50 protein-coding genes and 4 pseudogenes (1 of these 54 only partly in view) are annotated in these 57270 nt (G+C 68.8%); 33 read left to right on the top strand and 21 right to left on the bottom strand.

Going from position 1 to position 57270, the window contains the following annotated elements; genetic code table 11:
- Positions 1–895, top strand: the 3' portion of a protein-coding gene (locus M1203_RS36415) for an MFS transporter (protein ID WP_249954152.1). It extends 290 nt beyond the left edge of the window; 895 of the gene's 1185 nt are visible here — the last part of the coding sequence; the start codon falls outside the window, past its left edge; it ends in the stop codon at positions 893–895.
- A gap of 173 nt (positions 896–1068) precedes the next feature.
- On the opposite strand, the gene M1203_RS36410 is transcribed toward M1203_RS36415, so the two are convergent.
- Positions 1069–1356 carry a hypothetical protein gene (locus M1203_RS36410; protein ID WP_249954151.1) on the bottom strand — a complete coding sequence of 96 codons (288 nt, stop codon included), beginning with the start codon at positions 1354–1356 and terminating at the stop codon, positions 1069–1071.
- A gap of 145 nt (positions 1357–1501) precedes the next feature.
- Between M1203_RS36410 and M1203_RS39350 the strand changes: the two genes are divergently transcribed.
- Entirely contained in the window at positions 1502–1795 is a 294-nt protein-coding gene (locus M1203_RS39350) for a LuxR C-terminal-related transcriptional regulator (RefSeq protein ID WP_374404782.1), read from the top strand.
- A 103-nt stretch (positions 1796–1898) separates the two neighbouring features.
- Here M1203_RS39350 and ispG read toward each other — a convergent pair whose 3' ends face one another.
- The 3 genes from ispG to ispH all read right to left on the bottom strand — a co-directional run bounded on the left by ispG (position 1899) and on the right by ispH (position 5941).
- Positions 1899–3041 carry a flavodoxin-dependent (E)-4-hydroxy-3-methylbut-2-enyl-diphosphate synthase gene (gene ispG / locus M1203_RS36405; RefSeq protein ID WP_249954150.1) on the bottom strand — a complete coding sequence of 381 codons (1143 nt, stop codon included), beginning with the start codon at positions 3039–3041 and terminating at the stop codon, positions 1899–1901.
- Complete coding sequence (locus tag M1203_RS36400; RefSeq protein ID WP_249954149.1) at positions 3038–4861, bottom strand: 1-deoxy-D-xylulose-5-phosphate synthase; 1824 nt, start codon at positions 4859–4861, stop codon at positions 3038–3040. Before M1203_RS36400 ends, ispG begins: the two co-directional genes overlap by 4 nt.
- 129 nt (positions 4862–4990) lie before the next feature.
- Positions 4991–5941 (bottom strand): 4-hydroxy-3-methylbut-2-enyl diphosphate reductase, encoded by a 951-nt coding sequence (ispH, locus tag M1203_RS36395; RefSeq protein WP_249954148.1) that lies wholly within the window; start codon positions 5939–5941, stop codon positions 4991–4993.
- Positions 5942–6430: 489 nt separating this feature from the next.
- Between ispH and M1203_RS36390 the strand changes: the two genes are divergently transcribed.
- Complete coding sequence (locus M1203_RS36390; RefSeq protein ID WP_249954147.1) at positions 6431–7342, top strand: methyltransferase domain-containing protein; 912 nt, start codon at positions 6431–6433, stop codon at positions 7340–7342.
- A gap of 165 nt (positions 7343–7507) precedes the next feature.
- On the top strand, positions 7508–8338 hold the full coding sequence (locus tag M1203_RS36385) for a methyltransferase domain-containing protein (protein ID WP_249954146.1): 831 nt from the start codon (positions 7508–7510) through the stop codon (positions 8336–8338).
- Between the two features lie 142 nt (positions 8339–8480).
- Here the strand turns inward: M1203_RS36385 and M1203_RS36380 are convergent, their stop codons facing one another.
- Positions 8481–9788: a cytochrome P450 gene (locus M1203_RS36380; protein WP_249954145.1), complete on the bottom strand. Its 1308-nt coding sequence runs from the start codon at positions 9786–9788 to the stop codon at positions 8481–8483.
- A gap of 576 nt (positions 9789–10364) precedes the next feature.
- On the opposite strand from M1203_RS36380, the gene M1203_RS36375 reads away from it, so the two are divergent.
- The 11 genes from M1203_RS36375 (at position 10365) to car (ending at position 26394) form a co-directional block, all read left to right on the top strand.
- Positions 10365–11402 (top strand): polyprenyl synthetase family protein, encoded by a 1038-nt coding sequence (locus M1203_RS36375; RefSeq protein ID WP_249954144.1) that lies wholly within the window; start codon positions 10365–10367, stop codon positions 11400–11402.
- Between the two features lie 142 nt (positions 11403–11544).
- The gene (locus tag M1203_RS36370) at positions 11545–12717 is read left to right on the top strand and encodes a cytochrome P450 (protein WP_249954143.1); all 1173 of its coding nucleotides are present in this window, start codon (positions 11545–11547) and stop codon (positions 12715–12717) included.
- Positions 12718–12727: 10 nt separating this feature from the next.
- On the top strand, positions 12728–13624 hold the full coding sequence (locus M1203_RS36365) for a UbiA family prenyltransferase (protein ID WP_249954142.1): 897 nt from the start codon (positions 12728–12730) through the stop codon (positions 13622–13624).
- Positions 13625–13638: 14 nt separating this feature from the next.
- A complete protein-coding gene (locus tag M1203_RS36360; protein ID WP_249954141.1) occupies positions 13639–14469 on the top strand; it encodes an arylamine N-acetyltransferase in 831 nt (276 codons plus the stop codon).
- Positions 14469–16571, top strand: a complete 2103-nt coding sequence (pabB, locus tag M1203_RS36355) for an aminodeoxychorismate synthase component I (RefSeq protein ID WP_249954156.1) — start codon at positions 14469–14471, stop codon at positions 16569–16571. Before M1203_RS36360 ends, pabB begins: the two co-directional genes overlap by 1 nt.
- 8 nt (positions 16572–16579) lie before the next feature.
- Positions 16580–17395 (top strand): aminotransferase class IV, encoded by an 816-nt coding sequence (locus M1203_RS36350; protein ID WP_249954140.1) that lies wholly within the window; start codon positions 16580–16582, stop codon positions 17393–17395.
- A gap of 13 nt (positions 17396–17408) precedes the next feature.
- Positions 17409–18338 carry a diiron oxygenase gene (locus tag M1203_RS36345; protein ID WP_249954139.1) on the top strand — a complete coding sequence of 310 codons (930 nt, stop codon included), beginning with the start codon at positions 17409–17411 and terminating at the stop codon, positions 18336–18338.
- Positions 18339–18381: 43 nt separating this feature from the next.
- Positions 18382–19803, top strand: coding sequence for a 3-deoxy-7-phosphoheptulonate synthase class II (locus M1203_RS36340; protein WP_249954138.1), 1422 nt, complete (start codon positions 18382–18384; stop codon positions 19801–19803).
- A 26-nt stretch (positions 19804–19829) separates the two neighbouring features.
- Positions 19830–21068, top strand: a complete 1239-nt coding sequence (locus M1203_RS36335; protein ID WP_249954137.1) for a cytochrome P450 — start codon at positions 19830–19832, stop codon at positions 21066–21068.
- Positions 21069–21147: 79 nt separating this feature from the next.
- A complete protein-coding gene (locus M1203_RS36330) occupies positions 21148–22809 on the top strand; it encodes a carbamoyltransferase N-terminal domain-containing protein (protein WP_249954136.1) in 1662 nt (553 codons plus the stop codon).
- Positions 22810–23004: 195 nt separating this feature from the next.
- Positions 23005–26394 carry a carboxylic acid reductase gene (gene car / locus M1203_RS36325; protein ID WP_249954135.1) on the top strand — a complete coding sequence of 1130 codons (3390 nt, stop codon included), beginning with the start codon at positions 23005–23007 and terminating at the stop codon, positions 26392–26394.
- 61 nt (positions 26395–26455) lie between these two features.
- Here the strand turns inward: car and M1203_RS36320 are convergent, their stop codons facing one another.
- On the bottom strand, positions 26456–26917 hold the full coding sequence (locus tag M1203_RS36320; RefSeq protein ID WP_249954134.1) for a MarR family winged helix-turn-helix transcriptional regulator: 462 nt from the start codon (positions 26915–26917) through the stop codon (positions 26456–26458).
- A 63-nt stretch (positions 26918–26980) separates the two neighbouring features.
- Between M1203_RS36320 and M1203_RS36315 the strand changes: the two genes are divergently transcribed.
- Complete coding sequence (locus tag M1203_RS36315; protein WP_249954133.1) at positions 26981–27349, top strand: VOC family protein; 369 nt, start codon at positions 26981–26983, stop codon at positions 27347–27349.
- Here the strand turns inward: M1203_RS36315 and M1203_RS36310 are convergent.
- Positions 27319–28194, bottom strand: coding sequence for a helix-turn-helix domain-containing protein (locus tag M1203_RS36310; RefSeq protein ID WP_249954132.1), 876 nt, complete (start codon positions 28192–28194; stop codon positions 27319–27321). The two genes, M1203_RS36315 and M1203_RS36310, sit on opposite strands and share 31 nt — an antisense overlap.
- 102 nt (positions 28195–28296) lie before the next feature.
- Between M1203_RS36310 and M1203_RS36305 the strand changes: the two genes are divergently transcribed.
- The gene (locus M1203_RS36305) at positions 28297–29106 is read left to right on the top strand and encodes an SDR family oxidoreductase (protein ID WP_249954131.1); all 810 of its coding nucleotides are present in this window, start codon (positions 28297–28299) and stop codon (positions 29104–29106) included.
- A gap of 248 nt (positions 29107–29354) precedes the next feature.
- Here M1203_RS36305 and M1203_RS36300 read toward each other — a convergent pair whose 3' ends face one another.
- Positions 29355–29822: a nuclear transport factor 2 family protein gene (locus M1203_RS36300; protein ID WP_249954130.1), complete on the bottom strand. Its 468-nt coding sequence runs from the start codon at positions 29820–29822 to the stop codon at positions 29355–29357.
- A gap of 115 nt (positions 29823–29937) precedes the next feature.
- Positions 29938–32055, bottom strand: coding sequence for a transketolase (locus tag M1203_RS36295; protein ID WP_308404957.1), 2118 nt, complete (start codon positions 32053–32055; stop codon positions 29938–29940).
- 202 nt (positions 32056–32257) lie between these two features.
- Between M1203_RS36295 and M1203_RS36290 the strand changes: the two genes are divergently transcribed.
- The 4 genes from M1203_RS36290 (at position 32258) to M1203_RS36275 (ending at position 35452) form a co-directional block, all read left to right on the top strand.
- The gene (locus M1203_RS36290; RefSeq protein WP_249954129.1) at positions 32258–32986 is read left to right on the top strand and encodes a GntR family transcriptional regulator; all 729 of its coding nucleotides are present in this window, start codon (positions 32258–32260) and stop codon (positions 32984–32986) included.
- A gap of 41 nt (positions 32987–33027) precedes the next feature.
- Complete coding sequence (locus M1203_RS36285; protein WP_249954128.1) at positions 33028–33483, top strand: PTS sugar transporter subunit IIA; 456 nt, start codon at positions 33028–33030, stop codon at positions 33481–33483.
- Positions 33480–33761, top strand: a complete 282-nt coding sequence (locus M1203_RS36280; RefSeq protein WP_249954127.1) for a PTS sugar transporter subunit IIB — start codon at positions 33480–33482, stop codon at positions 33759–33761. The genes M1203_RS36285 and M1203_RS36280 overlap by 4 nt, the downstream gene beginning before the upstream one ends.
- Positions 33762–34060: 299 nt before the next feature.
- Entirely contained in the window at positions 34061–35452 is a 1392-nt protein-coding gene (locus M1203_RS36275) for a PTS ascorbate transporter subunit IIC (protein WP_249954126.1), read from the top strand.
- 102 nt (positions 35453–35554) lie between these two features.
- Here M1203_RS36275 and M1203_RS36270 read toward each other — a convergent pair whose 3' ends face one another.
- Positions 35555–37201 (bottom strand): ATP-binding SpoIIE family protein phosphatase, encoded by a 1647-nt coding sequence (locus M1203_RS36270; RefSeq protein WP_249954125.1) that lies wholly within the window; start codon positions 37199–37201, stop codon positions 35555–35557.
- Positions 37202–37426: 225 nt separating this feature from the next.
- Here M1203_RS36270 and M1203_RS36265 point away from each other — a divergent pair, with 225 nt between their 5' ends.
- Both M1203_RS36265 and M1203_RS36260 read left to right on the top strand, forming a co-directional pair.
- Complete coding sequence (locus tag M1203_RS36265; RefSeq protein WP_249954124.1) at positions 37427–38116, top strand: response regulator transcription factor; 690 nt, start codon at positions 37427–37429, stop codon at positions 38114–38116.
- Positions 38113–39189, top strand: a complete 1077-nt coding sequence (locus M1203_RS36260; protein ID WP_249954123.1) for a sensor histidine kinase — start codon at positions 38113–38115, stop codon at positions 39187–39189. The genes M1203_RS36265 and M1203_RS36260 overlap by 4 nt, the downstream gene beginning before the upstream one ends.
- A gap of 10 nt (positions 39190–39199) precedes the next feature.
- On the opposite strand, the gene M1203_RS36255 is transcribed toward M1203_RS36260, so the two are convergent.
- Positions 39200–40225, bottom strand: coding sequence for an MASE1 domain-containing protein (locus tag M1203_RS36255; RefSeq protein WP_249954122.1), 1026 nt, complete (start codon positions 40223–40225; stop codon positions 39200–39202).
- 659 nt (positions 40226–40884) lie between these two features.
- On the opposite strand from M1203_RS36255, the gene M1203_RS36250 reads away from it, so the two are divergent.
- Complete coding sequence (locus tag M1203_RS36250) at positions 40885–41112, top strand: zinc-binding dehydrogenase (protein WP_249954121.1); 228 nt, start codon at positions 40885–40887, stop codon at positions 41110–41112.
- 58 nt (positions 41113–41170) lie between these two features.
- Here M1203_RS36250 and M1203_RS36245 read toward each other — a convergent pair.
- A pseudogene (locus tag M1203_RS36245) lies at positions 41171–41461 on the bottom strand (ISL3 family transposase); the annotation flags it as partial.
- 474 nt (positions 41462–41935) lie between these two features.
- On the opposite strand from M1203_RS36245, the gene M1203_RS36240 reads away from it, so the two are divergent.
- Positions 41936–42256 (top strand): hypothetical protein, encoded by a 321-nt coding sequence (locus M1203_RS36240; RefSeq protein ID WP_249954120.1) that lies wholly within the window; start codon positions 41936–41938, stop codon positions 42254–42256.
- Positions 42257–43847: 1591 nt separating this feature from the next.
- Here the strand turns inward: M1203_RS36240 and M1203_RS36235 are convergent.
- Positions 43848–44150 (bottom strand): hypothetical protein, encoded by a 303-nt coding sequence (locus M1203_RS36235; protein WP_249954119.1) that lies wholly within the window; start codon positions 44148–44150, stop codon positions 43848–43850.
- Between the two features lie 79 nt (positions 44151–44229).
- On the opposite strand from M1203_RS36235, the gene M1203_RS36230 reads away from it, so the two are divergent.
- Positions 44230–44466, top strand: coding sequence for a transposase (locus tag M1203_RS36230; RefSeq protein WP_249954118.1), 237 nt, complete (start codon positions 44230–44232; stop codon positions 44464–44466).
- On the opposite strand, the gene M1203_RS36225 is transcribed toward M1203_RS36230, so the two are convergent.
- From M1203_RS36225 to M1203_RS36205, 5 genes and pseudogenes are all read right to left on the bottom strand, one after another.
- Positions 44438–44773 (bottom strand): hypothetical protein, encoded by a 336-nt coding sequence (locus tag M1203_RS36225; protein WP_249954117.1) that lies wholly within the window; start codon positions 44771–44773, stop codon positions 44438–44440. The genes M1203_RS36230 and M1203_RS36225 overlap by 29 nt on opposite strands.
- 768 nt (positions 44774–45541) lie before the next feature.
- Positions 45542–45960 (bottom strand): annotated as a pseudogene (locus tag M1203_RS39345) (Tn3 family transposase); the annotation flags it as partial.
- Positions 45961–46158: 198 nt separating this feature from the next.
- Positions 46159–46650 (bottom strand): DUF4231 domain-containing protein, encoded by a 492-nt coding sequence (locus M1203_RS36215; protein WP_249954115.1) that lies wholly within the window; start codon positions 46648–46650, stop codon positions 46159–46161.
- 99 nt (positions 46651–46749) lie between these two features.
- Positions 46750–47754: a transposase gene (locus tag M1203_RS36210; RefSeq protein ID WP_249954114.1), complete on the bottom strand. Its 1005-nt coding sequence runs from the start codon at positions 47752–47754 to the stop codon at positions 46750–46752.
- Positions 47755–47904: 150 nt separating this feature from the next.
- Complete coding sequence (locus tag M1203_RS36205; RefSeq protein WP_249954113.1) at positions 47905–48279, bottom strand: PPOX class F420-dependent oxidoreductase; 375 nt, start codon at positions 48277–48279, stop codon at positions 47905–47907.
- Between the two features lie 439 nt (positions 48280–48718).
- On the opposite strand from M1203_RS36205, the pseudogene M1203_RS36200 reads away from it, so the two are divergent.
- Positions 48719–48926 (top strand): annotated as a pseudogene (locus M1203_RS36200) (transposase); the annotation flags it as partial.
- A gap of 331 nt (positions 48927–49257) precedes the next feature.
- Here the strand turns inward: M1203_RS36200 and M1203_RS36195 are convergent.
- A complete protein-coding gene (locus tag M1203_RS36195; protein WP_249954112.1) occupies positions 49258–49863 on the bottom strand; it encodes a lytic polysaccharide monooxygenase in 606 nt (201 codons plus the stop codon).
- A gap of 670 nt (positions 49864–50533) precedes the next feature.
- Between M1203_RS36195 and M1203_RS36190 the strand changes: the two are divergent.
- Positions 50534–50974, top strand: a pseudogene (locus tag M1203_RS36190) (transposase); the annotation flags it as partial.
- Positions 50975–51039: 65 nt separating this feature from the next.
- A complete protein-coding gene (locus M1203_RS36185; RefSeq protein WP_308404959.1) occupies positions 51040–51183 on the top strand; it encodes a DnaJ C-terminal domain-containing protein in 144 nt (47 codons plus the stop codon).
- Positions 51184–51424: 241 nt separating this feature from the next.
- Here M1203_RS36185 and M1203_RS36180 read toward each other — a convergent pair whose 3' ends face one another.
- Positions 51425–52168 carry a bifunctional 2-polyprenyl-6-hydroxyphenol methylase/3-demethylubiquinol 3-O-methyltransferase UbiG gene (locus tag M1203_RS36180; RefSeq protein ID WP_249954110.1) on the bottom strand — a complete coding sequence of 248 codons (744 nt, stop codon included), beginning with the start codon at positions 52166–52168 and terminating at the stop codon, positions 51425–51427.
- 998 nt (positions 52169–53166) lie between these two features.
- Here M1203_RS36180 and M1203_RS38890 point away from each other — a divergent pair.
- The 3 genes from M1203_RS38890 (at position 53167) to M1203_RS36170 (ending at position 55285) form a co-directional block, all read left to right on the top strand.
- Entirely contained in the window at positions 53167–53355 is a 189-nt protein-coding gene (locus M1203_RS38890) for a pentapeptide repeat-containing protein (RefSeq protein ID WP_308404958.1), read from the top strand.
- Positions 53356–53510: 155 nt separating this feature from the next.
- The gene (locus M1203_RS36175) at positions 53511–53999 is read left to right on the top strand and encodes a MarR family transcriptional regulator (RefSeq protein WP_249954109.1); all 489 of its coding nucleotides are present in this window, start codon (positions 53511–53513) and stop codon (positions 53997–53999) included.
- A complete protein-coding gene (locus M1203_RS36170; RefSeq protein ID WP_249954108.1) occupies positions 53996–55285 on the top strand; it encodes an MFS transporter in 1290 nt (429 codons plus the stop codon). The genes M1203_RS36175 and M1203_RS36170 overlap by 4 nt, the downstream gene beginning before the upstream one ends.
- Positions 55286–55436: 151 nt before the next feature.
- Here M1203_RS36170 and M1203_RS36165 read toward each other — a convergent pair whose 3' ends face one another.
- Positions 55437–56603, bottom strand: a complete 1167-nt coding sequence (locus tag M1203_RS36165) for a hypothetical protein (RefSeq protein ID WP_249954107.1) — start codon at positions 56601–56603, stop codon at positions 55437–55439.
- A gap of 424 nt (positions 56604–57027) precedes the next feature.
- Between M1203_RS36165 and M1203_RS36160 the strand changes: the two genes are divergently transcribed.
- Positions 57028–57270: hypothetical protein (locus M1203_RS36160; protein ID WP_374404781.1), on the top strand; the 243-nt coding region annotated here is incomplete at its 3' end.

Genomic DNA, 57270 nt, shown 5'->3' with positions numbered 1-57270 from the left:
GGCGGGTCTGGGGCTCGGAGGGGTCTGGGGCGTGGTGTCGACCTATGTGGTCGAGACGTGGCCGGCCGCGCAACGGGGTCGTGCGGTTGCGTTCGTGCTCAGCTCGTTCCCGATCGGCGGGGTGGTTGCCGCGGCACTGTCGGGTGCGTTGCTGCCGGACTGGCGTCTCTTGTTCTTCATCGGCGGGGTGGGCGTGGTGATCCCGCTGGTCATCGTCGGACTGTTCTTCCGTGAGTCGGCCGAGTGGGTTGAGCAGAAGACCACGCCGGTGAAGGTGACAGAGATCTTCGCTCCGGGACTGCGCAAGAACACATTGCTCGGTGCGACCGTGGCAACGCTCGCGATGTTCGGGGCGTGGGGCGCGTCCACGTGGCTGCCCACTTACCTGGGGACCGACAAGGGCATCCCGGCCGCGACGGTCGCGGTGTTCATGACGGTGCTCAATCTCGGGATGTTCATCGGCTACAACGTCTTCGGGCTGATCGCCGACCGGATCGGCCGCAAGTACGCACTGGTGCTGTCACTGGCCGGTGTGGCGCTGACCTTGCCGCTGTACGTGGTCGCCGCTGACCGTACGGCGTTGCTGTGGCTGGGTCCGATGTTCGCCTTCTTCGCCGCTTACGCGGGCATCTTCGGTGTGTACATGGGTGAGTTGTTCCCGACCAGGGTGCGGACGACCGGTGCCGGATTCTGCTACAACATCGGGCGTGGTGTGTCCGCGTTCGCTCCGCTCACGCTGGGTGTGCTGGCTGTCAACGCGGGGTTCGGCGCTGGTCTGCTGGTGTGTGCGGGCTTCATGGCCTGCGCGGCGATCGCCATGACCTTCCTGCCTGACCTGCGCGGCGCGACCAAGCTGCAAGCCTCAGCGGCACAGTTGGCGGACAGCCGGCCGTGAGTCCAGCCGGAAGCGGATCGCGAAACCGGCGTTCGTCGAGCCGTCGAACGCCGGCGTCGCACACGTACAACCGGCACTGGCACCACGTCAGTCAAGTGTTTCGACCGGCTTCTTCTCCACTGTGCCGTCCGGGTGGGGTCGCCCCGCGCGGAACACGGAACAGATGAGCCGTCTCACTTGCGGTCCACCGGATCGTTGTCACCGGTCCGCCAGAGGTAACTGCGCACCGAGAGCGACGCGGCGCGCATGGCCGCGCGGATGTCGTCGAGGTCTTCGCCGGCGAGCTCGCCACGCGCCGGGGTGAGCGTGGGCAGCATCAGCCTGGCCGCCTCCAGCAGGCACAGCGTCGCGTCCAGCTGTGCGCTGGCCGGCAGTCTGCTCAGGTCCTCGTGCAGGGTCTGAATCAGGGCGTCCGGTTCTGTCGGCGCTGTTGTCCCGGTGTCGCGCGCGAAGTTCGTCACGGCTGTTCCTCGAAGCTGCTCCACTGTGGACACAAGGCTGAGTCTTCTCTCCGGGGTTGCATGCGCGGGAATTCCGAGGTGGACGGAAAATGACGTGTCGCGACGGCGTAACAGTGACAAAGAAGTAGCCGGCCGGACGGAATGGATGCGTGCCATGGATAATGATCAGAAGGGCTGCGAAGTGTCCCAGCCGGTCGGTGGCTGGGCTCTCAGCTCGGTACAGGCCAGGATCCTGGAGGGTGTTGCGGCCGGCTTCTCCAGCGGGCGACTTTCGAGAGAGTTGCACCTCAGTTCGAAGACCATTGACTATCACGTCCGTGTCATGTCGGACAAGCTGCAGGCGCCGAATCGTGTCTCGTTGGTTTCGAGGGCGTTCGTCCTCCAGATTCTGCGCACAGATTCGTGGCCCCCGCGCATTGCTTCTGAAACCGTGGACTGACGCTGGGTGGTTCGCGAGAACGTAAGGAGTCCGTACGTTCATGCGTGAACTGTATTCCTCGCGATTCCTCGCGATTCCTCGCGTCATCGGACCGGTGCGACCGTCACGCCTCGACGTCCACGCCCCTTTCCTCGGCGATGCGTACGGCCTCGGCCAGGAGGGTCTCCACGATCTGTGACTCGGGCACCGTGCGGATCACCTTGCCCTTGACGAAGATCTGACCCTTGCCGTTGCCCGCGGCGACACCGATGTCGGCCTCGCGCGCCTCGCCGGGCCCGTTGACGACACAGCCCATCACCGCCACCCGCAACGGCACCGGGAACCCCTCAAGTGCCGCGGTGACCCGCTCGGCGAGGGTGTGCACATCGACCTGGGCCCGGCCGCACGACGGGCACGACACGATGTCAAGACCCCGTGGCCGCAACCCGAGCGACTCCAGGATCTGCGCGCCGACCTTGACCTCCTCGACCGGCGGTGCGGAGAGCGAGACGCGGATGGTGTCACCGATGCCCTCCGCGAGCAGCGCGCCGAACGCGACCGCGGACTTGACAGTGCCCTGGAACCGGGGGCCCGCCTCGGTCACGCCGAGATGCAGCGGGTAGTCGCACCGGCCGGCGAGCTTGCGGTACGCCTCGATCATCACCACCGGGTCATGGTGCTTCACCGAGATCTTCAGGTCGGTGTAGCCGTGCTCCTCGAACAACGAGCACTCCCACAGCGCCGATTCCACCAGCGCCTCCGGGGTGACGCCGCCGTGCTTGCGCAGCAACCGCTTGTCCAGCGACCCGGCGTTCACTCCGATCCGGATCGGGATGCCCGCGTCCTTGGCCGCACGGGCGATCGCGCCGACCTGGTCGTCGAACTGGCGGATGTTGCCGGGGTTGACCCGTACCGCGGCGCAGCCGGCGTCGATCGCGGCGAACACGTACTTCGGCTGGAAGTGGATGTCAGCGATCAGCGGGATGCCCGACTTGCGGGCGATCACCGGCAGCGCGGCCGCGTCGTCCGCCGTCGGCACGGCGACCCGTACGATCTCGCAGCCCGCCGCGGTGAGCTCGGCGATCTGCCGCAGCGTGGCGTCGATGTCGGCGGTGGACGTGGTGGTCATCGACTGCACGGACACCGGCGCGAGGCCGCCGACCGGCACCGTGCCCACCATGATCTGGCGGGACGTCCGCCGCGTGGCCACCGAGAGCGGGACCGCGTCCTTGCGTGGCAAGGGCATTCCCAGATCGACGGTCGTCAATGTTCCTCCCCTGAGTGAACCGGCCAGGTGCCGGGGTAGTCGATGCCCGCCGTCGCCGGTGCGGCGTCGAGGCCGGCCAGCAGCTCCACCACGGCCCTGATGATGTTCTGCGCGGTCAGCCCGCAGGCGGCGAGCACCTCGGCCCTGGAGCCGTGGCCGAGGAACCGCCTCGGGATGCCGAACTCGCGCAGCGGGGTGTGCACGTCGGCGTCCCGCAGCGCCTGCGCGATCGCGGAACCGACACCACCCGCACGGCTGTTGTCCTCGATCGTGATCGCGAGCCGGTGGCGGCGGGCCACGTCGGCCAGCGCGGGGTTGACCGGGGTGACCCACCTCGGGTCCACCACCGTCACCCCGATGCCCTGTGCCCGCACACCGTCGGCGACGGTGAGCGCGAGCCCGGCCAGCCCACCCACCGCGGTGATCAGCACGTCCAGCCGGCCGGAACGGCGCAGCACGTCAATCCCGTTGAACGTGGCGACGGCGGGCAGGTCCTCACCGGCGGGGCCTTTGGGGAACCGCAGCAGTGTCGGACCTTCGTCCCACGCCACCGCCTCGGCCAGCAGTTCGGCCAGCCGGGTGCCGTCCCGCGGCGCCGCGATCCGCAGCCCCGGCACCACCTGAAGCACCGACAGGTCCCACATGCCGTTGTGGCTCGGCCCGTCGTCGCCGGTCACCCCGGACCGGTCGAGGACGAACGTCACCGGGCGGCGGTGCAGCGCGACGTCCATGAGCAGTTGGTCGAGCGCGCGGTTGACGAACGTGGAGTAGATGGCCACCACCGGGTGCGCGCCGCCCATGGACAACCCCGCGGCCATCGTGACCGCGTGCTGCTCGGCGATGCCGACGTCGATCACCCGGTGCGGAAACCTGCGCTGGAGCGGCAGGAGCCCGGTCGGCTCGGTCATCGCGGCCGTGACCGCCACGAGGTCGTCGCGCTGCTCGGCCAGTTCGACCAGTTTCTCGCCGAACACCGACGTGAACGACGGGGGCGACGCCTTCAGCGCCTGCCCGGTGTGCGGGTCCATCGGTTTGACGGCGTGGCCGAGGTCGAGGTCGTTGGTCTCGGTGTGCCGGTACCCCCTGCCCTTGGCGGTGATCACATGCACCACCACCGGCCCGCCCAGTGCGACCGCGTGGCGCAGGGAGTCCTGGACGGCGGAGAGGTCGTGACCGTCGACGGGGCCGAGGTATCCGAGCCCGAGTTGTCCGAACACGCCCGGCCCGCGCCCGGCGCGCAGGTCGGCCAGATGCTCGGCCAGCCCGCCGACGGTCGGTGCGTAGGAGCGTTGGTTGTCGTTGAGCACGATGACGAGCGGGCGCTCCGGCCCGCCCGCGATGTTGTTGAGCGCCTCCCAGGCCATGCCGCCGGTCATCGCGCCGTCGCCGATGATCGCGACGGTCGCCCGGTCGCGTCGGCCGAGGTGGGCGTCCGCCCTGGCCAGCCCGTCCGCATAGGACAGCGCGGTGGACGCGTGCGAGTTCTCCACCAGGTCGTGCTCGGACTCCTCCCGGCTCGGGTAGCCGGACACCCCGCCGGACTTGCGCAGCCGGTCGAACCCGGCCTGGCGGCCCGTGAGGATCTTGTGCACGTAGGACTGGTGCCCCGTGTCCCACAGCAACCGGTCCCGCGGGGACTCGAACACCGTGTGCAACGCGATGGTCAGCTCGACCACACCCAGGTTGGGCCCGAGATGTCCCCCGGTCGCGGAGACCCGCTCGATCAGGAACGCGCGGATCTCCCCGGCGAGGTCGCGGAGCTCCCCGGCGGTCAGCTCACGCAGCCGCGCCGGGTCGCGCACGGTTTCCAGCAGCGCCATGTCGAACAGTGCTCCTCACCCGGTGTCGAGGCGGCCGCGGCCGCCCTCTCGGTCAGTACGGGCCGACTGCCCGGCGCGATGCCGGTTCGGCCGACGGCCTCGTGTGGTGGCCGACGCCCGGTAGGACCCTCATGGCACGTCCGCCACTCCGGTCAGCCGCGTGGGCGGGGAGAACACGATGTCCTCGGTCGCCACCCGTTCCACGGACGTGTCCGCGTAACCCAGTTCGGCGAGCCGGTCGAGCAGCTGGGCGACGAGGATCTCCGGCGCGCTCGCCCCGGCGCTCACACCGACCGTGCTCGCGCCGGCCAGCCACGCGGGGTCGAAGTGGGTCACGTCCGGCACCAGTTCGGCCCGGCCGCCGAGCCTGCGCGCCACCTCGACCATCCGGATCGAGTTGCTGGAGTTGGCCGAGCCGACCACCAGCACCAGGTCGCACCGGTCCACGATGGCCCTGATGCCGTCCTGGCGGTTCTGGCTGGCGTAACAGATGTCGTCGGTGGCGGGCCCGCGCAGGTCGGTGAACTTGCGCTGGAGCACGGCGATGATGTCCCTGGTCTCGTCCACCGAGAGCGTGGTCTGGGTGAGGTAGGCGACCGGTGCGTCGGGGGGAAGGTCCAGTGCCTCCGCGTCGGCGACCGTCTCGATGATGACCGTCCGGTCGGGAGCGTGTCCGTAGGTGCCCTCGACCTCCTCGTGGTCCGCGTGCCCGACCAGCAGCAACGTCCGTCCGTCGCGGGCGAACCGGCGGGCCTCCTGGTGCACCTTGGCCACCAGGGGGCAGGTCGCGTCGAGGACGTCCAGCCCGCGTGCGTCCGCGTTCCGCCGCACCTGCGGGGAGACACCGTGCGCGGAGAAGACACACACCGCGCCCTCCGGCACCTCCTGCTCGGAGTCGACGAACCGGACACCCCGGCGCTGGAACTCGCTTACCACGTAGTGGTTGTGCACGATCTCCTTGCGGACGTAGACCGGCGCTCCGTGCTGTTCCAGCGCGAGGTCGATGATGGCTATCGCTCGGCGTACACCGGCACACAAGCTCCGCGGCTCGGCCAGCAGGACCCGCTTACCGTCACTCATTCCCACTCCGTTCCGTGCCATGACGTCCGCGCCGGAGCGCCTGGCCTGCGTTGCCGAACAGGGCATCCGCGCCGGTCGGCAGAAACCGAGTCCTTCTCAGGAAGTCCTGTCTGCCGTGGGGTGCCGGCGTAATAGCCGGACTCGAATACGGCCTTGATGCCGTCCAGCAGCTATCATTCCGCAGGGTAGTCCAATCCAGGCCTTACGCCGTCTTCTTTGGGGTTTTTCCTAAAGTCGAAGATGCTCACGCCGCGTCGTTGACACGACCTGGGCTGTCCCTCCAGGCTGGAATCCAATGGCTGCCAGTCAATTTCAGGGCGACTCATAGATTCCGGATCATGAGGCGGCTCTGTATTTCGAACGAAGCGCTGCTGTCGCCCGGTGCCGGGTGACTCTCGTGTGTGGGAGGTGCCGGCGCGGCAGATGAACATGGAATCCGGTCCGGCGATAGCCGAACGTCGTCGGCATCCGAGCTCTGGAGGAGTGACCGTGTCAAATCTGGACGAAATGTCGAGTTCACCTCAAACAGTGCTGGAGTTTCAGGGTGACGTACGAATAGTCGGCCAGTACTACGACGACAAAACGGCCAGGCTTGTTCGCAAATACGGGCCTGGCCCCAGGATTCACTATCATGTGGGTTACTACCCTTCCTCCGAAACGCCACTGCATGCGGACGACGTGACGCCGGATGACATTCGCCGCAGCATACGGCTCCATCAAGAGGGTCTGCTGCGGTACGCGGCCAAGATCTGGGGCGCTGAACACCGGCTGTCGGGGAGGATCCTGGATGTCGGCTGCGGTCTTGGCGGGGGCTCGCTCTTCTGGGCACAGGAATACGGCGCCGACGTCACGGCGGTCACCAATGCGCCGGACCACACGCCGATAGTCGACGGGTTCGCGCGGGAGTGCGGTCTGGGCGGGAAGGTCCGGACGCTGGTCAGCGACGCGATGCAGCTCCCCTTGGACGGCGGCCCCTACGACGCGGCAGTGGCAGTCGAGAGCAGCGGATACTTCGACCGCCCTGTGTGGTTCGAGCGTCTGGCGCAGGTGCTTCGTCCGGGCGCGAGTGTGTGCGTCGAGGAAGTATTCACCACACGCCCGCACGGGGCCGATGTGTGGGCCGAATACTTCTACACAAAACCGGCTACGGTGCTCGACTACGCGGAAGCCGCGAGGTCTGCCGGTTTTGAGTTGGTCGATGACGTCGACGCCACGTCGGAGACCGCGCCGTTCTGGGACGAGAGTGCCGCCTGGACGAAGGCGGTACTGGACAGTGACAACAGCCTTTCAGCGGTCGACCGCAGGCAGCTGAGGATATCTCTGCTGGCGAACCAGGCGCTTGGCGCCGAATGGCGCGCAGGGGGCTTGCGGCTGGGCTTCTTGCGCTTCGAGCTCAAGTGAGCGAATGGCTCAGGACACCGGAAATTGACTTACGTGGTCGCCGGTAGATCACGCGGGCGCTCGGCCGGGGTTGCCCAGCCGAGCGCAGCGGGTTTCCGCCCGCCTCTCGACTCGACGCCGCCGCGACTTACCGCCACGTTCACTTTCACAGATACGGATTTCCTCATGACGCTCCAGCAGTTTCCCGCTCCCAGCGACGTCGCAGGCATGTACGACGGGATCGGTCAGATCTACGGTTCCGCGTGGGGCCCCAACAAACACTACGGCTACTGGGAGAACGACGCCGACGACAGCTCCATCGAGGAAGCCACCGACCGCCTGACCGACATGATGATCTCAGGCATCGCCGCACAGGCCGGCCAGCGGGTCCTGGACATCGGCTGCGGCATCGGCCATCCCGCGCTGCGGCTCGTCCGCGCTTGTGACGTGGACGTGTTGGGCATCTCCGTCAGCCATGTCCAGGTGGCGCGGGCCAAGGAACTCGCGGCCGCGGCCGGGCTCGCCGACCGGGCCACGTTCCAGTTCACGGACGCGATGGACATGCCCTTCCCCGACGGCTCGTTCGACGCGGCCTGGGCGTTCGAGTCGATGTGGCACATGCCCGACCGCGGCCAGGTGCTCTCCGAGACCGCCCGCGTCCTGCGCCCCGGCGGCCGCCTCGCCATCGCCGACGTCATCGAGCGCGGCCCGGTCAGCCCTGAGGGACGCGTGGTCCTGGACCACATCTGCGAGAACTACGCGGTGCGCTCCTTGGGCACTGTGGACGAATACCGGACGGCGCTGGCCGCCAGCGGTTTCGTCGACGTGGAGATCCGTGACATCAGCGACAACGTCTCCCGTACCCTCGCGGTCATGGCCGACGCCGTGGAGACCGTCCGCGACAAGCTGGCCGGGCTGGTCGGCGAGGAACAGGCCACCTCGCTCATCGACTTCATGCGCTTGTCCGCGGTCACCCCGGAGAGCGGCTATCTCTTCCTGACCGCCGTCCGCGCTTGACCGCGCGCCGTCCCCGGTTCTGAGCTCAAGCCGAAACGGCCCGCCGGTTGAGCTGACGGGCCGTCTCAGGATGCCGAGGCCGGCCGGCATCCTGATCCGCGGAACCGGGGGTCCACGCCTTCCATGCCGTCGGACCCGTGAGTCAAGTGAGTTCTGCCGGGGCCAATGTGCCGGCCGGATCTCCCGACGACGGCCCGGATGCCCGTCCCCGCTGCCGCACCCGCAACTCGGTCAGCGCCCGAAGCGGGAACACCGGCCGGTGACGTGGCGGCGGCCCCGGTGCCAGAGTCAGATCGGGCATCCTCGCGGCGATGGCCTGTATCGCGATCTCCAGTTCCAGGCGGGCGAATCCGGCTCCGAGGCAGAAGTGGATGCCGTGCCCGAACGCGAGATGCGTGGCCGACCCACTGCCGGGACTGAACCCGGCCGGACACGCGTGGGAGCGGCTGTCCCGGCCGGCCGCTCCGTACAGCAGAAGCAGCCGGCTCCCCGCGGCCAGGTGGACGTCGCCGACCACCACGTCATGGAGCGCGGTCCGGTACATGCCCGCCAGCGGACTGTCGAACCGCAACCCCTCCTCGACCAGGTCCCGTGGGGCGATCGTCCCGTCGACCACCTCGGCCCAGCCGCCGGGTGATCGAAGCTGCTGGAAGAGGATCGTGCCGAGCGCCTCGGCACAGGTCATGTGTCCCGCGAAGATCAGCGTGGGGATCTGGACCGCGGCCTCGTCGGCGGTGAGCGTGTTGCCCGCCTTGCCTTCGTGGAGCAGTTCACTGATCAGGTCGTCCCGCGGTGAGGCGAGCCGCTCCTGTACGAGTGATCGGGCGAACGCTCCGAAGTCCACCAGCCCCCGGGCGTATGCACGCAGCTGGTCAGGATCGGTGTCGCGCTGCAGCATCATGAGTTCGATGCGCTGCTCGGACCAGGTGCGGCAGCGGTCGAGGTACTCGTCCGGGATCCCGAGGCGCCGGCAGATCACCTCAAGGGCGTACGGAACGGCGAACTCCGTGATGAAGTCGAACTCCGCCGCGACCGCGGTCCGCTCGGCGAGGTCGGTGGCGATCGCACGGACCGTGGGTTCGAACGCTCTGAGACTGGCCGGTGTGAACCCGACGTTGAGCACTTCCCTGATCCTGGTGTGCTCGGGAGGGTCGAGTGAGCCGACGGCCAGAGCACCGGCACCGCGCCATGTGCGCAGCATCCGACTCACGTCGTCGGGCAACGCGACCGTGGAACGGGGGTTGTGGTCGCGCGCCGTGAAGTTGCGGTCGTCCCGTAGCACGGCGACCATGTCCTCGCGCCGGGTGACGCACCACGCGCCGAGCAACGGGGCGTAGAACACCGGCTCCGTCTCTGAGCCGTCGGCCAGGAATGAATACGGGTCGTCGCGATGTGCGCCGTACGGGTCGAACGACCTGCCTTCGTGTAATTGCCCAGAATCAACTGACATAGCCATTCCGCCTCTCCAGCTTTCAGTGGACCATTCCCGCTGATGAGCAGTGACGTCGTGTGATGTCGTGGGAAGGTCCGGTGCCTTCGCGTCGGCAACCGTCTCGATGATGACCGTCCGGCCGGGGGCGTACCCGTAGGTGCCCCCGACCGTCCCGTCGTCCGCAGGGAGTTGTCTGCCGTGGGGTGCCGGCTTAATAGCCGGACTCGAATACGGCCTTCGTGCCGCCCAGCAGTCATCATTCCGCAGGGTAGTCCAATCCAGGCCTTACACCGTCTTCTTTGGGGTTTTTCCTAAAGTCGAAGATGCTCACGCCGCGTCGTTGACACGACACGATGAGGTCGTTGAGGATGGCGGTCGGAACGGTCACGCAAATTCGGGTGATCATGAGCTTTGCGCAAGCCTTCGTCATCGACAGTTCGCCGAGGTTTCACCGCACGGCGAGGTGGGGCGAGGGCTGAGAAGGTATTTACGCAGCATATCCCGCACAGTGATTATCGGTGATGCAATTCGCGAACCCCATGCGCGTAGTTCTGACCAGGAATTGGGAAGGCGCCCGACCGGAGGAGAATCTCGATGAGCGCACTCGACACCTCGTCGACCGGGCTCCCATCCTTCCTGTCGCCGAGGATGGTGCGGTCCACGGTATTGCCCGTCATGCGGCAGCGGGCTGCCGCGTTGGAGCCGACGCTGGCCCGGATCTGCTCCTACCACCTCGGCTTCATCGACGAACACGGTGACCCCAGCGGTGCGGCGCGCGGCAAGCTGACCCGGGCCGCCCTCATGATGGCGGCGGCCGATGGAGTCGGCCTCCGGCCGGAGGACGTACGGTGCCAGGCGGCGGCACTGGAGTTGCTGCACAACTCGACCCTGATCCACGACGACATCATCGACGCGGACGAGCTGCGTCGCGGCCGCCCGGCCGCGTGGAAGGTGTTCGGCGCCGGTCTGGCCATCCTCGCCGGGGACGCGCTGCAGGCTCTTGCGCTGCGGATGGTCGTCGACGACCCCGGCCCCGGCCGTGCGGACATCTCCAGCGTGTTCGCCGAAGCCCTCGGCCTGGTTCTCGCGGGCCAGGCTCGCGAGCTCACCGTCCGGCTGGGTCCGGGCACCGGCATCGCGGAGTACGACCGAATCGTGGAGGAGAAGACGTCCGCGCTGCTGGAGTGCGCACTGGTGACGCCCGCCCTGCGGGCGGCCCAACCGGAGCACGTCCTGACTGCCCTGCGCGGCGCGGGCAGGCATCTGGGCCTCGCTTTCCAGATCTTCAACGATGTCGAGGACATCTGGGGCGACCCCGCCGTGACCGGCAAGCCCGTCCGGAGCGACCTCCTGCGGCGCAACCCGAGTTTTCCGGTGCTGGCGGCCTTGTCCGCCGACGGCCCGGCCGGCGAACGGCTGCGCCGGCTGTGGCAGGCCGACGGAACCACGGCAGCGCACCTGCGGGAGATGGCCGACCTCGTCGAGGAATCCGGCGGCCGGCACACGGCCGAGCGGCTGTCCCGCGACCATCTGGACTCGGCTCTGGAGCACCTCGGACGAGCCGAGCTGTCCCCGGCCGCGTCCGACGAACTGACCGCGCTGTTCGACCGCATCGTCAACCGCACGCCATGACCCGTACTCCCGTTACCGCATGGGGGCCGGCCGGCAGGTCTGCCTTCCCCGTTCCTCGACGGACACCGGGGCGACGAGCTCCCGTACGTCGTGATCGTCTTCGACATGGTGGTCCGAACCTCGATTCCGGCGGAGGCCGTCAGTGAGTACCCCAGCTCAATTGCCTTTCGAGCAGACGAATGTGCTGCGACTCGCGCCAGGGCTGCGCACGCTCCAATCCCGGGGCGCGGTCCATCGGGTTCGTACCGCCGAGGGCGACGAGGCGTGGCTGGTCACCGGTCATGCCTGGGTGAGGCAATTGCTCGACGACGACCGGCTCGGCCGCTCCCATCCCGATCCGGAGGCCGCGGCGAAGGACCCCGGGTCGGCGCTTCTCGCCGGCCTGCTGGGCGACTTCGCCACCGACCACGCTCGGTTGCGTGCGCTGCTGGAGCCGCACTTCTCACCCGAGCGGATGCAGGCGCTGCGGCCCCACGTCGAGAAACTGACCGGGCAACTGCTGGACGCACTGGCCGGGCAGAAGCCACCGGTGGACCTGCGTCAGGCGTTGGCGCTGTCACTGCCCATTCAGGTGATGTGCGAGTGGCTGGGCGTGCCCCACGAGGACAAGGACCGGTTCGGCGGCTGGACCCAGGACGCCGCCAACGTCGGGGACCCGGTCAGATCCAAGCAGGGGATGGGCGAGTTGTTCGGCTATTGCAGGCAACTCGTCGCTGACAAACGGCGAGATCCGGGCGATGACGTGATCTCCAGGATCTGCGCGACCGAGGGGATCAACGACAACGAGGTCATCGGGCTGACGGCGTTGTTGCTGTTCGGTGGTTATGAGACCACGGTGGCCCGGATCGGCACCTGTGTGTCGCTGTTGCTGGCCAACCCCGAGCAGTGGCAGGCGTTGCTGCACGACCCGGGTCTCATCCCCGGCGCGGTCGAGGAAACCCTGCGGATGTCGATGCCGAATCCGCACAACGGCGGCATGCCCCGTTATGCGCTGACGGACTTCGAGATCGACGGGGTCACCATCCGGACCGGCGACTTCGTGCTGCTGAACATCATCGCGGCCAACCACGACGAGACGGCCTTCGCCGATCCCGGCCGGGTCGATGTCACGCGCGACACCACGGGCAGCCTCATGTTCGGGCACGGTGCGCACTACTGCGTCGGCGCGATGCTGGCCCGGATGCAGCTGCGGGTGGTGCTCACCCAGCTCGTCGCGCGATTCCCGACCCTGCGGCTGGCTGTCGGTGCGCAGGAGCTGAGGCTGCGCCACAACACGCTGATCGGCGGGTTGATCCAGCTTCCGGTGACCTGGTGATTGGATCCTGATGCTGTACAAGATATCCACGGGCGTCGTCACGAAGAGCCCGGATTCGGTCCGCGCGTATCTCCTGTTGATGCGACTGGACAGGCCTACGGGGTACGTGCTCTATCTGCTTCCGGGGCTGTGGGCCCTCGCCCTCGCCCCCGGGCAACGACCGGACCCGCTGACGGTGGTGGTGGTCGCTGTCGCCGCGGTGCTGGTGCGCGGCGCGGCCTGCGCGGTCAACGACGTGGTCGACAAGGACGTCGACGCCCGAGTCGCCCGCACCGTGTCGCGTCCTGTCGCGTCGGGGACGATCAGCGTCAGGAACGCACTCCTGTTCGCCGCCGCACAGGCCGTGGTCGCACTGCTGGTCCTGGCGGTGGCGAACGTGGAGACAGCCCTGGTCGCCGGTGCCTCGTACCCGCTGATCGTCGCGTACCCCTACATGAAGCGCGTCTTCTTCTGGCCCTCGGCCTTCCTGGCCCTGGTGATGAGCGTCTACGTGCTGATCGGCTGGACGGCGGTGACCGGGAGCGTCGACTACCCGCCCGCGGTGTACGGCCTGTACGCCGGCGGGGCCTTCTGGACCCTGATTCACGACGCGATCTACTCCCATCAGGACAAGGAGTACGACCGGAACATCGGTGTCAAGTCTTCCGCTCTGCTGTTCGGCAGAGCCACCAAGGCGTGGCTGGCGATCTTCGTCGTGCTCAGCGTCGGCGGTGTGCTGTGGGCCGGTTCCCAGACGTCGATCGGGTGGGCGTTCCACCTGATCGTCGTGGTCGCGGGAATCTTTCTGTCCTATCTGCTCGTACGTGTGGACCTGGATGATCCGACATCGTGCTGGGACGCCTTTGTCGCCAACACCTACTTCGGCTGGATCATTCTCGCGGCCGTGGTCGCCGGGCAGTTCACATGAAGAATGAGCCAGGTGTGACGGATTCGATGTGGCAGGGGAGTGGCGTCGACCTGGACGCCTACCTGACCCGCGTGGGCTACCAGGGCGACGTGGCTCCGGACCTCGCCACACTGCGGGGCCTGCACGCCGCGCATGTCGACGCGATCGCCTTCGACAACCTCGACGCGGTGCTCGGGCGCACGACGGTGCCGCTGGACCTGGACAGCGTCCAGGAGAAGATCGTGCGGCAGGGCCGCGGCGGCTGGTGCCTGGAACAGGTCGTGCTGATGGCGGCCGTGCTGGACCGCATCGGGTTCACGTTCACGGCGTTCGCCGGCCGGACGCGGATCCGCACCGGGAGCAGGTTCGGGCCGGCCCTGCACGTGGCCCTGTGCGTGGAGCTCGACGGCGAACGCTGGCTCCACGACGTGAGTTTCGGTGGCTACGGGCCGCACGAGCCGATTCAGCTCGCGGAGAACGCGCGGCTGGACGGCGACTGGTCGTTCGATCTCGTGCGGGAGCCGACCGGTGAACACGTGCTGCGGTTCCTGCGGCCGGAGGGACCGGCAGAGCTCTACGGCTTCACCACGGACGTGCGCTATCCGTCGGACTTCGAGCTCCTCCACCACTTCTGCCTCACACATCCGCGCTCGCCGTTCAACCACCGGATGGTCCTCCAGCGCACACAGCCCGAAGTGAGGCACCTCCTCGTCGGCAGCACTCTCACGGAAATACGTCCCGCGAAGCCGGCGACCTTCCGGGAACTCGATGTGGACGAGACGCTTTCCGCTCCCGAGGAGATCTTCGGGATCACCCTGGAACCGGCCGACGTCCGGGCGCTCCGGACAATCGTGGACGGCCCATGATGCGTACCTTGCTGCTGGACAACTATGACTCGTACACCTTCAACCTGTACCAGTTGATCGCCGGCATCAACGGCCAGGAGCCCGTCGTCATGGTCAACGACGATCCGATGCTGTCCACACTGAGGCTGGAGGACTTCGACAACATCGTGGTCTCACCCGGCCCCGGACGGCCGCAGAACCCCCGCGACGTCGGCTTCGTCGGCGATCTGCTGCGCCGCACCACGCTGCCCGTGCTGGGCGTCTGTCTGGGCCATCAGATGATCGCGCACCTGGCCGGAGCGTCGGTGGTCGCCGCGCCCGAACCGAGACACGGGCACCTCGCCAAGGTCTCCCACGAGGGAGATCCGCTGTTCGCCGGAGTTCCGCGTGAATTCGTCGCGGTTCGCTACCACTCGCTGTGCGTGCGGGAGCCCCTGCCCGAAGAACTCGTCGCCACCGCGTGGGCGGACGACGGTGTGCTCATGGCGCTGCGTCACCGCGATCTGCCGCAGTGGGGCGTGCAGTTCCACCCCGAGTCGATCGCTTCCCAGTACGGGCGTGAGATCCTGCGGAACTTCACCGAACTGACCCGCCGGACGCGGCACGGACAACGGCCACGCGCCACCGTCACCAACACCGTCACCGCACCGTCCGACGACATGCCCGGCGCGGTCGAGGGACTGGGAATCATCAGCACGGTCGTGTCGACCGCCGCCGATTCCGAGGCCATCTTCCTCAAGCTCTTCGACAACATCCCCTACTGCTTCTGGCTGGACAGCAGCCGGGTGGAGGAAGGCCTGTCCCGGTTCTCGTTCCTCGGCGACACGTCAGGTCCGCTCAGCGAGGTCCTGACCTACCGCACCGGCGGCGGGACAGTGGAGGTACGCGATGCGAACGGCGTCCGCCGCGTCACCGGCGGCGTGTTCGACGTCCTCGATCAGCGGCTGCGCGAACGGCGCGTCCCCGACTCGGACCTGCCCTTCGACCTGAACGGCGGCTACGTCGGCTACTTCGGCTACGAACTCAAGGCCGAATGCGGGGCCACGGCCGGCCACACCGCCGAAACGCCCGACGCCATCTGGATGTTCGCCGATCGCGTCATCGCGGTCGATCACCAGGAGGGACTGACCTACCTGGTGGCCGTCCACGACGAGAAGACCCGGCGCGACGCCCAGGAGTGGGTGGAACGGACGACCGCGCTCCTGATGGGCCTGAACCCGGCCGACTCCGCGCCGCCGCGCGAACCGGCCGCCGGCCCGCCCCCGGATGCCGAGGAGTACCTCGGCCGCGGCAGGAACCAGTACCTGGCGGACATCACGGAGTGCCGGCGGCAGCTGAACCGGGGCGAGAGCTACGAGATCTGTCTGACCAACATGTTGCACATGCCGTTCCATGACGACGACACGTCCTTCTACCTGAGGCTGCGCCGGGCGAACCCGGCACCGTACGCCGCGCTCCTACGCCTCGGAGACATCACGGTCTTCAGCTCCTCGCCGGAGCGGTTCCTGCGCATTGAGCGAGACCGCACGGTCACCAGCAAGCCGATCAAGGGCACGGCCCCTCGCTCCGCCGACCCGGTGCGCGACGCCGAACTGGCCGCCACCCTCGCCTCAAGCGCCAAGACTCAGGCCGAGAACCTGATGATCGTCGACCTGCTGCGCAACGACCTGGGCCGGGTGTGCGAGGTCGGCAGCATCGAAGTCGACCCGTACCTGGCCGTCGAGAGCTACGAGACCGTGCACCAACTGGTCTCCACTGTCCGCGGACGGCTCAACGACGGGGTCAGCGCGATGGACTGCGCACGGCAGTGCTTCCCCGGCGGGTCGATGACCGGGGCGCCGAAGCTGCGCACCATGGAGATCATCGACCGTCTGGAGACGGAGGCCCGGGGTGTCTACTCCGGTGCCCTCGGCTACTTCGGCCTCTCCGGCGGCACGGACCTGAACATCGTGATCCGCACCGCGGTCCGCGTCGGTGACCGGCTGACCATCGGCGCCGGCGGGGCGATCGTGCTCGACTCCGACCCCCATGAAGAGTACGAGGAGATGCTGCTCAAGGCGGCGGCGTCGCTCCGCGCCCGGCGTGCGCCGGCGGTGTCGGACGTGGGCGGATCCCCACGATGAACACAGCGATGAGCACAGCGACCGCCCAGGGCGTCCGCCGGTGGTGGGACGCCGCCGGCGGATGGTCGACGGCCGACGCCGCCGGGACGGTGCTGGTCATCGACTCCTGGCTCGTGGACGAGGGACGGGTGCGGGGACTCGACCGGCACGCCGAACGCTTCGGGTCGGCCTGCGACCGCTTCTCCGAACCGGGAGCGGAACAGATCAACCGGTTCCTGCGGGCGGTCGCCGAGTCGCTGCCCGCCCGAGGCCGATGGTTTCCTCGTGTCGAACTCGTGGAGACCGGATCAGGCACGCGGCTGCGGATGTGGCTGCGTCCCGCGCCACCGCGCACCGCGACCGCCCGGTTGTGGACCGCGGCGGGACCCGACCGTCGTCGACTGCCGGCCGTCAAGGGCGCCGACCTGGACCACCTGGCTTCCCTGCGCGCCGCCGCGGCCACGGCGGGAGCCGACGAGGCGCTGCTGGTCTCGGCGCGAGGGCATGTGGTCGAAGGCGCGTCCACGAGCATCGTCTGGTGGCGGGGCGACACGCTGTGCGGGCCGCCACCCGGCCCCGGCCTGCTCTCCGGGATCACCCGCGCCCTGCTCGGCGAGCTCGCCCGTACGGCGGGCCACCAGGTCGTCACCGAGCAGGCCACCGTGCCGGATCTCGTTGGTGTGCCCGTCTGGACGCTGAACGCCCTGCACGGCATCCGGCCGGTCACCGAAGGGCTGGGCCGGTTCCAGGACACGGACGCCGCACTGGCCGAGCGCTGGCAGTCGCGCCTGGCCGCGCTCGCCGTTCCGGCCGACGCCTCCCTGATTCCTGTGGTGAACCCATGAAGGAGGTTTCCCGATGACCGCGGTACGTGAAGTGCACGAGTACGAGCGTGACTTGCTGGTGCGGTTGACGCTCCGCTGGGGGAAGCGAGTGGCCGTCAAGAAGGACGAGCTCGACCTCGACGGTCACTTCGACGCGGCGCTGCCGGACTTCCCCGAACACCTCGTCCCGGTGCTGGCCCTGCCCGGTGCCGACCGGCTCGACCGGGACGCCCGCGAGCGCATCCTGTCCGCGGCGTGGATCGCCTACAACGCCAAGACCGCGGCCATCGAGGACGAGATCATCCTGCCGGCCTGCCGGTTGATGCTCCAGGAACGGATCCCCGTCCGCCGCGACGACACCGCCGTCGACGCGCTGCACCAGACGATCATCGATGAGCACTATCACATCCTGATGTGCCACAACGCCGTCGGCGTCACCCGAAGGCGGCGCGACCTGACGGACCTCCGGTTCGCGCCGGGCGTCTGGTCGGTCGTCCAGGGACGGAACGCGGTCCGCGCCGGGCTGTCCGGGCTCGACCGCGACATCGTCGACATCGCGTTCTCCCTGGCCGCCGAGACGACGATCAGCGGGTTCCTCTCCGCACTCGCCACCGCGCAGGAGATCCAGCCGATGAACCGGATCACCACCGATCTGCACCGGCGGGACGAGAGCGGACACGCGGTGGTGTTCCGCGAGCTGTGCGGCTCGCTCTACCGGAACCTGGACGGGACACAGCAGGGGGCGTTCCGCGAGGCACTCGTCACCGGGCTGGCCGCGTTCCGCTCCTCGGACCTGGACCCCTGGGTGACCGTGGCGGCCCAGGGCGGCTTCGAGATCGACACCGGTCAGCTGAGCGAGTGGGCCGCCTCCCGTCCCGTGCCCGCGCGGGACACCGGACCGTTGCAGGTGCTCCTCGACGACCTGGGCATCAGCCACGACCTCGTCGAGATGGTCCAGCGCTGACGGCCCCGCACCGTCGAGCCACGAGAAGCGGACGGAGATCACGTTGACCCTCACCGGCGAAGCCGCCGCGCACTGGCGGACACTCGTCGCCCACCAGCGGCCGGAGTGGCCCAGCCCGGCCGAGCTCGGCGACGTGGCGGATCACCTGGCGGCCCTGCTCCCGCTGGTCACGCCACAGGAGTGCGACACGCTCACCGCACGACTCGCCCGGGCGGCGGAGGGCAAGGCGTTCCTGCTGCAGGGTGGCGACTGCGCCGAACGGTTCGACCGCCTCTCGACACCGGCGATTCACGGCAAACTGCGCCTCCTGCGACAGATGGCCGTGATCCTCACGTACGCGTCGGCGCTGCCGGTGGTCACGGTGGGCCGGATAGCCGGGCAGTACGCGAAGCCCCGATCCCGACCGACCGAGACCGTCGACGGGCGTACGCTCCCGGTCTACCGGGGCGACGCGGTGAACGGCATCGGCTTCAGCCAGGCCGAACGACGGCCGGACCCGGCCCGGCTGCTTCGGATGTACGACGCGTCGCGCCACACCCTGGACGTCCTGCGCGCATGCGCCCGTGCCGGACCCGACCTGCGCCAACTGCACAAGGACAACCAGGACTTCGTCGCACGCTCGCCTGCCCGTGAACGCTACGGCGAACTCGCCGGCCGCATCAACCGCGCACTGGCCCGCGAAGACACGCGCGGCGGCGGCGATCCGTCACGCACCACGGAGTTGTTCGCCAGCCACGAGGGACTGCTGCTCGACTACGAGGCCGCGCTGACCCGCTACGACCCGCGTTCCGGCCGACGCCATGCGGGAAGCGGCCACATGCTGTGGATCGGCGACCGCACCAGACAGCTCGACGGCGCCCACGTCGCCTACTTCGCGACCATCGACAACCCGATCGCGGTGAAGCTGGGCCCTACCGCCACGCCCGAGCAGGCGCTGGCCCTGATCGACCGTCTCGACCCCGACCGGCGGCCGGGCCGGCTGACGTTCATCGTGCGCATGGGGGCGCACCGCGTGCGGTACCTGCTGCCGGAGCTCGTGCGGAAGGTCACGGCTTCCGGCGCGCCGGTGGTGTGGGTGTGCGATCCGATGCACGGCAACACCTTCGAGGCGCCCAGCGGCCACAAGACCAGGCGGTTCGACGACATCCTCGACGAGGTCACCGGCTTCTTCGAGGTACACGAAGCGCTCGGCACCCACGCCGGCGGACTGCACGTGGAGCTGACCGGCGAGGACGTGACCGAGTGCGTCGGCGGCGGCGCCGGACCGGGCCTCGACGGCCTGCACCGCAGATACGAGTCGGCGTGCGACCCGCGCCTCAACGGAGGCCAGGCGCTCGACCTGGCCTTCCTGGTCGCCGAGATGTTCCCCCCAGGAGCCGCCGGCGCCGGGGCGCCGGACGCGGCGGTGAACGCCGCGCCCTGGGGCGCAAGCCACAACGATTCTCCCGCCTCGTTCGGCGCGTGAACCAACACCATTTCGAGGATGTGCCCATGGACCAGGACTCCATCCCGCTGGAACTCGACGACGCGTTCGTGCAGGACCCCTACTCGGTGTACACGAAGCTCAGCGCCGAGGGCTCGGTGCACCGGGTGAAGATGCCGCCCGGAGTCCCCGTGTGCGGCGGACTGCCGGTCTGGCTCATCATCGGATACGACGCGGTGCGCTCCGCGCTGGCGGACCCCCGGCTGAGCACCGATCTCCAGCGGATGGACGGGCTGTTCGCGCAGAACGAGCCGGACAGCAACAGGCGTGCCGGTTTCTCGTCGGCCATCTCCAGCCACATGCTGAACTCCGACCCGCCGGACCACACTCGGATGCGCAAGCTCGTGAGCAAGTCCTTCACCAGCCGCGCCGTCGAAGCGCTGCGGCCGGAGATCGAGCGGATCACCGGCGGTCTGATCGACGCCCTCTCGGACGACGACACGGTGGACCTGCTGGACGCCTTCGCGTTCCCGCTGCCGATCCGGGTGATCTGTCTGCTGCTGGGTGTGCCGATCGAGGAGCAGGAGAACTTCAAGTCCTGGTCCCAGGCGCTCGTCTCCGGCGACTCTCCCGAATCGGCCGCCACCGCCACGGCCGAGGTGGTCGCGTACCTCGGCGAACTCATCGAGCGCAAACGCCGTGTGCCCACCGACGACGTGCTCTCCGCCCTGGTCGCGGCACACGACATCGACCACCGACTGACCGATGTCGAACTGGTCTCGACGGCCTATCTGTTGTTCATCGCCGGTTTCGAGACCACCCTCAACGCCCTGGGCAACGGCACGCTCCATCTGATGGGGAACCTGGACCAATGGGAGGCACTGCGCGAGGACCGGTCCCTCCTCCCCGGCGCGGTCGAGGAGTTCCTGAGGCTGGAGAGCCCGTTGAAGCACGCCTCCTTCCGGTGTGCGACCCAGTCCCTGACCGTCGGCGGCGTCGAGATCCCGGCCGGCGACTTCGTGCTGCTGGCGATCGCCTCCGCCAACCGCGATCCACGGCGCTTCGACGATCCGCATGCGCTAGACGTCCGCAGGCCCGCCGACGGCGGCCATCTGGCCTTCGGACACGGCATCCACCACTGCCTCGGGGCGCCGCTGGCCAGGGTGGAGGTACGGGTGGCGTTCGACGCCCTGCTCGACGCGTTCCCCGCGATGAGGCTCGCGGCCGACCCCGCGGAACTGCGGTGGCGTACCAGCACGATCATTCGCGGGCTCGACTCACTGCCGGTACGGCTGAACCGCAGGTAGCGGCGCGGCAACGACATCCCTTCCGGTGCGACTGCCGGATTCCAGGCCGCTGTGCGGCGAGAAAGGTGTGGCTGACCACATGCTCATTTGCGGGATCAAGGCATCGCACGACGGCGGGGTCGCCGTCATCGAAGACGGGCGCCTGCTCTTCAGCTACGAGATCGAGAAGCTGGGCAACGGCGAACGCTACAGTTCCCTCGGAGACCTGGAGCGCGTGAGCGAGATCCTCGCCGCAGAGGGTCTGGCACCCGCCGACATCGACCAGTTCGTCGTCGACGGCTGGTACACGAAGGACGCCGCGGGCGAGCACGCCGTCAAGGTGAACGCCGGCGGTCTGCCAGTACAGTTCCGGGTCGCACCGTACCGTGAGCGCCCTGGCGACGACGGGCCGCTGCAACGTCACACCTTCAGCGGCCACGGTTTCGACGACTATGCCAGCTACACCCATGTCGCCAACCACCTCATCGGCACCTACTGCTCAAGTCCCTTCGCCGCCAGGGGCGAGGACGCGTTCGTCGTGGTCTGGGACGGACTCATCACACCGCGCCTCTACCAGGTGCGGGCCGCGACCCGTGAGGTGACCTTCGTCGAGGCTCTGCTGCCCGTCTTCGGAGGCAGCTTCGCGGCCTTCTGCTCGCGGTTCGAGCCGTACCTGCTCAACACCGACGACGTGACGTCGGACGCGTACATCCGCCGGCATCTCTCCGTCGCGGGGAAGGCCATGGCGTACGCGGCCAAGGGCCGGGTCGAGACCGGTGCTTTCACCGTCTTCGACGACCTCATGGCCGAGTTCCGCGACCTTCCCGTCGACAAGGTGGGCGTGCTGGGCGACAAGGTCGCCGCCAACAGGGACGAGCTGATGCCCGGCCTGTCCAACGCGGACCTCATCGCCACCTATCAGGCCTACCTCGGCCACCACCTGCTCGCGCGGCTCACCACGGCGGTGCGAAGCCGCTTCCCGGACGGCGGCCACAATCTGGTGCTCGGCGGCGGCTGCGCGCTCAACATCAAGTGGAACACCGCGATCCGGGCCAGCCAGGTCTTCGAGGAGGTCTTTGTCCCGCCCTTCCCCAACGACGCGGGGGCGGCGATCGGAACGGCAGCCTGCGAGATGTTCCGGCGCGGCCGGACGGCGCTGGAGTGGGATGTCTACAGCGGACCGCGGATCACCACCGGCACCCTTCCCGACGGGTGGCGGGCAGGGCCCTGCGACGAACGGCAGTTGGCCGCCCTCCTGCACACCGAGGGCGAACCGGTGGTCGTCCTCTCCGGGCGGGCGGAGCTGGGCCCGCGAGCCCTGGGCAACCGCAGCATCCTGGCGCCCGCGACCGACACCCGGATGAAGGACCGGCTCAACGACATCAAGAACCGGGCCCCCTACCGGCCCGTCGCACCCATCTGCCTGGAGGACCGCGCGCCGGAGGTCTTCGACCCCGGCACGCCCGACCCGTACATGATCTTCGAGCACCGTATGCGGCCCGGCTGGGCCGAACGCGTCCCGGCGGTCGTCCACCTGGACGGCACCGCCCGGCTCCAGACCATCGCGTCGACCCAGGACACCGACACCGCCCGTATCCTCACCGCCTACGCGGAGATCAGCGGAGTGCCCGTGCTGTGCAACACGAGCGCCAACCTCGAAGGCCGGGGCTTCTTTCCCGACGTCGAGTCGGCCGCCAAGTGGGGCGGGACCCGTTACCTCTGGTCCGAGGGGACGCTCTACACCAACCCCCGCGTGGGGTGATGCTCCCTCGCCGGCCAGGGCCCGGCCGGAAAGCGCTATCTGATCATCGGGCACTGCAACTCCCCCCTCCCGCACAGTACTTGTAGAATTCCGCGCCGGAGAAAGGGCCCGCCGACGTCCGTCCAGGGGACGTCGCGGGCCGACAGACCGGCTGCCTCCGGACAAGTCCGCCACCTATGAGACGCGGAGACCACCGTGCGACTCGCGCAAGTCATGGCACACGCCTTCGAACGCTTTGCGGACCGGCCCGCCGTCGGTGAGCGTGCGAGGGAGTTCGTACGGGACCCCCGGACCGGGCGTGTGTCGGCCCGGCTGCTGCCGCGCTACGAGATGACCACCTACCGGCAGCTGTGGAGCCGTATCCGCGCGGTGGCGAGCGAATGGCACCACCACCCGGGGCGCCCGCTCGTCGCGGGCGACCGGGTGGCGATCCTCGGCTTCACGAGCCGGGACTGCGCGACGGTGGATCTGGCGTGCGGCCATCTGGGCGCCGTCAACGTTCCGTTGCAGATCAGCGCGCCGACCGGGAATCTGGCGTCCATCATGGCGGAGGCCGAGCCGGTTCTCGTCGCCGCGAGCATCGAGCGCCTGGACACCGCGACCGAGCTGTCCCTGCGCACACCCTCCGTCCGGCGGCTGGTCGTGTTCGACTACCACCCGCGCGCCGAGGACCAGGCGGAGCGGTTCTCCGCCGCCCGCGACAGCCTGGCCGCGGCGGGACGGGACGTGGAGGTCGTCGCCCTGTCGGAGGTTCTCGACCGCGCCGCCGGCCTGCCCGAGGCCCCGCCGTACATCCCGGAGGACGACGAGGATCCCCTCTCGATGCTCGTCTACACCTCGGGGAGTACGGGAACGCCCAAGGGCGCCATGTACACCGAGCGGCTCGCGAAGGTGATGTGGGAGGACCGGGCGAAGCGGACCGGCACGGACATGGTCGCCATCAACTACATGCCGCTGAGCCATGCGGCCGGCCACTTCCTGCTGGTGAACGCACTGGCCCGGGGCGGCTCCAGCTGCTTCACGGCCGGCAGCGACCTGTCGACCTTCTTCGAGGACATCGCTCTCGTACGGCCCACCGAGCTGTTCCTCGTGCCCCGTGTGTGCGAGATGCTCCACCAGCTCCACCGGAGCGAACTGGACCGGCGGATCTCGGCCGGCGCCGCCCCGGAGCAGGCCGCGGCCGAGGTGCTCAAGCAGCTCCGCGAGGAGGTCCTCGGGGGGCGCGTCGGCGTGGCCGGGACCGGCTCCGCGCCGCTGTCCGCCGCGCTGACCGAGTTCACCGAGGCCCTTCTCGGCATTCCCCTGCACAACGGGTACGGCTCCACGGAGGTCATGGGCATCGCCGCCGACGGTGTGCTGCAGAGCCCGCCGGTGACCGACTACAAGCTGGTGGACGTGCCCGAGCTGGGCTACTTCCGCACCGATGCCCCCCACCCGCGCGGCGAGCTTCTGCTGAAGGCCGACGGCATCCCGGGCTACTACAAGCGCCCCGAGCTGACGGCGGACCTCTTCGACGAGGACGGCTACTACCGGACCGGTGACATCGTCGCCGAGCTCGGTCCACGCCGTATCGCCGTGCTGGAGCGCCGCAACAGCGTCCTGAAGCTGTCCCAGGGCGAGTTCGTGTCGATCGCCAGGCTGGAATCGGTGTTCGCCGCCTGTCCGTTGGTGCGGCAGATCTTCCTCTACGGCAACAGCGAGCGCTCCTACCTGCTCGCCGTCGTCGTGCCCACCCCGGACGCCCTGCGGCGGTACGGGGACGACCGGGGGCGGCTCGAACAACTGCTCGCCGAATCGCTCCGGCGGATCGCGAAGGACACCGGCCTCAACTCCTACGAGATACCCCGGGGTCTGCTGGTCGAGACCGAGCCGTTCAGCCAGGCCGAGGGCCTGCTGTCGGACCAGGGAAAACTGCTGTGGCCCAAGCTCGTGGAGCGTTACGGCGAGCGACTGGAGCAGCTGTACGCCGAGATCTCGACCCAAGAGACCCGGGAGTTGCTCGACCTGCGCCGCACCGGCGGCGACCGGCCAGTGCTGGAAACGGTCCAACTGGCCGCACGGGCACTGCTGGTGGGCTCGGCGACCGAGGTGAGCCCCTCCGCGCGTTTCCGGGAGCTCGGCGGCGACTCGCTGTCCGCGGTGTCACTGTCGAACCTGTTGCACGACACCTTCGATGTCCGGGTACCGGTCGACGTCATCATCAGCCCCGCGCACGACCTGCGGCGGCTGGCCGCCTATGTCGAGGCCAAGCGCACGGCCACCGCGACGCGACCGGCCTACGCGTCGGTGCACGGCGAGGACGCCACCGAGGCGCACGCCAAGGACCTCGTCCTCGGCCGGTTCATCGATGCGGCGACACTCGACGGCGCCCGCCATCTCCCGCGCCCTGCCGGGGAGCCACGGAGCGTTCTGCTGACGGGTGCGAGCGGATACCTGGGGCGCTTCCTCACCCTCGACTGGCTCCGTCGGCTGGCCCCGGCCGACGGCAAGCTGATCGTTGTGGTCCGCGGCAAGGACCCGGACGCCGCCGGACAGCGACTGGCCGATGCCTTCGGCAGCGACGACTCCGAACTGAGGCGCAGTTTCGAGGAGTTGGCCGGGGAGCACCTGGAAGTGCTGGCCGGAGACATCGCCGAGCCGAGGCTGGGCCTGGACGAGGCGACGTGGGAACGGCTGGCCGGTGAGGTGGATCTGATCGTCCACGCGGGCGCCCTGGTGAACCACGTGCTGCCCTACCGCCATCTGTTCGACGCCAACGTCCTCGGCACCGCGGAGCTCATCCGGCTGTCCCTGACCGGACGGCTCAAGCCGTTCACGTACATCTCCAGCGTGGCTGTGGCCCGGCCCCTGGGCGGACAGCCTCTCGACGAGGACACCGACGTGCGCGCCGCGCTGCCGGTGCGGTCGGTGGACGACGGGTACGCGGGCGGGTACACGACGAGCAAGTGGGCGGGGGAGGTGCTGCTGCGGGAGGCGTACGACCTGTGCGGCCTGCCGGTGACGGTGTTCCGCTCCAACATGATCCTCGCGCACAGCCGGTACACCGGGCAGCTGAACGTCCACGACATGTTCAGCCGACTGCTGTTCAGCCTCCTCGCGACGGGCGTGGCCCCCGACTCCTTCTACCGGACCGACGGCGGCGGGGGGCCGCGGGCCCACTACGACGGCCTGCCCGTCGACTTCACCACGGCATCGGTCGTCACACTGGGACGGAGCACCTCCGGCTACCGGACCTTCAACCTGGTGAACCCGCACGACGACGGCATCTCACTCGACACGTTCGTGGACTGGCTCATCGAGGACGGCCACGGTATCGAGCGGATCGCGGGCTACGGCGACTGGCTCGTCCGCGTCGAAGCCGCCCTGCGCAACCTGCCCGAGGCACAGCGCCAGTACTCCGTCCTTCCCCTGCTGCGAGGTCTCCAGGAACCGGGGGAGGCCGTGCCCGGTTCGGACGTCCCGTCGGCCCGCTTCCGGCAGGCCGTCCAGGAGGCGGGCATCGGACCGGACCGGGATGTGCCGCATCTGTCCCCGGCCCTCATTCGCACGTACGTGAGGGACCTGCGACGCCTGATGACCGCCTGACCGGGTGCGGGCAACAGGCGCCAGGGCGGGCGGGAGGTGCCTGCGTGCGCCGGGGAACGAGCTAGGGGCCGTCGTCGCCGTCGCGCAGGGAACGGATCATGCTCTGCAGGATCCGGAACGCGGCGGACTGCTCGGTCCCGGTCAGGCCGGCCAGCATCCTGACCTCGACGGACCGGACCGCCACGGTCGCCTTCTCCAGGCTCCGTCGGCCGCGAGGCGTGAGCCGCGTGGGAAGAGCCTTCCCGACGGGTGCCTGCGCGGGCCTGGTCACGTACCCGTCGCGTTCCAGGGCCTGGAGCAGCACGTTCATCGACTGCCGTGTCACGAACGCGCCCCGCGCGAGTTCGGAGTTCGACAAGCCCGGCCGCTGAGCCAGCAGTTCGAGGCAGGAGTAGTGCGTCACGCTCATCCCGAGCGGCCGCAGCACCTCCTCCATGGCCGAGCGGAGGACGCTCGACACCTCTTTGAGCAGGTAGCCCAGCGACGTCTCAAGGTTGACACCGTCCTGACCGTCTTGATTCATGTCAGAAGTCTGACATACATTGACCCGTGTCAGAAAGCTGACACGAAAAGAAGGAGCATCACCATGCCCGCCACCGGCCCCGACTTCCTCTCGCTCCAAGCGCGCGACCTCAACGCTTCGCAGGCGTTCTACGAGCAGTACCTCGGCCTCGTCCGCTCGCAGGCCGGACCTCCGCACGCCGTTGTCTTCGAGACGAAGCCGATCGCGTTCGCACTCCGCGACATCGTTCCCGGCACCGATCTCGCATCCGTTGCCCAGCCCGGCATAGGCGCCGCGATCTGGTTCCACGCCACCGATGTCCAGGCCATTCACGACGCTCTCGTCGCCGACGGTCACACCATCGTCTCCGCACCGATCGACGGCCCTTTCGGCCGGACATTCACCTTCGCCGACCCCGACGGCTACCAGGTCACGCTCCACGACCGCGCCTGACCGGCCAAACCCACCGGACGATCACCGGCCTCCACCGCGCCGAGTAGTGCGAGGGCTTGCCGGGAAGCGCTGCCGGGTTCGGCCTGGTACACGACGAGCTGCTGGTGACGCGCGCTGTCGACGGTGAACGAGTCGTAGGTCAGGGTCAGTTCGCCGACCTGAGGGTGATGGAAGCGCTTGGCCTCGTGGGCTTTGCCCCGCACATCGTGCCGGGCCCAGAGGGTGCGGAACTCCCGGCTCTTCAAGGACAGTTCGTCGATCAGCTCGGTGAGCCGGGGATCGTTCGTCAGGTGGCCGCTGCCCGCGCGCAGAGCCGCGAGCCCGGACCTGGCGACCCGTTCCCAGTCGGGGTAGAAGTCACGGGCGCCCGGGTTCAGGAAGATGAACCGGACCAGATTGGTCTCTCCCTGTCGCAGCATCCCGGCGAAAAGGGCGTATCCGAGACGGTTGCCGGCCAGCACGTCCAGGCGGCGGTCGAGGATCAGTGCGGGGGTGTCGAGCCAGCCGTCCATCAGGCGCAGCAGACTCGGCCCGACCGGTGCACCGCCGCCGCGCCGGACGGGTTCACGTGCTGCTCCCGCCAACCGGTGCAGGTGCCCTGTTTCCTCGGTGTTCAGGTCGAGGGCGCAGGCCAGGGCGTTCACCACCTGTGCGGACGGGTGCCTTTCGCGTCCCTGTTCCAGCCGACGGTAGTAGTCGGTGCTGACGCCGGACAACTCGGCCACTTCCTCCCGTCGCAGGCCCGGTGTCCTGCGATGGCCCGACCAGAGCAGCCCGGCCCTGGCCGGGCTGGTCATCTCTCGCCGGGCGCGCAGGAATTGGCCCAGCGGATTGCGAGTGTCCATGCCTCTACGTTAGACGCGCACGCGATCGGTTGCCTGGGAGTGGCGCACCCCGGGTGGGACCGGGCCTGGCTGGTCTCCGGCGGGGCGCACATGCTCGGCCTCATGACCGACAACCTTTCAGACAACGTCTCCATGCCCGCTCCCCGTGTGTCCGCGAGGCCGCTCGCCGGCCGGATCGCGGTGGTCACCGGGGCCAGTGCCGGGATCGGCGCCGCGACCGCACGCCGCTTCGCTTCGGCCGGAGCGGCGGTCGCTCTGCTCGGCCGACGGTCCTCGCTGCTGGACGATCTCGCCGCGGCTCTGCGCGAGGAGGGCTCCGCCGATGTCCTGCCCCTCGGTGTCGATGTCACCGACCCCGCCGCGTTGGCGACCGCCGCGGCGACGATCCGTGCTGCCCTGGGCCGACCCGACCTCGTCGTCGCCAATGCCGGGGTGATGCTCGGAGCGCCCTTCGACGAGGCGGACACCGCCGAGTGGGACCAGATGATCGACGTGAATCTCCGAGGACTGCTGGCGACCGGTCGGGTCTTCGTCGCCGACCTTCTCGCCGCGGCGGACGCCGGACGGGCCGCCGACCTGGTGAACCTCGGCTCGATCGCGGCCGAGGTGATCTTCGCCGACTATCCGGTCTACGGTGCGACCAAGGCCGCGGTCACCCAGCTGACCCGCAACCTGCGCGCCTCGCTCGGGCCTCGCGGAGTACGGGTACGGTCCGTCGACCCGGCGTTCGCCGTCACCGAACTCGGCGCCTCCATGGCCCACGAGGCCACTCGGGCGGGGCTGGAGGAGATGCGGTCGGCGATCACGACCATCACCGCCGAAGACGTGGCCGACGCGATCACGTACTCGGTGGCGGCGCCGGCCCGGGTCAACATCGCCGAGCTGACGGTCGTTCCCACCCAGCTCGGCTGAGAGACCGAGAAGGGCGGGCCGGGGGCGGAAGACACCGCGGTACGACACCGGGCCTGCGCGGTCGCCACCGGCGAGGTGCGAAGCCGATGGCCCGCGCATCACGCAGCCGGCAGACCCCCGCACCGCCTGACGGACCTTGTCCGATACCGGACAAGGTCCGTCAGCGCCCGGTCACCCGGCCGACGCGCGGTGCGGGAACCGGCACAGGCCGGGCGAGGCCCCTCTCAGGACCGAGCCGGTGTACGGGGTCAGCCTGCCTCGTACCCCGGCAGCCTTCCGTCCAGGTCCCCCGCGGGCAGAATCCGGGTCGAGTTGTGTTCGCGGACGATCCGCCACCCCTCCGGCCTTCGACGCCAGACCAGCGAGGTGGTGGTACGGATGTCCGTGACACCGTCAGGCGTGGTGATCCGCGCGACGAACACCAGGGTGGACGCGGCCAGATCGCGGCTCGCGATGACATGCGGGCCGTCGTCCACGGCATGGTGAGCGGAGATCATCCGGTCGAAATGGGGCTCCCAGATCGAGCCGTAGCCGGCGGCTGTTGTCGCGACACGCTGCCCGGGGTCGAAATCGTCGTAGAGGCGGAGGTCAGGAGAGCCGAAGTCGTAGAACTCTCCGAAGACGCGCCGGAAGTCGAACGGCGCGTCCCCCTCGTCGCGCTCCCAGCCGCCTACCCATCTGCCGTGCAGATCCGCGATCAATCGCTCATCGTCCATGACTCGACGTTAGGCTCGCGCAAAAGGCGCAGGAAGGGTCTGCCACACCCCCCAGGGCGCGGGAGCTCCCGGCCTGCCCGGGACCGGCCGTCCTCGACGCCGTACGGCACCGTGTTCAGCGGGGCCCGGCCAGGCCCAGGGACTCCAGGGCGGCCGCCACGACGGCCTCCTCGGTCATACCCATCGCGGTCATCGCATCGGAGGCGGAGGCAGAGGTGCCGAACCCGTCGACGGTCACGGCTCGTCCGGCGTCACCGAGCAGATCGTGCCAGCCGAAGACGGACGCCGCCTCGACCACGACGCGGGCACGGACGGCCGGGGGAAGCACCGCGTCCCGGTACGCGGCGTCCTGCTCGGCGAACCACTCCTTGCACGGTACGGAGACGACCCGGGCGGTGATTCCGCGTCCGGCGAGAGTCTCCCGCGCGCTGAGCGCGAGCGACACCTCGCTGCCGCTGGCCAGCAGCAGTACATCCACGGCGCCATCGGGGTCCCCGGCGCCGGCGACCACGTACGCACCACGCGCCACACCCGTGCGTACCGCGTCGGTGGCCGTCGGCAGCACGGGCAGCGCCTGGCGGGCCAGCACAAGCCCGACCGGGCCCGGGCGGCCGAGGGCGGCGAGCCAGGCGGCGGCGGTCTCGGCCGCATCGGCCGGGCGTACGACCGACAGACCCGGCATGGCACGGAGCGAGGCGAGGTGCTCGACCGGCTGGTGGGTGGGGCCGTCGGCGCCGAGCGCCACGGAGTCGTGCGTCCAGACATGCACAACGGGCAGCCGCATGAGGGAGGCGAGTCGCAGGGACGGCCGCTCGTAGTCGCTGAACACCAGGAAGGTGCCGGCGAAGGGAGTGTCATAACCGACCAGGGCGATGCCGTTCAGCGCGGCGGCCATCGCGTGCTCGCGCACACCCCAGTGGATGTTGCGGCCATTCAGCCCGTGCCCGGCGCCCTCGTCGGCGGGGAGGAAGGAGCCGCCGGAGCCGATGGTCGTGCGGTTGCTGTCGCCCAGGTCGGCGGAGCCGCCCCACAGGCGCGGCAGTCGCTCGGCCAGCGCCTGGATGACCGTGCCGGACGCGTCGCGGGGCGCGACGCGGGCGCCGGGCTCGAAGACCGGCAGCGCGTCGGCGGCCTCGGCCGGATCGAGCGGGCGGATCGCGCGGGCGCGGGCGGCGGCGAGTCCGGGATGCGCCAGCTCCCACTCGGCCAGTGCCTTGTCCCAGGCGCGGTGCAGTTCGGCCCCGCGTCCCCGTGCGGCCCTGGTGTGCTCCAGAACGTCGGCCGGCACGGTGAACGGCTCGTCGGCGACGCCCAACAGCGCCTTGGTGGCCGCGACTTCGGCCACCCCCAGAGGAGCGCCGTGCGAGGCCGCGGTGCCGGTGGCGTTCGGCGCGGGCCAGGCTATCCGCGACTTCAGTACGATCAGGCTCGGCCGGCCGTGGTGCGCCTGAGCGGTGGACAGCGCGCCGTCGAGCGCGTCGGTGTCGATGTCGCCGTCCGCGCCGAGTCCCACGGTCTGTACGAACCAGCCCTGCGCGGCGAACCGGGCCGCGGTGTCCTCACGGGTCGTCAGATCCGTGGAGCCCTCGATCTGGATGCTGTTGTCGTCCCAGACCACGACGAGGTTGTCCAGCCGGTGCCGCCCGGCCAGCGCCCCGGCCTCGTACGAGATGCCCTCCTGGAGGTCACCGTCGGAGCACAGCACCCACACCGTACGGACGGGCATCCCGGCGGTGAGCTCGGCGCCCGCCGCGGCGCCGCCGCCGGTCAGCCGGCCCTCGTCCCGCTTGAGCGCCATGGCCATGCCGACGGCGGTGGCGACGCCCTGGCCGAGCGGCCCTGTCGTCGTCTCGACGCCGGTGGTGTGGCCCAGTTCGGGGTGTCCCGGTGTGAGGGAGCCGAGCTGCCGGAAGCGTCGCAGATCCTCCAGGCCGAGGCCGTAACCGGTCAGGTAGAGCTGCGTGTACTGCAGGATGCTCGCGTGCCCGCAGGAGAGCACGAACCGGTCGCGGCCCTCCCATCCGGCATCCGCGGGGTCGTGCCGTATGTGCCGCTGAAACAGCAGGTGGGCGACGGGAGCCAGCGCCATCGCCGTGCCGGGATGGCCGGAGCCGGCCGTCTCGACGGCGTCCATCGCCAGGGCGCGGGCCACCGCGACGGCCCGTCGGTCCAGGTCGCCGAACACGGGGGCGGTGACGGTCGCGGTGGTCGTCCGCGTGGGTGTGGCGGTCACGGCAGCTCCTCATAGATCATGTCGTCATGATGACTTCGCACAACGTAACCCATGAGCCCATCGGCCCTTGTGGCAGGAGACTGCGATGGTCCAGGCCTGATCGGAGTCGTGAGTGTGACGTGGAGATTGCCTATTGACGTCCACTGGGCTTCTAGTCATCATGACGTCTTGACGACACACGGACTCGATGAGGAGACCACGCATGGCCGAGCACAAGTACGCACAGGTGCGCGACCATTTGCTGCTCCGGGTGAGCGGTCTCCCCGTCGGCGGGCGACTGCCACCCGAGGCGGCGCTGTGCGAGGAGTACGCGGTGAGCCGCATCACACTGCGCCGCGCGGTCGACGAATTGGTCAATGACGGACATCTCATCCGTGAGCAGGGACGCGGCACCTTCGTCACCCGGCCCCGCTACGCGCTGAAGCACCGCGAACGGTTCGTCAGCGAGGTCACGGGCTTCTTCACCCAGATGAGCCGTCAGGGGCACACCGTCACCTCGGAAGTGCTCGCCCAGGAGCGGACGCGGGCGGGCGCCCGACTGGCGGCGGCCCTCGACATCAGCCCCGCGACGTCCGTCGTCCGGCTGGAGCGGCTGCGCCGGGTGAACGGGGCCGTGCACCACCTCGCGGAGTCGTACGTGGAGGAGGAGCGGTTCCCGGACGTGCGGACGGCGGACTTCTCCGCCACCTCTCTCTACGCCTACCTGCGGGCGCACCACGATGTGCTGCTCGCCAGAAACGAGATCGTCGTCGGACTGCACGAGTGCGACGGACGGGAGGCCGAATTGCTGGGCGTGGCGGTTGGCTCGCCGCTCCTGCTGGCGACCTCCAGGGTCTTCGACCTCAATCGCAAGCCCGTCATCCACGGGACGTCGAAGTTCCTGCCGGAGACCGCCGAACTGTCCTTCGACATCATCGCCGACGCCGAGTAGGCCCGGCCCCACCCCCATCTCGCGACGTACGGAGAGCGCACATGCTCAGCGAACTGCTGACCGAGGAGAAGATACGTTTCTCCACCGACCACCTGACCTGGCGACAGGCCGTGACCCAGGTCGCGGAACCTCTCCTCGCCGCCGGTGACATCACCTCCGGCTATGTGGACGCCATGATCGACTCGATCGCCGCCGGCGGCACGTACATCGACCTCGGTTACGGAATCGCGCTCGCCCACGCCCGTCCCGAGAGCGGCGCTGTCCGCACCGCCCTCTCCATGCTCCGGCTGACCGAGCCCGCGCCGCTGCTCGACCAGCCGGAGCACTCCGTCGACCTCTACTTCTGTTTCGCGGCGGTCGACGCCGTCGCGCACACCGGCGCCATGGCGTCACTCGCCCGCATCCTGTCGGACGCGGAGACACGTGAAGCGTTGCGCGACGCGCGGTCCGCCGCCCGTGTCACCAAGTTGATCACCCGATTCGAGGAGACCCGATGAAGTTCCTGGCCATGTGCAGCACCGGACTCGGCAGCAGTTTCATGGTGCGTATGAACATCGAGGACATCGTCCGTGAGCTTCAGCTCCCGGATGTCACGGTGGAGCACAGCGACATCAGCTCGGCCGGACCGGAGAGCGCCGACGTCTTCTTCGTCGCCAAGGACCTGGAGGACGCCGCGGCCGGACTCGGCGATGTCGTGGTCCTGAACAGCATCATCGACAAGGACGAACTGCGCGACGCGGTGAAGTCCGCGGCCGCTCGCCACGGTCTCCTCTGACCGCGGCCTGACGTCCCGTCCTGTACTACCACCGGCACCACCCGCACTGCCCGCACCACCCGTACCGCCCGCACTGGTGGTACCGCCCAAGCCCCCTCATTCACCACCGCTCAGGAACGTCCGAAGACGCCCACCCGCCCGCGCGTCCGCCCCGCTGAGGGAGCCCACGCGCGACGCAGGCCAGGGCGGCGGGACTCTACCGCCGACGTCCTGCCCCGCTGTGGATCACCGCAGCCCATCACCACAGCGACCGCGGCCCTGTCGTGCCCGTAGACATGCCCGTAGAGAGGCGTTGCCCAGTGAACAGCGTTCTGAATACCCTGCTCGACATCTTCAGAGAGCCGTCGGTCATCATCGGACTGATCGCTCTGCTGGGGCTCGTGCTCCAGCGCAAGTCCCTCTCCGACACGCTCAAGGGAACGATCAAGGCGTTCGTCGGCTTCCTGGTCCTGGCCGCGGGCGCGGGTGTCGTGTCCGACGCCCTGACGCCCTTCGGGGACATGTTCCAGCACGCCTTCGGCGTCCAGGGCGTTGTGCCGAACAACGAGGCCATCGTCGGCAAGGTCCTCACGGACTACGGTTCCCAGGCCGCGCTGATCTTCTTCTTCGGCATGATCGTGAACGTACTGCTGGCGCGCTTCACCCGGTTCAAGTTCATCTACATGTCCGGACACGTCGCGCTCTATCTGTCCGCGATGATCGCCGTGATTCTGATAGCCAATGGATTCAGCACCTGGCAGACCGTGCTCTGGGGCTCCCTCGCCGAAGGCCTGATCACCACTCTCTCGCCCGCCCTGGTGCAGCCCTGGATGCGGAGGGTCACCCAGCAGGACAACGTGGCCCTCGGCCACACCGGTAACTTCGGCATCGCCACCAGTGGCCTGGTCGGCAAGCTCGCGGGCGACACCAGGAAGTCCACCGAGGACCTGAAGATCCCCAAGGGGCTCGGCTTCCTGCGGGACACCACTGTCGTCATCGCCGTGTCCATGGGCGTCATCTACCTGCTCGTGACGCTGGTGGCCGGGGCCGGATACGTGGAGGACAAGCTCAGCGGCGGCCAGTGGTTCCTGCTCTGGGCGGTCATGCAGGCCGGTAAGTTCTCCGCCGGTGTCTTCATCATCCTGGCCGGCGTCCGGGTCGTCCTCGCCGAGATCATCCCCGCGTTCAAGGGCATCTCCGAGAAGCTGGTCCCCAGCGCCAAGCCCGCGCTCGATGTCCCGATCGTCTTCACCTTCGCCCCGAACGCCGTCCTGATCGGCTTCCTGTCCAGCTTCGTCGGCGGTCTCATCGGCATGGGTGTCCTCGTCGCCATCGGCGGGACGATCATCATCCCGGGCATCGTCGCCCACTTCATGACCGGCGCCGCCTCCGGCGTCATCGGCAACGCGACCGGCGGCAGGCGCGGGGCCGTGCTCGGCGCCATGGCCAACGGCCTGATGATCACCTTCCTGCCGCTGCTCGTCCTGCCCTTCCTGGGCGACGTCGGCCTGGCCAACTCCACCTTCTCCGACGCCGACTTCGGGGTCTCCGGATTCCTCCTCGGCAGCGCCGTACGCTGGGGCCACGCCGCCGTCATCGTCCTGATCCTCGCCTCGCTGGCCGCCGTCTTCGTCGGCAGCGCCGTGGCCACCCGCCGCGAGAAGGCCAGGACCGCGGCCGCCCCGGCGCCGGAGCAGCGATCGACCGTCTGACCTGCTAACCGGCCATTTGGCAACAGCCGACGCGGCCCGACGGATCATCCGCCGGGCCGCGTCCGTGTCGTGCCGAGGTCAACGAGCCACCAGGCGCGGCCGTCATGCCGGGAGGGGCTGCTCGGTCCAGATGATCTTGCCGGAGGTGGTGTAGCGGGTCCCCTGGTTCTGGGTCAGCTGGCCGACGATCGACAACCCGCGGCCGCCCTCCTCGGTCGCTTTCGGCCGGCGCCTGTGCGGGCCCGAGCAACTGGTGTCGGAGACTTCGCAGATCAGCGTGTGGTCGTCCTTGATCAGCCGGAGACCTATGGGGCCATCGGAGTAGCGAATGGCGTTCGTGACGAGTTCGCTGATCACCAGGACGGTGCTGTCCGCGAGGTCGTCGAGCGTCCAGGTCGCCAGCTGCCGGCCGGCCCAGTCGCGGGCGGAGGAGACGGCGGCGGGATCCGACGGCAGGGTCAGAGCGGCGACATCCTTGGACTCCAGAGACCGTGTGCGGGTCAGAAGGACGGCCGGTTCGCGGTCCGGTCGCAGACCACGCAACACGTGGCCGAGGAGTCGTGACACGTCGGGGCCGGATGTGGCCAGCGCCTCGCGGAATCGTTCCGCGGTCGGGCCGGCAGGGGGGCCCGGTGCGGGGGAGCGGCCCCCGTTCAGGAGAAGGGTGCTTCCCGGGGGCGCCGCGAACTCGGTGCTCTCGAAGGGCTGGTCGCCGACGCCCAGGGGGGAGTGGGAGGCGAGGCGGGGGGCGGTGACGTCGCCGTTCGGGTGGGCGACCATCACCGTCAGGTCACCCGCACGCGCGGCGACGCAGCGCTCCGAGACAGGGTCGTAGACCACGTAGAGGCAGCTGGTGCCGGCGTGATTGCGGTCGCGGGTGCCCTGGCACGAGGCCGGGCGCTGACGTTCGAGGCGAGTCACTGTGCTGTCCAGGTGTGTGAGTAGTTCGTCGGGTCGCAGGTCGAGCGCCGAGAGCGTGGTGATCACCGCTCGCAGCCGGGTCATCCCGATGGCGGCGTCAACTCCCTTCCCTCCCGCGTTCGCCACCACCAGGGCCACCCGCGCGCTCGACAGCGGGAGCACGTCGAACCACTGCCCGATGGAAGCCTCCGCCGGGACATGGCCGTGTGCCGCTTCGAGCGCGCTGAGGGGCGGCAGCCGCTCAGGCAGCACCGAACGCCGCAGCAGCCGGGCCAGAGCGTCCTCGTCGATCTGACGGCGGACGGTCTCCAGGCACTGGGCGGCACGGTCCGCGAGCCGGGCGGCTGCCCGGAGGTCGTTCTCGTTGAACGGGCTCGATTCGTGCCGCCGGTACAGAACGAACAGACCGAGGACCACGTCCCGGACGGTCAGCGGCAGCACGATGAGGGAGTGTGCCCCCGCTTCGCGGAGCAGGCGCGCGCGCCTGGGGTCGCGGACGAGCCACCGGCTGTTGTGATTCAGATGGCGGATCAGGCGTGGGCGCAGATCGGAAAGGCTCTGTCCATAGGGCGTGGCGGGCCTGATCCTGCTCACTTCACCGACCGCGTACGCACCGCGGGCCGCTTCTCCCCGTGTACTGAGGAAGGCGGCCCGTCGCAGCTGTTCGCTCCCGTCCGCCGGTCCGGGTGGGGGCACGTCGCCGCGAAGCAGCACTTCAAGCAGGTCGACGGAGGAGGCGTCGGCCAGCTTGGGCACCGCGTCGGCGGTGAGCTTCCCGGCGACCTGGAAGAGCCTTCGGGCGTGGAGTGGGACGGTCTGAGAAGTCATGAGGTTCATCCTCTGGAGGAGACGCTGAGCCGCGCTCCCCTCCGAGCGTGCTTCCCGGGCGCCTCCGGGGCGTCGGCACTGATCCGCAGGTGTCCTTCACGTTCCGCACCGCCGGGTGCGGGGGATCCCGCCCGGCCCGCGGCATCGCCGCGAGACTGTTGCGGGTTCCCCGCCGCCCTGCCCGTTGCGCTCTCGTGAACGGAGTTTGAGATCTACGGTGGGGCTATGAAGGTCGACCGCGTCACCAGTGGGGAGTCCGCGCCACACCTGACCGTGGTGCTCGCCGACGATCACCTGGTCGTGCGCGCGGGCATGCGGTTGCTGCTGTCCCAGGACACGGCGTTCGACATCGTCGCGGAGAGCTCCACTCTTCCCGAAACCTTTCTGGCCGTGGAGCGCCACCACCCGTCGGTGCTGGTCCTGGATCTGACGCTGGCCGGGCAGTCCAGCCTGCGCTCGATCCCGGAACTGCTGGCGACCTCGCCCCGTACCCGGATCCTCGTCCTCACCATGCAGGAAGATCCCGCGTTCGCCCGCGAGGCGTTGCGAATCGGCGCGGTCGGCTACCTGCTGAAGGAGGCAGCCGCGGAGGAACTCCTGGGGGCCGCACGCCAGGTCGCCGCAGGGGCCACATACGTACAGCCCTCGCTGGGCGCACGCCTCGCCGTCACCGTACCCGGCACCTCGACCACGGGGATGGGGGCGGGGGCCGGGGCGGACGACTCTCTGACGGCGCGCGAGGTGGAGGTGCTGTCCCTGCTCGCCCTGGGCCACACCAATCAGGAGATCGCGGAACAGGTGCACGTATCCGTTCGGACGGTGGAAACGCACCGGGCCAGGATCCGGGAGAAACTCGGCGCCGAGACCAAGGCGGACCTGGTCACCGCGGCACGAGAGCTCGGGCTACTGGCATGACCCCGCTGTCGCGGGCATCCGCCGCCGCCGTCATGGAGACGACGGCCACGCTCCTGCTCGTAGCCACCCTGGCGCTGGAGATCGCGCAGCACTCACTGCACGCCGAAGCCGTGCTCTGCCTCGCCGCCGGCGTCATCTTCCTGGTGGCGGCGGTGCTGAGTCCCGAAGCCCGGCGGTCGTGGCTGGCGATCATAAGCGGGATCTCGCTCGTGATCGCCGTGGCGCTCCTGGTCCGTATCGCCGACGCGCCGCTGCTCAACGGTCTGCACCTCGTGCCCCTCACCCTGATCGCCAGTGCCGCCGCGCTCGGACACCGTTCGGACCAGCGCCGCGGCAGCCTCGACCGGGAGCGCACCCGGGCCCGTCGTGATGGAGAGGAACGAGAGCGCCGGCACTGGGCCCGCGAGCTGCACGACGACACGCTCCAGGAACTGGGCGCCGTCCAGATCGTGCTGGCCGGGGCAACGGCCAGTAGCCGCCCCGACGTCATGAAGGACGCCATCGAACAGGCGCGGCGCCTGATCAGCAACCAGATCACCTCGCTGCGGCATCTGATCGCGGAACTGCGTCCGGCGGCCCTCGACCAGCTCGGACTGCACCCGGCGCTGGAGGCTCTGTGCCGGAGCACCTCGGAGAACTTCGGTATCGAGGCCGAACTGCGCGTGGGGGCGGACTGGGACCGGTTCGTCGCGAAGCTGACTCCCGAGGCACAGGTCCATGTCTACCGGATCGTGCAGGAAGCGGTGACCAACGCCGTGAAGCACGCCGAGCCCACCCGGATCCTCGTCGAACTCGACAGCGACGAGCACACCCTCTCCACGAAGGTCACCGACGACGGCCGAGGGATGAGGCCCGAGCCCGCCTCGGCGACCATGCGCGCCTCGCCTCAGCCGACCGCTCCGGGAGGCATGGGCATGACGGCCATGCGGGAACGCGCTCACCTGCTCGACGGGCACCTCACGGTGGACTCGGCGCCCGGACAAGGCACCCGCGTCACTCTGCGGGTGCCGCGCCACGGCAGAGAGGGCAGACGCAACCGGTCCGGGCGGCGGAGCCCCGAGCGGTGCGGGTGATGGTGGTCGGTCACGTACCGCTGTTGTCTCCGTCCCGCGGTGGCAGCACCGGCATCTGTGCCGGAGCGAGCCGCTCCACCACCGCGGCCAGTTCGTCGCATGCCTGCTGGAGCCCCAGCCGGATGTTCTTCTGTTCGGCGACGGTCGCCGCCAGCAGCAGGGATGTCAGTGCCACCGACCCGTTGAGCAACTGAAGGCTGACCAGCCGTTCCACCAGGCTGTGTTCGGCGAAGGCTCCGTGGCGTTCGCCCGCCTCGAAGATCGCGATCACGGAGACGAGCAGCGCGTAGGGCGCGCTCCCGGCGAGCTGGAAGCGCAGGGCCGCCCAGATGAGGACGGGAAAGAAGAGGAAGATCAGGGTGAGGGTCCTCGTCACGGCGACTGGTGTGATGACGGCGGCGGCGACCACCAGGGCCGTCGCCTCGGGCCAGCGGTGGATGCGCAGGGGCGGCCGGACACGGCAGACGAGGAGCAGGAAGGGGGTGACCACCAGAACGCCCATGGCATCGCCCGTCCACCAGGCCAGCCAGGCCGGCCAGAACCCGTCGGGCAGCCTTCCGCCGAGCTGCTGTAACCCGGCGCCCACCGTGGCGCTGATCAGCATCCCGGTCAGAGCGCCCAGGAACACCAGCGCCATCCCGTCCCGCAGCCGGTCCAGCTCGATACGGAAGCCCACCCGCCGCAGCAGCAGATAGGAACAGACGGGCGCGAGGGTGTTGCCCGCCATGATCCCGAGGGAAGCGACGGTCAGCGGAGCCTGCGTCACGAGGGTGAAAAGGGTGCCCAGGGTGATGCCGGGCCAGACCCCGATACCCAGGAGAAGGAGGGCGGCCACGGCGATGCCCGTGGGCGGCCAGAGAGGCGAGATGGCCGTGCCCTCGGCCCTCACCACGCCTTTGAGGGTGCCGATGCTCGCGCCCGCGTAGTAGACGAGGGCGACGCCAAGGATCCGAAGAGCGGCCACGAACAGTTGTCGGATTCCCTCGATGCTCGCCACAGCAGCCATCAGACAGTGCCCGTCGCCCGGTGAGAGCATGACACGCACTGCCGAAGACCCACGTCACCTGGTCTGCGCCCCCGTCCCCGCCACCGCGCTGACGGGTTGCCACCGCGCCGGGGCAGGGCTGCACGCGGTCACTCCCGCCCGGAGAACCGTCATGGTTGAGCTGAACCGAATTGTGTAGCGGCTCTGAAGTCGGGCATGACCGCCGCGGCGAATGGGAGAACACAGGTCCGATGCCTGCACCACGGAAGTACCCCGATGAACTGCGTGAGCGAGCGGTCCGCGAGGTCGGACCTCGGGGCGTAAGATGTCTCGTCCCATGACGCGGTAGCGCTCGGGCTGAATTCCCTGGTCGCCGCAGCAAGCGTGGAAAGGGCCGACGTCAAGGCGGGCAGCAGGTGCTCATCCGCGGCGCTGGTGGCGGGATCGGCGTGCTCACTACTCAGCTCGCGGCCGCTCGGGGCGCGACGGTGATCGCCTCCGTTCCCGACCGGTCCGTCGCGCAGCGGCTGTACGACCTGGGGGCTACGGAAGGGAGCGGACGCGGTCGACCCGGGCCCGGACGGCCGCTACCACGCCGTCATCGACATCGTCGCCGGTTCCGACACGGCCGACTTCATCCCCCTGCTGCGCCCGAACGGCAGGTACGTGATCAGCGGTGTCGTCGCGGGTGGCCCACCCCCGACTTCGGCATGGCGCTGTTCGCGAACTTCCAGCAGTCCTGGACCATCTCGGCCCTCAGCCTCTCCAGTGCACCGTCGAGTACCGCCGCCGATCCCTTCGCACTTGTCTTCGCCGACGTGCGGGAAGGCCGACTGAAGCCGGTGCTGCACGGCACCTTCCCGCTGGACGAAGCCGCGGCCGCGCATACTCTGCTGGAGTCCCGCGCCGCCTTCGGCAAGATCGTTCTGATCGTCTGATTCGGGACTGTCAAACGTTCGACTCTGCTCCGTAGCCGGTGGTGACGGTACGTTCTCCTTACTGCAGGAGGAAGCGGTGGCGGAGGAGGTCAAATCCGGCTCGCCCGTGCATCTGCCGCATGATCTTCTTGGTGCGGGTGTCGACGCCCTCGGTGTGGCCGTTGTGGTGGGGCAGGGTGAGGCCGGCGTTCACAGCGGCGCGGTCGAGTTCGAGGCCGTTGCAGAAGCTGTGCAGGTGGGGCAGATCGGCGGTGCGGACTGTGGTGATCCGCTGGGTGAGTTTGTTGTCGTTGGCCTGAGCCGGGGACAGGAGTGCGGCGAACTCGCCAGTGAGTGGGGCGAGTGCGGCTCAGGCGAGTGCGGCTCACCGGAGCTGGCGCCCGCCCTGCCCGCCCCGACCGTGCCCGTGCGTACCCGGGCGACCGCGTCGGACGGCTACCGCCGCGCCCTCGAAGCGCACCGGGCCATCCGGGCCGAGCGGGGGATAACCCCGGTCATTGCGCCGCGATCAAACGGCAGGAGCAGACCATTCGCGAGCAGCGTGAGGCACCCGTCACTGACGAGCGCGCCGCCTCGGAGGACCTAAGCGAGAGGGCCCGTCAGAAGACGTCGTCGGTCGATGTCGGTCGTGCAAAGGCTCCCAAACGTCTCGCTGACGAACGAGCCGACCATATCGACCCTCCGGGCCTGTAGCCGCAGGGCATGCGCAAATCGTCAAGTCCCCTGCGGGGACAGTCAAGGACACTCCGGTCCGATTCCATCACGATGGGGTTTGTTCGGCTGTCGGATAGGTGCGACAGCGCATTCAGATTGAAGGAGGAACATGCATACTCGGCGTACTCTGGCCGGTGCGGCACTCGGAGCCGCTCTGCTGGGAGGGGCGATGGCGGCCCCGGCCGCGGCGGCGTCGAACGGGGCGGCCAGCATGGCAATGACCTGTGACGCGTGGAGTAATTCGACCCAGACTATCGCGTACGGGAGCTGCACCGGAACAATTCCTTCCGGCGTCCGGTGGCGGCTCGGTGTCATCTGCGACAGTGGCTATTACTACTGGAGCCCGTGGCAGACCCGGCCGCTGACCAAGAGCTACGACTGCCCGGGGGTTCCTGGGAAAGTCACGAGCACCTGGATAGACGTCGAGTGACAGTTCGCCTCTGAGAGGCGAGCCAACGGGGCCGGCGGTCGTTTCCGTAGGTCGCTGGCTTGGGCAAACGCTGCTGCTTGAAGTGAACGACCGACGGCAGAGAGAAACTCACGACGAGATCGGCCCCAAAAGTGACCAGTATCAGCCATTCCGCTCCAACCCCTCTTACCGGGAAAGCCGTTTCCTGGAAAGTTGAGCAACTTTCGACCCCAATCCTGTCGGGGACGGCAGGTACGCATGCAAGTCGCGGCCCGACGCCTCACCGAGCCTTTCAGGCAAGGAAATTGCGGGGAAAGAGCTGGAGTTTCTCCAAGACTGATACCCCTCATCTCAGCTACTAGGGAGAGAAATGAAGACTAGGCGCCGTGTGACAACAATCGTGGCCTCGGTAGTCTTAGCCACAGGTGGGCTGCTTGGAGCGGGTGCTTCACCCGCGTCTGCTGTCGGCTGCACCGAGTGGTTCGACTTGTACACCTACGGGGTCAACTGCACCGGGTTTGCCAGCGGTAAACAGGTTCGAGCGACAGCCACCTGCGCGGTTGGTGACGATGCGGGGCCGTGGAGGTCTGCTGTGACAGGTGGCTGGTCCTATGTCTACTGCGCGGACCAGGGAGGACTGCTGGACTGGGATTTTGAGATGAGGTAGCAGGTCGAAGACTGCTGCGGTGGCTGGTGACGAATCGCAGGCACCGTCAGTGCGGCGCACCGCCCCGGCTTGGGTGACCGGGGCATCCGCCAGCCGACCGGACGGGGCAGGGTCGGTGGCGGCGCATCTCCTTCAGAGCGGGTGTTCCGGTCGGGATCCCGGTCCCGCACGACCCGCTCTACCTCGTGGTCGGCGAGGCGCGGCAGGAGAGCGACTGCCGCACCGACCTGGCCGGGATGCCGTGCCAGACCGGCAACCAGCCCGGCCCAGAGCCGACGGTGTCGCAGGATGGCGGGCACCTCGTCGGCGGTCACCGTGTCCTCTGCCGCCAGCGCGGCCAGCATCCTCTCGTCGCCATGCACCAGGAGGCGGGCACGCAGCCGTTTGGCAGACGTCCGCGTCGGCAGTACTGACAGTGCCGCCTTGAGGGATTCCCCGCCGCTGGTCGGCCCCGGGGTCGAAGCCGTCCGGACACTTCGCCGGGGCAGCCAGGGCCTCGATCACCGTCTTGAGGGCTTCCTTGGGCAGGTCCTCGCTCATCGCGAGATCCCGCCACAACGGGAACGTACGCACATTAACCATCCCCGGATCCCTCCCAATCCTGACCTGGCGTCACCGCCCTGCCGCCATCCGTGGAACGACCGTACGGCGCAGCCGGGCCCGGGCGGGCGCGATCCAGGACGAGCCTTCGGCCGCAGGTGACAGCCTTCTCGACGAAGGAGGTGGCGACCACGAGCATTCTGGCGTGATGGTCAAGCCGGTCATCGTCGTAGAGGTCCCGCTCGGTCGGGGACAGACGCCTCAGCGCGTCAGGAGACAACATGGCCGGGGGCGTGAGCGGGTTCCCGATGAACTTCCGCTACCCGTCCAGGGTGGTCAGCTGCCGGTTGGCGTCGGCGTCGGCCTTGCTCAACGCAGGCTGCCGGGTTGCCGGTCCGGAGATGGTCACGTGCGCCTCCAGGGGTTGGCGAGCGGATCGAACAGACCCAGCGGGATGACCTTCGCGACCTCGGAGTCGGCCTCGTCCTCGGGCACGGACTCGACGGTCGGCTGGTCGGGAACGGGCCGTTCGGTGGCGGTGGCCCGAGTGCGGGCGGCGACACGCCGGTTGCACTTCGAGCGTTTGGCCGGGCGGACTTTCGTGTCGGCGGGGCTGTCATGAGCCCGCCGCAGTAGGGCAGCGGCGGCGTCGGCAATCTGTTCCTCGGTTCCGCCCGGGGCCTGATCGCGGGCGTGATCACAGGCCATCTCGCCGAACGGGACACTGACGCGGCGCAGATGCTTCCACCGGCTCGTCCTGGCGTGGGCGGACAGCGGCTACACGGGCATGCTCGTGAACTGGGCGCGCGACACACTCCGCCTGAGGCTGGAGATCGTCAAGCGCAATGACGGCGTGCCGGGTTTCATGGTGCTGGCGAGGCGCTGGTGTGTGGAGCGCACATTGAGCTGGCTGATGCGCACACGCCGCCTGGTACGCGACTACGAGAAGCTTCACGCCGTGCACGAGCAGATGGTGCTGTGGTCGATGGCGATGCTCATGACGCGGCGGCTGGCCCGTCCGTGAGCCTGAACCGGCCCCGGGACGGCTCGGCCGGCCAGTCCCGCTCCACCAGTCGCTTGGCGCTGCGCCGCACCCGGCCCTCGTTACTGCTCTTCGTCAGCTCCATCCCCAGTGCTGCCGCGATCTCCGCAGCCGACCGCGTGGCCTGCCCGCCCGCACGCCGGGCCAGCGCCGCCACCTCCACCACCACGCGGTAGTTCGCCTGGAACACCCGCGCGTCCGCGCACTCGGCCCACACCGCCACCGTCCGTAGTCCGTCGCGCCTGCACAGCGGCTGGACCCGGGGATCGCTGAGGCAGTGGAGCGGCATTCGCGTGCGATGCGCTCGCTCAGCCTCCGGGCGTTCCCCGAGCCGGAAGGGGCAGCCGACGCCAGCCGACCCTGATCGAGCTGGCCCGCATCGAGCGTCGCCGCCAACGCCGTTTGCCCCGTACCGGGGTTTAATCTCATTTCTCCGGTCTGGTTCTCGCCGTGGAGGTGCGTCCGGAGCGGCTATGCGGACGGGCTCAGTTCGATCGTACATTCCTGGTCGGGGGCGCCTGAATAGCGGCCTTGCATGATTTCCGCGCCAGCTTCCGTGTCTTTGTCGCGCAAGCTCAGACGCGGTGCACGGCAGGGACGGTGGTCCCGCGCAGGGTGTAGCCCCGGCCCTCGTCGTACGGTCATCCCCTGGTCGAGCCGGCCCGCTCAGCGGGCTCCAAGGCGGTGGTGAGGAGAAAGTCGGCGACCTTGCCCGGGATGCCGAGGGTGACCGGCAACTCCGGGGCCGGGCCGTCCTCCTCGATGGCGGTGTCGCCGGAAGTGCCAGGCTGTCAGCCGCGCGACGGGAGGTCATTGCTCTCCCGTGGCCGCCTGTTGACGATCCGTTTCCGGTTCCGGTACTCGCTCGGCGGCATGCCGTACGCCGCCCGGCACGCCCTGGTGAACACGGTGCGTGCCGACGCAGCCCCCAGCGAGCCGCGATGCGGTGGACGGGCGTGGAGTGGTGCCCCGGTTCTGTCAGGGCACGGGAGCGCGATCTGACGCTTGCGCCCTCGACCATCGCGGCGACTTCGGAGGCGGTGCAGTTGATCAGCTGGGAGTAGATGGCCAGGGACTTCTTCTCCACGTGCCAGTAGATGAGCACCCCGCGGCCTTTGTAGCCCGAGCGCCACTCGGTGAACAGGTTCTGGTCGTAGGCGCGCGCGTGCGTGGAGTGGGAGGCGACCGCGGTCGAGCCCTGGCCCCACAACTCGGTGCTGCGGGCAGCGAAGGTGGCGCTCGCGATCTCGATGGCGACCTGCTGGACTGTCTCCGGGGTCAGATACCGGCGGCGTAGCGCAGTTCGTCCTCGGCGTGATCGTGGCCACTGGAGGCGACGGCCTTGATCCCGGTGTTCGTGCCGTAGGCGTAGATCACCAGGAGCAGGCGCTCGGCCAGGACCTCCGCCGAGAGGGAGCCGCCACCGGAAACCGAGGTGACCGCGTTTAGGCAGCCCGTGCCATCAACGCTCGACATTCACCCACGACACCCACAGATCCAACGAAAGACTCAGTAGTTGTGCCGTCTCATGATGCTGATGCCGTCTCAGCGGCGGGACTTACGCCCATCCTGCCCACCGGACCGGCGGCGCCCTTCGCTCTGAGACACTCCCCAACGGCGTGCCGGCGGTGTGCTCACCCGCCCGATGCCGGAGGTCCAGCGACGGGGNTGTGCTCACCCGCCCGATGCCGGAGGTCCAGGGACGGGGAACTGGGGCGCCGAGGGCCGTGTCACCGCCCATTCGCCGGCCTCGGACCGCACCAGCTCCTCGGTTCTCGATGCCAGCACGGCCAAGGAGTCCGCGCCGTCGTACGGGGCCGACCCACAGCTCCAGTTGATGAGCTCGCCGTGGAGCGCCATCAGCACGGAACTCGTCCGTACCCAGTTCTCACCCCACCGGAACAGTTGCCGGAGTCCCGCCGAGACCACCACCAACGCGCCGAGAACCCCTGTCACCGTGACGGAGGCACCGGCCGCCGCACACGCGGGTATGGACGCGGACAACAGCAGCAGCACGGCCTCCGAAAGGTAGTGGCCGAGCCGCTGCCGCCGCTTATGCCGCTCGTACCACGTCATGCGTTCCCGCACGTTGGGCGGGAGTTCAGCCCCGTCCGACCCCCGCAACTCCGCCCACCAGAAGCTCGCTTCACCTGCGCCGCCTGTCATGCGCGCGACCCTACGGCATGGTGTCCCGCACCGTCCGGGGCGTGCGCACAACCTGTCAGGCAGCGTGAGACGGGGCAGTGATCAGCCGGACCTGTTGAACTAACGTCGTGAGGTACCACGCTTAGTGGTCGGCTCCGGAAGTCCTTCGTGGGTTGGTCGTGCTGCCAGGGCGGTAGAGGCTTTTCCTGGGTGATCGGCGGTATGCCGGTGGAGTCTGGTCAGCAGATCGTTCAGGTCGGAGGTGGTGAACTTCCACTGGAACGGCTGTGCCGTGGCGTCGTAGCGGTCTTCGAAGGCTCGAAGCCGCTCCGCGACCTGGGCCAGGTCGGTGACGTCGTTGGGCGGGACGACCTTGCGCTGCACGACGGAGAAGTAGACCTCGGTCTGGTTCAGCCAGGAAGCGTGCACCGGGGTGTGGACCAGCACCGCGTTCGGGAACGCGGTGGCGAGTCGGTTGGCTGCCTTCTTGCCGCGGTAGGAGGAGCCGTTGTCGACCACCCGGTACACGAGTGTGGCGCTGGCGTACGGCTCGCGGCTCATGACCTGGGTGACGAGGTTCATGAACGGGGCGATGCGGGTGCGTGGTTCGCAGCGGCCGAATACCTTTGCGTGGTGGACGTCGTAGGCGGCCAGGTAGGCCAGGGCTCCGCCGCGGCCGTAGGTGTGGTTGCCACGCATCGCGCGGGTCTGGCCGGGGGCGAGGGTGGGGTGGCAGCGGGCCTGGAAGGGGGTTTTCTCATCGTCGCTGATGACGTACTCGTCTTCGTCACACGACCGGCGTGCGAGCGGAACGCCGGTCTCGGCCGGGAGCCGGCAGGCCACTGCCTTGTCCTCGGCGACCTGTATCGGAGTGACCGGAAATCGGGCCGGGCGCCCGGAGCGTTTGCGGTCAGCCAGAGCCGGTATGCCGCCGTGGGCGAACCGTCCGCGCGAGGTGCGCACCGTGTCCGCGTGCAGGTGAGTCTGAGCGGTGATCCTGGCGTTGCCCCGGCCGCGTGCTGCGAGGGGGACGACCGTGGCGCGCTGCCTGGCCTGGTGTGGAGTTTTGTGGCCGTGGGCCATCTTCTTCGGCTGGCGGCGTTCGGCAGAGGTCAGCACCACCATTCACGGCAGCGCATACGGGCATAGTGAACCGACGGCTCTCGTTCGTGGAGATGTTGAGCGGCGGGGACGAAGTCGAGGGAGGCGCGGGCGGGCGCCCCGGTTGCACGCGGCGTCGGCGGACTCGTTCAACTACCGTGCTGCGTAAGCAGTTCACAAGGTGATCGCGATGGCGATATTCGGCTTCTTGGGCAGGTGTAGAACCTTGACGAACCAGTTGCCGATCCGGGACGTGATGTACCGCTTGCCGAGCAGGTCCTGCGCGGCCATGGTGCTGTCCTGGTCGAGCAGCCGGGCGGTGCCGGGAAGGGACGCTGCGCCCGTGGAAGTCCGCCCCCGCAGATCGCAGACGGTCACGGTCACGGCGCTGTTGTTGCGGATCCGCTTGACCTTCCAGGAGTCGGCGGGCGTCACGACGAGGATCTCGCCCTGAGGACCTGCCACATGCCAGACGGGCGTCAGGACCGGTGACCCGTCCTTGCGGTAGGTGGTGAGGCTGATGTACTTGCTGCGTCGGATCTCGTCCATGGCTGGCACGCTCGGTAGCCTCGATCTTTCGTGATGGTCCGACCCTCTGGCCCCGGGGGGCGCGTCGGACGATTTCCATGTCAATGCCGGGGACGGCGGCGTGTTCTACGGCGCCTCACGTGGTGTGGACACTCTGACCAATGGATCTTGTAGGTCCGAGGAAGAGTATCCTGGCAGGACGTAAGTCTCCGTATACCGGTGAAGTTCAGGATTGATGCCGTCGCGCTGTACCGCACGGCGGCTGGGATGTGCACCTACGCGGCGGCGGAGGTCGGGGCCCGGCGAGACGCTGCGCGGTGGGGTGCGCCGACCTCTCGCGCCGCCAGCGCCACCTGTTCGGACGCCACGCAGGTCGCAACGTCCAAGGTCGCGTATCGAGTCGTGATCAACCTGCGGGATTCGCCCGCGTGGCAGGACCTGGACCGGTAGATCTTCTTGCGTGACGCGAGTGCAACTGAAGGACGCAGGAGTGGGAGTTCATCGGACCATACCTGCCGATCGGCGAGTACGGCCCGTATCCCGAGCGGTTGCGGCAGCAGTTCGAGGGTGTGATCTGGCGGTTCAGGACCGGCGGACAGTGGCGGGAGATGCCGCAGGTGTTCGGCGCCTGGTCGACCTTCCACAACCGCTTCCGGCAGTGGCGTGACGGATGAAGCAACGAGAGAAAACGATCTCTCAGTGACGAGGAATTCTCTTCGCCGGGACCGCCGACCGACTTCCAGACCTTCCTGGACCAGTATGAGATTCCCCGGCCGAAGTCCTGGCGGATCTCCGGCAGTTGAGCCCGGCCATCCAAGATCCCCCACATCTCCAGCCGCTTGACGATCTCTAGGAGCTTCAGAGTCAAGTGAGGAACGCAGGAAGCCCCGTCGGGGCAGGGTGACCAATTGGGGCCCTTGCCCCGACGGGGCTCGGTCGGCCGGGCGGCGGGTTGCCGGCGCCCGGCCGAGGCCGGTGCCGTGTGCGGTGCTTTGCGGCTCAGCCGAAGTTCACGTCGCTGCACCACATGTAGGCCTGGTCGAGGTGCGAGGCCTGCCAGATCACGAACAGGATGTGGTGTCCGGTGTAGCCGGAGGTCTGGACGGGGAACGTGATGTCCTGTGCCGGGGCGAAGCGGCCGGTCTGCGTGATGAAGTCGAGGTTGCTCCAGCCCAGGGTCTGGGTCTGGGGGTTGAAGCCCTGCTTGCTCACGTAGACCTTGAAGTAGTCGGCACCGTGGGACGCCTGGTCGTACATGTGGACCGAGAAGTTGTTGCCGATGGTGGTGGTCTTCCACGGTCCGGGCTTGTCCAGGCTGGCGTTCCTCGAGAGGTTGTTGCTGCAGAGTGTCCCGTCGGGGGTCCGTGCCTGGAACTGGCCACCGAGGCCGTCGCGGAGCGCGCTCATCCAGTTCCACATGGTGTCGGGGTTGGCCTGGAAGGCCTGCCAACACATGGGGTCTTGGGTCTGCATGGCCGGGTTCGTGTGGTCGTTGCCCCACGTCTTCCAGCACTGGTACGCGCGGGTGGCGGGGCCGACGACGGTGCCGTGAGCCTGGGCGGGGGTCGACCAGGTGAGGGCGCCGACGGCCACGGCGAACAGCATGACGAGCGCCTGGAGAGGCCGGCGGAGGGACGCTCGCGAACGCCCGGTTAACGGACTCTTTTTGCGCATGGTGGGGGACTCCTTCCAGTTGCAAGGCTGCTATGGGAGCGCTCCCGAAGATAGGTGTTCCGAGTGAGATGTCAATGAAGCAGACGGAGTTGATTACAGGGGTGGGTGGCGGGCAGGGAATCTGCCGTGAGCCGGAGTCAGAATTGTTCGCGGACCGGAAAACGAGGATGCGGCCTGGACCGGTGTGTCTGGCCGACGATGCCACCCTCTTCTGGCGCGACCCGACTCTCGGGGGTTAAGCACTCATTCCGGGATAAAATATCGGGAGAAAACGACCTCTCGGGGGCGCGATGGCGCCGAAGCTCAGCAGGCCCCGGTCCCATACGGCCGGGTCCTCCGTTGCGGAAGTCTCCGCGGAGCTGATGAGTTGAGTTCCGCCATTCCACGACCGAGAAGCGTGTGCCGATGGGAGGGGCTCAGTAACATCCCATATCGGGGAGGTGATGGGGGTGCGGCATGGAGACGCTGAGGACTTCGGCAGCCTCTGATCGTGCTGGCGGTGTTCCTCGCTCTCGGGCCGGGTCTCGCGGCGTGTCAAGGTGACAGTGGCGAGCGACCTGAGGCTGAGAAGCGCTCGCGCTCCGGGCCTGTCGATCGGCGGATCGATGCCGGCAAGAAGATCAAAGGACGCAAGCGGCACCTGATCACTGACACCCTCGGCTTGGCCTTGGCCGTCCTCGTCACCGCCGCCTCGGTCCACGACTCCGTCGGCGGCAAGCAGTTGCTGACCGAGCTGGCCACTACCCATCCGAGCGTGAGCAAGGTCTGGGCGGACGGCGGCTACTCGGCCAGCGTCCTCCAGCATGGTGCCGGCGTCGGTATCGATGTAGAGGTCGTGCGGCGACCGCGGGCGAAGGGGTTCCAGCCGTTGCCGAAGCGGTGGGTGATTGAACAGACCTTCGGCTGGCTGATGCAGCACCGTCGCCTGGTGCGGGACTACGAGACGTCGCCGCAGAGGTCCCGGGCGGTGATCCACTGGGCAATGGCTAACAGAATGAGCCGCGAGCTCACAGGAGAATCGGCACCAACCTGGCGAATCTAGACAGACATACCGCCCATATCCGCGTGAACATTTATCAGATAGCCTTTTAGGGGGAGGGCAGGCTCATCCGGGAGCAGCACACCTGCAAAGTCCGCGTCCCCGCAGGCATCAGAGACGGCCAGAAGGTCCGGATTCGCGAGCTCGGCGGCCCCGGCAAGTACGGCGGTGCGCCAGCAGACATGTACGTCATCGTGCACGTCATCGACTGATCAGCTGCCGGATTCCAGCTCCCGGCGCCCCGGCACCAGGCGCTGCCGTGCTGAACGTCGCGGCCTGGTCGCCTGAGCCGTGAGTCACGGACCTTTCCCGGGAGGGGAGTTCGTGCTCTGCCGTCCGTCCGGACCAGTGGCTACGCTGCCGGGTATGTCGAAGCACCGTCAGTGGCCGGGCCCCGAGCGAAGGGGCAGTCGTACGTCGCCGCGCCGAAGCTCCCGTCGTACGACCGGCCGCTCAGGCGGACACCTCGGCTGAGACGAACAGGAAGTTCGGCAGGCAGACGTAACTGTCAATCGCCGGAGTGGCAGACCGGGCCGCTGCTGCTACGGCAGGGTCGAGCCCCGGCTCTGCGACCTCACGCAGGCGGCAGCCGAGCGAGGCGAGTTCGTTGACGTATGCCGAGAGGGGGCGGTGGAAGTCGGATGCGATGGCCCCGACGATCTCGTACTCCTTCAGGTACCGCTGTACGCGATATGCGCTGTGCTTCTGCCAGGTACTCAGCAGTTCCTCGAAGGCAGGGTGGACCAGAGCGAAGACGAACAGGCCGCCCGGGCGCACCGCTTCCACGCAGGCACGCATCGCAGGCTTCCAGTCGGGGATCGCCATCAGGACCATGCTGCACACCACGGCGTCGAACGGGGCACCCAGGTCGGGCAGCCGTGTGAGATCCGCCTGGACGTAGGTGATTCCCTGCCGCAGCTCGTCTTCTCTCTCGCGGGCGAAGGCGCACATCACGTCCGTCGGTTCGACTCCTACCACCTGCGCCCCGTGCGAGGCGAGGATGCGGCTGAAGTACCCGTTTCCGCAACCTGCGTCCAGCAGTCGCCGGCCACGCACGTCGCCCAGTAGCCGCAGCAGGGTGGGATTGACCAGGTGCCGCTTGGCGAAGTCCCCATCCTCCGCCGTCGTTTCCATCGCCTCGCGCGTGGTCGAGGTGTTCCACTGCTTGATGGCAGTCTCGTTCGCCCTGGAGGTCATTCGCGGGAGCATAAGGTGCCGGGAGCCAACGTGCGACCTAAAATGAGCAAGGTGAGCGTCGTATCCGAGCCGGTTCTCGATCCACTTGGCGACCAGCAGCTCAGGACGAGTTCCAGAAGAATGACTCCGATGCGAGCACATGCCTCGTGGGCGAGCAGTTTCCCCCTTCGTGTACAGGACCGTTCCGGTCGGCGCCTGCGTCCTTCGTGCCACTGGGGGCACATCATCAAGATCTCCATCGCGGACCACTGGCAACGCCAGGTCTCGGTCCGGTCGGGGCATGGTCCTACCCGGCGACGGGTCGATAGAGGTGTGACCCGCTCCGACCTTCTCCGGCGATGGCGCTGAGGGGGTGACAGAGACGATTCTCCCCTTGCGCGAGCCAGATCGCGGGCAGGCAGCTGGAAAACGCGGCGGTGGGGCGGGTGTTCACAGTCGAATGCCGGAATGCCTTCCTCTTCCCGCCGTCCGCGGTTACGCCACACCATTCGCTCCACTGTCCGGCCCGGCCGGTCACGCCCTGTGGCCCCCGGACCCGCAGGGCGGGGCAAGGGGATTGGACTGGGCGCGGCGGATCGAGTTGATGTCGGTCCTGGTCGCCTCCGTCGTGGCGGTGGCCGGCCTGTGGTACTGGGGTGTCCAGACGCGGCAGTCCGACGATCAGGCCCGGCAGGAGCGGGCGTTGGTCAAGGAGGGGCAGATCACCGACCGATACACCGCGGCGGTGAGCAACCTCGGTGAGGACAAGATGGACGTGCGGCTGGGCGGCAGCTGCGCCCCGGAGCGCATCATGCAGGACTCCCCCCCCGTGACCACCCGACTAATCGGCAACGTCCTGGCCGCCTACATCCGCACCCACGCCGCCAAGCCGCCCGTGAAAGGCCAGGGCATTCCGGCCGACGTCCACGCGGCCCTCACCGTCCTGGCCGCTCGCGACTTCACCCACGACAAAACCTTCGTCCCCCGACCTTCGCTCTGCCCAGCTCCCCAGGGTCGAAATCGGCCCAAGAACCGAATGGGGAGCGGCCGCCCTGGCCGACGGGATCCTGACCGGTGTAGATCTGACCGGTGCGAACCTGGACGACGCGGATCTGACCGGTGCGGACTTGATCGACGCGGGCTTGTTGGATGCCGCCCTGGGCGGCGCGGACCTGACTGGCGCGGATCTGCGCGGTGCGGCTGCCTGAACGCTGTCGAGGACCTCGCCTGCCAGCCTGCTCGCGCCGGGTGATCGTCGGCGCTGACCCCGGGGGTGCCTTTCCGGAATTGTCCAGTGGTACGGCCGCAGGCTCTTGGGTTTGATCACGAGTCTCGATTATCGCAGCACTGTTATATTAGTGCTGTGACATCTTCAGATCCCACAGTGCTACCCGATCCCTGGCACTCCCTGCACGAGCTTCTGGCAGCCATGGACGCCGAGATCGAACAGGTCTACGTCGAGCGTGGCATCGAGGGGGTGCGGCCGCGGTTCGCCTATCCGCTGATCCGGCTCGCCCACACCGGACCACTGACCATTCGCGAGCTTGCGAAGTCCCTGGACCGCTCGCACTCCGCGATCAGCCAGACCGTCGCCGCCATGCGCAAGGAGGATCTGGTCACCTCCGAGCCGGGGCCTGACGCCCGCACACGGCGGATCGACCTGACCGAGCGCGGCCGGTCGCTGGTGCCGTTCCTGGAGGCGGAGTGGCGCGCTACCCACGAAACGGTCGCCGAGCTGGACAGCGAGGTCCCGTACGCGATGACCACCGTTGTCGAGGAGGTGCGGCGGGCGCTGGAACACCGGTCGATGCGGCAGCGGGTCCTCCACCACCTCGTCGAGCCACCACGATGAGGGGGCGTGTCCGTGTCCGGTTCCTCGACACCCGCCCGCTGCGTAGCAGTCAGCCGTTCCGCGACCTGTGGGTCGGCACCTCGCTCTCTCAAGTCGGCGGACAGATAGCCAACGTGGCGGTGCTGGCCCAGGTCTGGGACCTGACCGGCAGCCCAGTGGGCACCGGTGCCATCGGGCTCGCCACCGGCCTGCCGGTGGTGCTGTTCGGTCTGCTCGGCGGCACGTTGGCCGACACCTTCGACCGCCGTGCGGTGGTACAGGCCACCACCGCGGGGCAACTGATGGCCGCCGCAGGGCTGTGCGCCCAGGCCCTCGCGGACAACCGCAACGTGCTGCTGCTGCTCGCCCTGGTAGCCACGGGGACGAGCTGCAGCGCTCTCGGCGCTCCTGCCCGGCGTACCTTCCCGGTGTGCCTGTTGCCGGCTGACCAGGTCGCGGCCGGTCTTGCGCTGACCAACGTCTCCTTCCAGGCCGCGATGCTGGCCGGGCCCGCGATGGCCGGGCTGATCATCGCCCGCTGGAGCTTCCCTGCCGCATACGCGACCCAGGCCGTGGCCATGGTCGTCTCGATGCTCGCGGTGATCCGCCTGCCTGCCATGCGGCCCGAAGGCGCGGACGCGGCAGGCGGCAGGCGCCGGCCGGAGCGTGGCGGTTGGCGGATCGTCCTGCGCCGCCCGACGCTGTGGGGCTCGATGGCCACCGACCTGTCCGCAACGCTGCTCGCCATGCCCATCGCGCTCTTCCCGCTGGTCAACGAGATCCGCTTCGGGGGTAACCCGCAGACCCTCGGCCTGTTCCTCTCGGCCGTCGCGGTCGGGGGGATCACGGCCGGTCTGCTCTCCGGTACGGTGACGCGCTGGCGCCGTGGCGGTCTGGTCCAGCTGTCCGCAGCCGGTGTCTGGGGCCTGGCGCTGGCCTGTTTCGGTCTGGCGGGGCCGTTGTGGCTGGCGCTCGGCTGCCTGGCCGTGGCGGGCGCTGCCGACACTGTGTCTGTCGTCACCCGCAGTGCCCTGGTCCAACTGGAGACCCCGGATGCGTACCGGGGGCGGGTCTCCTCGGTAGAACACGTCATCGGTGTCGCGGGCCCCGAACTCGGCAACTTCCGCGGTGGCCTGCTGGCATCGGCCACCTCCGCCCCCTTCTCCTTGTTCTTCGGCGGGCTGTCCGCCATCCTGGCGATCGCCGCCGTGGCCGCGACCAACGCGCCCCTTCGCGCCTACCGCACGCCGCCTGCTCCCGCGAAGCCGACCGTCCCCGGGGTCGCCGACGCGGCGGCGGGCCGCTGATTAGGGTTTCCTGATCCGCCTCCAGCCTCGAGCCCGGCGAGGGGTCATCAGCGTCCTCCGCCGCTGACGACCCCTCGGTTGAGCTTGTCCGGTCGGCTCTCACCACCGGTTGCCGCTGCGGCTTGGGCCGCAGCGGCAGGTCGGTCACCGCTCAGCAGGACATCGGGTTCTCGAAGTCCAGCGTCTCGGCTCCTGTGCTGGTGCAGGTGGATTGCCGTCCGCTGGTGAGGTCGCCGATCGTGGTCTGGTCACGAGTGCCGATCACCTTGGCCTCGCCGATCGGCGCCCCCTGGACAAAGTGGGGGTACCGGATGAACTCCCATGCCGGGAACCTGTCAGCCGTGAGCGTGACCCGGAAGGTGTCCTTGTGCGGGGACAGGGTGAGCTGTCCGTTGATCCGGCCGAGCGTGCTCGATATGGAGTTCACCGCCGAGACGCCGATCGACAGGCCGCCCGAGTCTGTACGGGAGACACTGATGAGGTTGCGCTGGTCGGTGGAGGCGTCGCCCACGGAAGCCGCGTGGGAGACGAACGCGGCGGGCAGAGCGTTGAAGCACCCGGCCTCCACGGACTCGCCGTTGGGGAGGCGGGCGCCGGCGAGACAGGATTTATGGACGTAGGCGGCGATTTCACCGGTGCCGGTGTTCCAGGCGACAGTGACCTTCGATGATGCGGCGGGGTTGGCGGTCCAGCCGCGGTGGTCGCCGATTGACTCGGTGAAGGTGTCCTTGTTGCGGATGTAGGCGCGGGCCAGCACGATCCCACGGTCCGGGCCGGGGGCGACGCGGGTCCGGCCGACGGTGTCGCCGGCGTCGGGAGCGGCGGTGAAGAACTTCTTGGTGGCATTGGCGTGGTCACGATTGGCCGTCGATATCACGACCCGCTTGCCGAGCGGGGGCAGGGCGCCCTGCTTGCCGTCGCGTACCGCGGCGACCGCGTAGTTGACGCAGGTCGCCGTAATGGCCCGGTGGGTCCACTCGGACCGCTGCCCGAGGTGCTCCTCGATGAGCTGGTAGGTGCTGGTACTGGTAGGGATGTTGCTGCAGGAGTAGTCGGCGTAGACGCGGTAGCCGTCCGCGCCGCGGACCTTCTTCCAGGACAGTTTCACCGACCGGTCGCCCAAGGTGAACTTCAGCCCCTTCACACGGGGCAGGCCGCCGGTGTCCGCCGCCGCCGCGTTGGCTATCTGATCGGTGGACGGCCTCGTCCCGCCCGGAGAGAGATCGCTCGTTGCAGCGGTGATGCCGCCTGCCGCAAGACCGGCGGCGACCACGGCGATCACCAGGGTGCGGGGCTTTCGGGTATGTGCGATGCGCATGTGTGATGCTCCTTCATGGAACGAGGGTGTGAATCCGTGCCGCCTGGCGGGCGTACGGCATCGGTGTGATGGCGCTCCTGCCGCTGGTTCTGCGACACCCGCGTGTCTGCAGGGCGTGCGCGGCATCCGCTGGGGATAGGGGGCACCTGAGCCAGGCGCCGACCGGGCGGTGCAGGGCGGTGGAAGAAGCGTTGCGGGCTGGTCCGGGGCGGGGCAACGGCTTACGACGGCTCGGACAGTCCGGGCTTGTCCGTGCTGGTCAGGGGCGGTATGGGGAGGTGTCCGGGCGGTCTGTCGCGACGGGGTTCGCGCGCTCGGACGGACCGGGACTGTCCGGGACGCGTGAGGATCTGGCGGGACACCACAAGGGCGATACAGCCTCGTCCCGGAGCCGTGGAAGTCGCGGCCCGAGAGGGAGGTTGTGATGGCGCAGCAGACGCTGCTCAGGCCCGCGCGGCAGGCTGCGCAGCAGGAGCGGCCGGGAACGGCGAAGGCACAGGCGCGGACACAAGCGCGGGCTCAGGCACGGGCAGTGGCGCGGGCACGGGTACGGGTTCAGGCACGGGCAGGGGCGGGGGTTCGGGCCGAGGGGCCGGTGTCGCACCGCAAGCCGCGGACCCGGAGCAGCCGTTCCGACAGGCTGTGGTCGGTGGCCTCGCTGGTGGTG

It is taken from the genome of Streptomyces sp. 35G-GA-8 (assembly GCF_023534745.1).
In the GTDB taxonomy this organism is placed as follows: Bacteria; Actinomycetota; Actinomycetes; order Streptomycetales; family Streptomycetaceae; genus Streptomyces.
This window is presented reverse-complemented; position numbering and strand designations above follow the sequence as displayed.

Excerpts from the sequence above, each read along its gene's own strand:
- M1203_RS39350 (WP_374404782.1), top strand. The coding sequence starts at position 1,502 with ATGCGTGCCATGGATAATGATCAGAAGGGCTGCGAAGTGTCCCAGCCG.
- M1203_RS36400 (WP_249954149.1), bottom strand. The coding sequence starts at position 4,861 with ATGGCGCTGCTGGAAACCGTGCGCGACCCGGCGCGGCTGCGTGAGCTG.
- ispH (WP_249954148.1), bottom strand. The coding sequence starts at position 5,941 with ATGAGTGACGGTAAGCGGGTCCTGCTGGCCGAGCCGCGGAGCTTGTGT.
- M1203_RS36385 (WP_249954146.1), top strand. The coding sequence starts at position 7,508 with ATGACGCTCCAGCAGTTTCCCGCTCCCAGCGACGTCGCAGGCATGTAC.
- M1203_RS36380 (WP_249954145.1), bottom strand. The coding sequence starts at position 9,788 with ATGTCAGTTGATTCTGGGCAATTACACGAAGGCAGGTCGTTCGACCCG.
- M1203_RS36375 (WP_249954144.1), top strand. The coding sequence starts at position 10,365 with ATGAGCGCACTCGACACCTCGTCGACCGGGCTCCCATCCTTCCTGTCG.
- M1203_RS36365 (WP_249954142.1), top strand. The coding sequence starts at position 12,728 with ATGCTGTACAAGATATCCACGGGCGTCGTCACGAAGAGCCCGGATTCG.
- pabB (WP_249954156.1), top strand. The coding sequence starts at position 14,469 with ATGCGTACCTTGCTGCTGGACAACTATGACTCGTACACCTTCAACCTG.
- M1203_RS36350 (WP_249954140.1), top strand. The coding sequence starts at position 16,580 with ATGAGCACAGCGACCGCCCAGGGCGTCCGCCGGTGGTGGGACGCCGCC.
- M1203_RS36345 (WP_249954139.1), top strand. The coding sequence starts at position 17,409 with ATGACCGCGGTACGTGAAGTGCACGAGTACGAGCGTGACTTGCTGGTG.
- M1203_RS36335 (WP_249954137.1), top strand. The coding sequence starts at position 19,830 with ATGGACCAGGACTCCATCCCGCTGGAACTCGACGACGCGTTCGTGCAG.
- M1203_RS36330 (WP_249954136.1), top strand. The coding sequence starts at position 21,148 with ATGCTCATTTGCGGGATCAAGGCATCGCACGACGGCGGGGTCGCCGTC.
- M1203_RS36320 (WP_249954134.1), bottom strand. The coding sequence starts at position 26,917 with ATGAATCAAGACGGTCAGGACGGTGTCAACCTTGAGACGTCGCTGGGC.
- M1203_RS36315 (WP_249954133.1), top strand. The coding sequence starts at position 26,981 with ATGCCCGCCACCGGCCCCGACTTCCTCTCGCTCCAAGCGCGCGACCTC.
- M1203_RS36310 (WP_249954132.1), bottom strand. The coding sequence starts at position 28,194 with ATGGACACTCGCAATCCGCTGGGCCAATTCCTGCGCGCCCGGCGAGAG.
- M1203_RS36305 (WP_249954131.1), top strand. The coding sequence starts at position 28,297 with ATGACCGACAACCTTTCAGACAACGTCTCCATGCCCGCTCCCCGTGTG.
- M1203_RS36300 (WP_249954130.1), bottom strand. The coding sequence starts at position 29,822 with ATGGACGATGAGCGATTGATCGCGGATCTGCACGGCAGATGGGTAGGC.
- M1203_RS36290 (WP_249954129.1), top strand. The coding sequence starts at position 32,258 with ATGGCCGAGCACAAGTACGCACAGGTGCGCGACCATTTGCTGCTCCGG.
- M1203_RS36285 (WP_249954128.1), top strand. The coding sequence starts at position 33,028 with ATGCTCAGCGAACTGCTGACCGAGGAGAAGATACGTTTCTCCACCGAC.
- M1203_RS36280 (WP_249954127.1), top strand. The coding sequence starts at position 33,480 with ATGAAGTTCCTGGCCATGTGCAGCACCGGACTCGGCAGCAGTTTCATG.
- M1203_RS36270 (WP_249954125.1), bottom strand. The coding sequence starts at position 37,201 with ATGACTTCTCAGACCGTCCCACTCCACGCCCGAAGGCTCTTCCAGGTC.
- M1203_RS36265 (WP_249954124.1), top strand. The coding sequence starts at position 37,427 with ATGAAGGTCGACCGCGTCACCAGTGGGGAGTCCGCGCCACACCTGACC.
- M1203_RS36260 (WP_249954123.1), top strand. The coding sequence starts at position 38,113 with ATGACCCCGCTGTCGCGGGCATCCGCCGCCGCCGTCATGGAGACGACG.
- M1203_RS36255 (WP_249954122.1), bottom strand. The coding sequence starts at position 40,225 with ATGCTCTCACCGGGCGACGGGCACTGTCTGATGGCTGCTGTGGCGAGC.
- M1203_RS36250 (WP_249954121.1), top strand. The coding sequence starts at position 40,885 with ATGGCGCTGTTCGCGAACTTCCAGCAGTCCTGGACCATCTCGGCCCTC.
- M1203_RS36240 (WP_249954120.1), top strand. The coding sequence starts at position 41,936 with ATGCATACTCGGCGTACTCTGGCCGGTGCGGCACTCGGAGCCGCTCTG.
- M1203_RS36235 (WP_249954119.1), bottom strand. The coding sequence starts at position 44,150 with ATGGCCTGTGATCACGCCCGCGATCAGGCCCCGGGCGGAACCGAGGAA.
- M1203_RS36230 (WP_249954118.1), top strand. The coding sequence starts at position 44,230 with ATGCTCGTGAACTGGGCGCGCGACACACTCCGCCTGAGGCTGGAGATC.
- M1203_RS36225 (WP_249954117.1), bottom strand. The coding sequence starts at position 44,773 with ATGCCGCTCCACTGCCTCAGCGATCCCCGGGTCCAGCCGCTGTGCAGG.
- M1203_RS36215 (WP_249954115.1), bottom strand. The coding sequence starts at position 46,650 with ATGACAGGCGGCGCAGGTGAAGCGAGCTTCTGGTGGGCGGAGTTGCGG.
- M1203_RS36210 (WP_249954114.1), bottom strand. The coding sequence starts at position 47,754 with ATGGTGGTGCTGACCTCTGCCGAACGCCGCCAGCCGAAGAAGATGGCC.
- M1203_RS36205 (WP_249954113.1), bottom strand. The coding sequence starts at position 48,279 with ATGGACGAGATCCGACGCAGCAAGTACATCAGCCTCACCACCTACCGC.
- M1203_RS36195 (WP_249954112.1), bottom strand. The coding sequence starts at position 49,863 with ATGCTGTTCGCCGTGGCCGTCGGCGCCCTCACCTGGTCGACCCCCGCC.
- M1203_RS36180 (WP_249954110.1), bottom strand. The coding sequence starts at position 52,168 with ATGACCTCCAGGGCGAACGAGACTGCCATCAAGCAGTGGAACACCTCG.
- M1203_RS36170 (WP_249954108.1), top strand. The coding sequence starts at position 53,996 with ATGAGGGGGCGTGTCCGTGTCCGGTTCCTCGACACCCGCCCGCTGCGT.
- M1203_RS36165 (WP_249954107.1), bottom strand. The coding sequence starts at position 56,603 with ATGCGCATCGCACATACCCGAAAGCCCCGCACCCTGGTGATCGCCGTG.